Genomic DNA, 57041 nt, shown 5'->3' with positions numbered 1-57041 from the left:
CGGATAGCTCGCTCCATCGCGTGGTCATCGTCGGTGGCGGTGCGGGCGGACTCGAACTGGCAACACGCCTCGGCCGCAAGTTCGGCAAGCGGCGGCTTTCCGTCACGCTCGTCGACCGCAATCGCACCCATGTCTGGAAGCCGCTTCTGCACGAGGTCGCCTCAGGCGCACTGAGCGCATCCAACGATGCGGTGGAATACATCGCCCACGCCAGTCGCCACCACTATCGATACCGAATCGGCGAGGTCGTCGGCATCGACCGCGCCAGGCGCCAGGTCTTTGTCGCGCCAAGCTTCGATGACGATGGCTGGCAAATCATCCCGCCACGTGTGCTGGGCTACGACACGCTGGTGCTGGCCGTCGGTAGCGTCAGCAACGATTTCGGCACGCCAGGGGCGGCCCGCCACGCAATCGCGCTCGATTCGGCCGATCAGGCCGCCCGATTCAACAACCGCATGATAGACGCATGTCTGCGCGCCAATGCGCAATACGAACAGCTGTCGCCAGGCCAGCTCCATTGCGTCATCGTCGGTGCCGGAGCGACCGGCGTCGAGCTGGCCGCGGAGCTGCACAAGTCGATGCGGGAAATTGCGTCGCACAACCTCGACAATATCGATTTCGAAAGGCTGATCCGCATCACCATCGTCGAGGCGGGGCCGCGTATCCTGCCGGCTTTGCCTGAACATCTGGCACTCGCCTCGGCGCACCTGCTTCGTCATCTCGGCATCCAGATACGGTGCGGGATCAAGGTCACCGAAGTGACGGAAGACGGCGTCAGGCTCGGCGAGAAGCTGTTTGTGCCGGCCGAGCTCGTCGTCTGGTCCGCTGGGATCAAGGCGCCGGATTTCCTGAAAAATCTCGATGGCCTCGAGACTGATCACATCAACCGCCTGCTCGTGAATGCGACATTGCAAGCCAGAGGGGACGAGAACGTGTTTGCGATCGGCGACTGCGCGAGCTGTGTCTTGCCCGGCGAGGACAATCCCTTGCCACCGCGCGCCCAGACAGCCCATCAACAGGCTGATCACCTGGTCAAGGTGGTCGCCGCGCGTCTCAAGGGACGGGCCGTGCCGGCATTCCGTTACCGCGATTACGGCTCCCTTGTTTCGCTGGCCGACTACGGCTCGTTTGGCACTCTGATTGGTGGACTGAAGATCGAAGGCCTGCTTGCCCGGCTGATGTATCGCTCGCTCTACAAAATGCATGTCAAGGCGGTGCACGGAACTTTGAAGACCGCGCTGGACACGATCGCCGGGATCCTGGCGCAACGCACCAAACCGCGAGTCAAACTGCATTGATCTCGGGAGGGCAACACGGGTGGAAAAATATGATGTCGTGATCCTCGGCGGGGGCAATGCGGGGATGGGTGTGACGGTGACCACGCGCGCTGCCGGGATGTCGGTGGCCATGATAGAGGCACGCGACCTCGGCGGCACTTGCCCCAATCGTGGCTGCACGCCGAAGAAGGTCCTCGTCGCGGCGGCCCACGCGCTCCATGGGATCGAAGAGGCCGATCGGCACGGGATCACGGTCGATACGCCGAGGCTCGACTGGCGAGCCCTGATCGACCGTGAAAAGGATATGATCAGGGACATTCCCTCCCGCCTGTCCGGATTGATGGCCGAGCGCGGCGTCGATGTCATCGTCGGCGAGGCCGCGTTCATCGGCAGCAATACCATCAGCGTCGACGGTCGCGAGCTTGAAGCCAGGAACATCGTCATCGCAACCGGTTCGAAGCCGCGTTCACTGCCAATTCCAGGCGCCGAGCACCTGACCATTTCGGACGATGTCCTGAACGACCCGGTGCTGCCCCGCGCGGTGGTGTTCGTCGGCGGCGGCGTCATTGCCTTCGAACTGGGCCACGTTTATGCGCGCGCCGGCGTCGACGTGACGATCCTCGAGTCACTGCCGCATCTGCTCGGAGGTTTCGACGCCGACGCCGTTGCCCGGATCCGTGGCGCGAGCGAACGCATAGGCATTCGTATCCGCACACTGGCCTGGGTCAAGAGGATCGACAAGGTCGACGGACGGTTGCGCGCCACCTTTGTGGCGGATGGCGTCGAGTGCTCCGTAGATGCGGACAGGGTTGTGAATTGCGCCGGACGTGTCGCCAACGTCGAGGGGCTCGATCTCGGCGCCGGCGTCATCGCGCATCGCGAAGGCCGCATCGACATCGATGATCATCTGCGCTCGCGTTCCAATCCTGACGTCTACGTCTGCGGCGATGCGGTGTGGAATTCTCCGCAGCTTTCGCCAGTAGCGACCTATGAGGGCGGCATCGTCGGCCGAAACATCGTCGATGGGCCGAGACACCGGCCGGACTACGGCCAGATACCGGCGTGTCTCTACACGGTCCCCGCCCTGGCCAGCGTCGGGCTGACCGAGGCCAAAGCGAAAGAGCAAGGCCTTGGCGTCAGGGTCCATGTGAACGACATGCAGGGCTGGCTATCCGCGAGGACCTATGCCGAGACCGTCGCGTGGTCGAAGGTCATTGTCGAGGAGACCGCGGACAGGATCGTCGGCGCCCACATGGTGGGCCATGCCGGCGAAGAGCTGATCCATCTTTTCGCGCTAGCTATGAAACACGGCATCACGGCATCGCAGCTATCGGACATGGTCTACGGCTTCCCCACTTTCGCCTCGGATGTCAGGAACATGATGTAACGAAATGAGCTGAGGCCGCGAACAGAATATGAACCTCGCTTGTGCTCGATGCACGCAGGACATCGAATCCATGCAAGAAAAGCATGATCGTGGCCGAGGGGTTTCGATGATAGGCTGCATGCAAGCTATGAAAGAGCAGAAATGGCCGCCGACGACCAGACAATGACACTTGAACAGTCCGTGCAGGCTGCCGTCGAACTCGATGCGCCGTTGAATGAGCGGCTGGAGGTGGTCGCAAGGGCTGTTCGCCGACTCAACGGCGATTTTGCCGATGCGGTCGACCGCCTGGTGTCACGCCTGCAGGAGCAGGGGGCAGGGACGATGGCGCCGGCGCCTGGCGATCTCATGCCAACCTTCCTCCTGCCTGACGACAGCGGCAAACTGATCGGATTGGCGGACCTACTGAAGCAGGGGCCGGCAGTAATAATCTTCCAGCGGGGTCACTGGTGCCCTTATTGCCGCTTGAATGCGATCGGGATCGTAGAGGTCCAGGAGGAGATTGCCGCACTGGGTGGCCAAGTGGCGGTGATCATGCCCGAACGACGCAAATTTGCGAAGGCGATGAAGACTACGGTAGGTGCCCAGTTTCCATTCCTGACCGACATGGACAATGGCTATGCGCTCTCACTCAACCTCGCTATCTGGGTCGGGGCTGAAATGGAACGGTTGATGGGAGTTGGATATGATCTCCCTAGCTATCAGGGCAACAGCAGCTGGTTCCTGCCGATCCCGGCGACTTTCATCGTCGGCACGGACGGGCGGATTACAGAGCGCTTCGTCGATCCCGACTACCGCCGGCGAATGGACATCGACGACCTGATTGCTGCGCTCAAGCGGGCTCGCTAACGCCAAATGGCGACCAGTCGGTCGATCGCAACAGGTTGAGCAGCGTCGTGGCGACTGGCGAACGATGCCGGCCAGCGACCGCGTAGACGGCGACCACGCGCGAAATGTCGACATCCCGCAGCTTGAGTCTGCGGACACTCGAAGACCGCGGCGCTGTCGTGGAGACGAAGCCCACACCGGCGTTGGCCTCCAGCAGCGCCAGTAGGTCGTGGTCAGTCTCGACCTCATGGGCGGCCTGAGGCGTGAACCCTTTCGCAGCGAGGCGACGCGACAGCTCCTCGCTTGTTTCCCAATCGATCCGGCTGAGCACCGGTTCTCCGGCAAGCTGATTGAGCGCAACGTCGGATTCGTTGCGACGGGCAAGCGGGTGATCGGAATTCACCACCAGCTCGATCTCCTCCTGGAAGAGCGGCCAAGTGTCGAGCCGATCCCAAGCCGCCCCCAGCGGGCCGGCCACCGCCAATTCGACGGCACCATTCTTGAGCGCATCGACGACAGCGGTCGGCGAACCGCGACTGATCTTGAGATGCACACCGGGATAAGCCCGAAAAAGCTCCGTAAACGGCGAAACCAGCAGCGCTATGTTCACGCTGCTGGAAATGGTGACATTAAGCGGTGCCACGTCGCTGCTTTGCACTGCTTTGGCGAGTGATTTGGCGGACGTGGCGGCATCATAACATTGCTGCAGCAAAGGCAGCATGCGCCGGCCAAGTTCGGTCAGGTGAGAATGCTGGCGCTCGCGCCGAAGGAGCTCTCCACCCAGCTCGTCCTCAAGTGTCTTGATGGCGCGGGTCAACGCCGGTTGCGTAACGTTGCACTCTTCGGCTGCCCTAGTGAAGTTCAAAGTGCTGGACAGGGCCAGAAAATAGCGGACCTGCTGCATTTCCATGAAACTTCGCCCCCTCAGCGAAATCCGATTCGTCAGCAATAGCTAATTTGCGCCTATGCTAACGCAACAAGAGGCCGAGGCAAAGGCAGGAGCACGTTTCCTCAGATGTTGGCCGATTTCGACTTACTGATTGAGGTCATTTAGATGCTCGTCACAATGTTACAAAGTTCCTTGCAAGTTATTGATTTTATTGACATGAATCAGAGTTCAATCCTCTCTCGCAGCACCAGATTCCCGAATGCTTTCTCTGCACCGCCGCATGAGTCCCGCGACCAGGAGATCGCCGGTCTCGGCCGTCGTATCGATGAAATCCGCCAAGATGCCGGCGCGGTCTATGACACGCGCGACGTGATCATCGGGCGTTGCCAACGAGGTGATACGGCTTGGCGCGCCAAGGCGCGTGGCGGAGCGAGGACCGAGATCGCCTTCGGCAGAACCTTGAAATGGGCAGGCGTCGAGGTGACGATCTCACCATCCGTGTTAACCGGCATTGACTTTTTTGTCTCGATGTCGAATTCGATGCACCTGGCCGTGCGCACCTCACGCCAGGCACCATGCGTTCCAGAGCGGAACGAGCGGACCATCAGCGCCAGCTTCCACAGGTTCGTCATCTCCAGGCTATAGAGGTCGAGATGTCCGTCATCGATCTCGGCCGTCTCTTCCACCACGTTGCCGCCGCCGTAATGCACTCCGTTTCCAACCGCGATCTGGTAGGTTTCGGCCTCGATCGCCGCACCTTTTTCGGTGATTTTCGCGTGGAACCGCACGGCCTTGGTCAACACTTTCATCGCCGCCAACGCATACCCAAGCCTGCCGAAACGCTTCTTCAGAGCGGGGTCGAGGCCCTGCGCCAGTTCGGTGCTCAGTCCGATGCTCGCGACGTTGAAAAAGGCATGCCCATTGACGGTGCCGACATCGATCCGTCGGGTTCTGCCTCGCACGATCACGTCGGTCGCATGCAGCAGATTTGTCGGGATGTGGAGCGTGCGCGCGAGGTCGTTCGCCGTTCCCATCGGGATAATGCCCATCGGCAGGCCGCTTTCCGCCACCGCCATCGCCGCCGACGACACCGAACCGTCGCCACCACACACGATCACAAGATCGGCCAGGTGGCGCAAGCGTACAATGTCGCGTGCAAGCTCGGGCAACGCCTCGAACGTCTCCACGGTAACGGAAAGCCCGCCAGCCTCCAGCCGCTCGATAATTGGCGTCATCGGCTCATGGCCGCGCCGCGCCTTGGGATTGACGAGCAGCAACGCGCGTCTGTTAGTTGTTTTGTTCATTCAGAGTTGGGCCGGATGGTTCATGGCCCACGCACATAGGGTGGCTGCCTGCAGATTTCGACCCCAACCGTCGCTTCTTGACCTCCCGCGAGGTTCCCGCCGCAGGGAGCTAGGCCGCCCCCCACTATGCTTGAGACCTTCTGAACCGACACAAGTTTCACGAGGCAGCCTGCCGCACTACCCCAGCATAAGTGGAATGGCGCCTTCGCCAACTCCAGGGATGCATGCCCGATCATCTTGTCTAACCGAAGGGTGCTGCGGAGCTTTTGCGTTCAGCCGGCCCGCGCCGGCACCCGCCGACTGCTGGGCGCCCAAAAGCCGGCACGACGACCTCACGCAACAAAGCGCGCCGGCCCGCGTTCATTAGTCATGACAAACGTATCTCCACTGGCCGCCGACTACCGCCAGGCGACACGGCGAACAGGTCGGGCATGAGAGCGACCATTTCCATTCCTGTCCGACATGCGGCCAACCGGTAGATGCGCGCCGCAGGTCATCTGGCATGACCAACCGGGACACGCTCCGCTCGAAATCGATTCTTGATCGGACATAGGAGACCGCTGCAAATGATAAGCAATCAAGTCAGGAGCGCCATTACACATATTGGCACGCTGACATCGCGCCCGCAGGCGTTTCTGATCTTCTTCGCCTACGCCGGCCTCTGGCTCATCTTCGATCGGCGCAGCGTGGACTGGCACGCCATTGCGACACTGGCGACCTGGGCGATGACGCTATTCATCCAGCGTGCCGAGCAACGCGACACACAGGCGCTACACGCCAAACTGGACGAATTGCTTCGCGCGATTGGTGAAGCGGACAGCGAGACCGCAAGAATCGACGACAAGGAACCGGAAGAGATCGAGGCCCAGCGGGAGCAAAAACAGCAAGACGCTTGAGCAGGGTGGTCCAGCACCGTTATTGGTTGCAATCAGACAGCAGGGAATCGACTGCCGGCTGGCTGATTACCGTCGATGCCGGCACGATCACTGATCGGACGTCTGTTCCGCAAATCCCGGTTCGGAGATTTCCGTGACTGCCCGATCTTATGGGGTGCCCAGCCGCTATCGCAGACCCAAAAAGCTCAAAATGGCTATGACGATCACGACGGCGCCGACCAGCCAGATAATGTTGTTCATCGTTACGCTCCTTCGCCTCTGGGCCACGCCCGAAACGTCGGGTCGAGGTTGGCTACGCACCTAGAACATTAGATACGACTAAAAGTTCCTTGCCGGTCGTGGCTATGGTGGATTACCAGTTGCGCCACAAATTGGCGGGCTACGCGCCGAGCTTCCGGCCGGACTGAGTTGGATCCAGCGTTAGGGGAGCCTTCTCGACCAGTCGTCTATCTGGCGCTCTGCCTCTTCCTTGGCGATTCCATACCGCTCCTGAATACGTCCTGCGAGCTGGTCACGATTGCCCTCGATGCGATCAAGGTCGTCGTCCGTGAGGTCGCCCCATTGCTCCTTGGCCTTGCCTTTGAACTGCATCCATTTTCCCTTGATCTGATCCCAGTTCATGGATTCCTCCTTTGTTGTGCAAAGGAAATGCAAATGGACACCATATGTTCCGGAGTATCGGATCGCCTATGATGTTTGTTGTTGGCGTCGCGGCAGAAAGCCGCCGGCCGGGCCAGCGATCCGCGCTTGAAATCGCATTCGAACGAAAGTTCCCTCGGCGGGATCAGCTGGCGCGCGCCAAGGCGATCGATATGACGTTATCTGCATCCGCCTCCGGTAGATCGAACAGCATCGGGAGTTGGCGGGTCATGGCCATTTCAACGATCAATTCTTCAATGGAAGTTGTCGGCAGGTCGGTCTTGACACTATGCGAGATCATCGAGGCAAGCTTGTGGACTGGCACTGGCGCCGACTTGGCCCGGTCGTCGAGCAACCTGCTGATTTCGATTACAACGTCTGCGTCAATGCTCTTTGGCAATTCGCGCACGGCTCTTCCTCCCTGCCCACATCATGCGCGTGCCAGAGGGCTGAGTCTCGAAAAATCGACAATGAACTCAACCGAAGGCGCGTTGGTCCGTTTGGCCCGGCGTTCGGGTCTGCGGCGAAAGCACAGGTGCGCTGGTGTCGCATGCGGCAACGAAATCGCTCCTTTTGCGTTGGCCACCATACATCGTGAGCAATGGTGACCAAAGGAGAGTAAGCATGACAGCCGACGCGGCGAATCTCTATCCCCGCCACCGGGATCGGATTTCCGGCAGCGAGGATTACGTAGTAAGGCAATTTGCCCGGCAAAACGGCATCACCCCAGCGCAAGTCCATCAGTTGATCAAGAAATATGGAAGCAACCGCGCCAAGCTGGTGGCCGCGGCGAAGGAACTTCGCGCGTCGCTTCGATCGGATATCCCTAAGGCCTTGCCAGCCTCCGGGCGCCGCGCCGGACGCCTCATCGCCGGCGCCATAAATGGCTTGGAAACGCGGTGAAGAGACTGCTGAAGACAATCCTCCCGACGACTGCGCTTCAGACCGTTCAATCCTGGCCTCTGCAGCCAGCTTCCGTTCGCGATCAGAGGACCAGAGCAGCAACTTCCATAGCGGGTTTCCTGGGTCTTTTGAAGATTTGGCCCTGAGTGGGCACCCGCCCGCACAGTAAGTGTGAAGAGTGCGATTGGTGCGATGAAACAGACGTTTTCGGATGCAACTAGTCCGCGCCGGTCGCGTTATGTCGAACTCGCAAACGGAGTTGGTGCACGATGGGCAAGTTTCTACCGCTTTCGATCTGCTTTGTAGATGGACGCTCGATGCAGGTGTCGTCAATCAGCGAGGCTGAGAAAGCATTGGCCGGGCACTGGCCGAAAAAAGAGGCAGACGCCTACAGGGAGGCGGCTCGCCTTCTCGCTGCGGCAAGGGACGGTATCTGTACGCCGGATACCGCCTTCCTTGCGTTTGAGAAGGCGGCTCGGCAGCAATGTCTGCTTAAACCCCGGAAGTCGAGCGCGGGTCTTCGGATATTGGATTCTCTGAGCGCACCGAACTAGGCGCGAGCTTGGTTGCGCCTGCTTCCAACGCCGTTGGTTCCTAACAACTCCAATCTGATGTCAGGGTGAGTGACGCCTCGAAAATTTGCCGATCCCCGTCGGTTCGGATTTTGACGGTGATCTTCACCAGATCGACATCCGGCATCTCGTCGTGTGCGATGTCGTGCAATATCCGAAGCGCCTCTGCTCTCGCTCGGTCGGGCGTCTCGAACAATTGCCCCTCGGCATCCCTTTCTGGACCGTCGGCGTTGTAGACGTCAAAATAGAAGCGCTGCATCTTCGGAAACCCCGACTGATATCGTGGGCTAATTCGCGTTGATCGCCATTGTTCCGCAGCGATGGCATTTCAGTAGGATGGGGTGCATTGTTGTTAGGGTACGCCATTTTCCGAAAGCCTTGAGGTCCCGAAGCCGCGCAGTATGCTTCCAATTACCCTCGGCGATCGGCGTTCAGGCGCGATTGCTGGAGGTCAGGATGCTTGAGTCCCTATTTCTCAACCTCGGTCAGCACGATGCCCTTTCCGACCGGGAAAAGGCCTTGTTGGCCGGCGTCATGTCGTTCGAGAAGGATTTTTCGGCCGGACAGGACTTGGTTTCGGAGGGATCTAGGCCAACCTACAGCACGTTGATTCTTGAGGGTCTGGCCGCCCGCTACAAAGTGCTCGAGGATGGCGGTCGGCAATTTACCTCATTGCAGGTGCCGGGCGATTTTGTGGACCTTCACGCCTTCCTGCTGAAAACGATGGATCATGGCATCGTGGCGCTGTCGCCCTGTCGAGTGATTGTCGCAGAGCACAGCCGCCTGCGGGTCATCACAGAGGAAGCTCCACATCTGACCAGGCTGTTATGGCTTGATACGCTTGTAGACGGCGCGATCCACCGCGAGTGGATCGTGGCCATGGGGCGGAGGTCGAAGACAGCGCATCTTGCCCACCTTGTCTGCGAGCTTTTCGTGCGCCTGCAGGTCGTGAAGCGCGCCAACGGCATGAGTTTCCACCTACCACTGTCACAGGCCGAGCTGGCCGATGTGCTTGGCCTGTCGGTTGTTCATATGAACCGGGTTATCGGCGCGTTGCGTAAAGTTGGGGTGATAAGCTGGGCGAATTACACTGTGACCATCTTGAACTGGCACCGGCTGCAGGAAATCGCCGAATTCGATCCAACCTATCTCAGCATGGTGCGGGAGCCGCGGTGAAATGCTTAGCTGAGGTGCTTGTCGGATCTTCGGAGGAATGCTGCTGTCATGGAACCCCTGCGCGCCCTCTGTCGGGTCGACATAAGGCATGGATAATCACTTCGCGAACGCGTCCGATCTCTTCACCGATCTCGCCGATGGCGATGCCCTCTGCGTCCGCCGCCCCGGTCTCATCAGCCAAGTCCATTGCCGCCAGCATTGGATCTTTGACTGGCCCTTCAGGCGTTGATATCCAGCGGTATGAGAAATCGGCGCCGCGTGTGCACATGGCACGGTAATGTAGCTGCGCCAATTCGGTTTCGTCACCAACATTTGATATAGGCAGGATTTGTATATCTGCGTACACGGTCCGTATGGGCAAGATAAAGAGCATCCCCGACTCCGCCTCCGAGAACCACTCCTATGAGGTTGAGTTTTTTGCGAAAAAGCATGGTCTCTCGCTAAAAGCCGCGAGGGTCATTCTTTATTCTAACGGGCCGTCGCGGACTATGTGTGACGCGGCGGCGAAGGCGTTCGTTGCGGCTGTTGCTGCCAGGGGGGGAAAGACAATGCGCGTCGCGTCGACTGCCCCAATTTGCGGAGGATCTGAACCCTGATGCATGTTCGGTAAGCCCCGGCACCGGTTCAACTAAAGCACCGGACAGGCCACCGAACGTGTCGCGACCGCTTCGATTTCGGAGGTGGGATTCCACGTCGACGGCTCCTACACACAGGCCTAAGCCATGTCGATCCGCACCCCCATCCCAGTTCTTGATCCACGTCAACCAGCATTGTCGCACGATGATCTAAGATTCAAATATCGGCCTGTTGGCTTCAGCGAAGGATCAAGCTCGTAACTTGCTTTAGATGGGAGATCGAAACGGGCTGGAACCTGACGCGCAAGTCAATGAAGTGCCATGCCGAAGTGTCTCAAACCGTCTGCCGGAAGAGAATTTTTCACGCGTTATGATCAGCGTGCTGTGGCGAGGGACGTCGTGCAAAGAGTAAGCTTCAAGTTCCTGGAGTCGGCTGGGGAAATGGCTTCCGCTGTGCGCGCCTATGACTGGGCTTCAACGTCGCTTGGCCCCATCGAGTGTTGGGGCGCGTCGCTAAGGACGGCCGTGGGCATTATGCTGAGCTCTGCCTTCCCAAAATGCATCGTCTGGGGACCCGAATTGGTCACGATCTATAACGACGCATTCCGACCGCTCCTGGGCGACAAGCCCGAAGCGTTGGGCAGGCCGTTCTCGGAAGTTTGGGCCGAGGCGTGGGACACCATTGGGCCGATCGTAGACAGGGCATACGCGGGCGAAGCCACGTTCATCGAAGACTTCCCTCTCGTCGTCGATCGGCATGGCTATCCGGAGCAGGCCTGGTTCACGTTTTGCTACAGTCCCATCCGCGACGCGGAAGGCAGGGTCGCCGGTATGATGGACACGGTTATCGAAACGACGGGTAAGGTCAGGGCCGATCAGAACTCCCGCCTTATCAATGCCGAGCTCGCCCATCGCATCAAGAACCTACTGGCAATGGTATCCGCCATCGCCAACCAGACATTCCATTCGGCTTCATCCATGGAGGAAGCTAAGGCCACGCTTGGCAAGCGTCTCTCGGCACTAGGAGAAGCTCACTCAGTCTTGGCGGAAGGGAGCTGGGGCGGTGCGTCTGTAAGAGCCGTCATCGAAAGGGTTCTATCCCCGTTCCGAAGCGTTGGGGGCCGCATCAGCATGGAAGGTCCGCCTCTCGACCTTGCAGCTAGGCAGGCGCTGTCGCTGGGTTTGGCGATCCACGAGTTGGCCGCGAACGCCTCCAAATATGGAGCGCTGTCGGACGATTGCGGGCGAGTGACCATTTCGTGGAAGATCGGCAGGCCTGGTTCGGACGAAGAGTTTCGTCTTGTTTGGGAGGAGCAAGGAGGCCCCGTCGTTGCCGAGCCCAAACGTCGCGGCTTTGGTTCACGTCTGATCGAGAAAGCACTGGCAGGGGAGTTTCACGGTAAGGTGCGCGTTCACTATGCTCCGGAAGGACTTAGATGTGAGCTGTCCACCACGATGGTCAACATCCGCATCGAGGCCGCAGAGTTGGAAATTCCTTCTGCAAGAGCAGACTAACGCGCCGAGTTCAGGGATAGGAGCGGTGTGCTGCGTGCGACGCCGGCGCGCAACATCATCTAGCATCTTTTGCAGGTGGAGCCTCCCTTGGAGTTCTGCAGCCGAGTTCAAATGACGTCCTCTGTTTCGCCTGCGAGCAACGTTTGGCTGGCTTCCGTTCCAATGCCCGCGCCTGATCGCGGGGCTCTCATGCTCTTTCCGCGTCGTGGAGGCGTCGAGCGCTGTGATCGGATGTCCCCATGGCCATGCCAGCCTCGGGGCGCCGCGCCGGACGCCTCAGCGCCGGCGCCAGAAATGGCTTAGAAACGCGGTGAGGAGACTGCTGAAGACAATCCAGCCGACGACTTCGCTTTCAGACCTTTCAATCCTGGCCGCCGCAGCCAGCTTCTGTTCGCGATCACTTGCTTTGATAGTCGCCGCCAGATCGGATCGGCTGCCGTGTCGAACCGAGTAGGCTCGTGTAAATTCGGCGCCCAACAGAAAGATCTCGGACGAATAATAGACCCACAGCAGCACGACGAGCAGTGCACCGGCTGCCCCGTATGCGGATGCGATAGCGCTGGCTCCGATATACCAGCCGATCAGCGACTTGCCGACCGTGAAGAGAAACGCCGTTACCACTGCGCCGACGCCAACGTCGCGCCATCGCAGCGCGCGGTCTGGCAGGACCTTGTAGATCGCCGCGAACAAAAGCGCGATCAGGGCAAACGAGACGATCCCGTTGATTGCGCTCAGGATCATGGTGCCGAAGGGTAGATAGGCGTTGATGATTTCGCCAAGCGCCGAAATTGCAGCGCTCGCGACCAGCGACACCAGGAGCAGGAAGCCAAGCGCCGCGACGAGCCCAAGGCTTGCGGCGCGGGCTCGCACGATCCGTGAAATCGACGTTCCACTCGGTTTGACTTTCCAGATCTCGTTCAGGGCAAGCTGCATTTCGCCGAACACGCCGGATGCGGTAACGAACAGCGTGACGAGACCCAAAATGGCAGCAAGGGTACCCGCGGTCCGGCTTGACGCGTTTTCGATTGTCGCCTGCAAAAGCTCGGCGCTTTGCGGACCCATCAGGCCCGCGAGCTGAGCCGAAAGGGCCAGTTGCGCCGCATCGTTTCCGAAGACCATGCCGGCGATAGCGACAACGATGAGCAGGATCGGCGCAAGCGAGGTTGTGGCGTAAAACGCCATTGCCGCCCCGTGGCTCAGGGCATTGTCATTGATGAAGCCGACAATGCTCTCCGCAAGGAGTGCCCAGCTCTCTTTCGCCACATTCCACATATTTGCCTCACCTGCTTCTCAGCAGGCAATTAGAGGCAGCGCGGCAACGGACCAGAGCTGCAGGTAGGAGTTCAGGTGATGGACCTGGTTTTTGGTGCAACCTCTCGCACCGAGTCTCTACCGATCGGGGTTTCAATAAGTTTGAGAGCCACGACCCTGTCATGTTGCCATTCCGGTGCGCGGCCGCTTGCCATGGCGCCGTTGGCGGCAGGTCGACGTGCCGCTGGTTTTCCCGCACTGTTGCAATTCCGCAACAGACTTTAAGGACTTGGCAGGATACGGTGAGGCTCATTTTGAGCCGAGCTCATTTTAAGCCTGAGGAGGGGTGCTATGTTTTCCATCAGACGGACTGCTCTCACCGCCACGGTCCTGCTTGCCTGGAGTGGATGCGCTCTCGCGGCGGACCCGGTGTATGAAGAGCCTGTGGTCGCTTCGGTCTATGACTGGAGCGGTGTCTATCTTGGCGTTCAGGGCGGCTACGGCTGGGCTGATGCGGATGTGACGATTTTCACCGCTCCACCAACTGTTGGATCGGCCGATCTGGACGGACCATTTGTTGGAGCGCTTGCCGGCTACAATTTCCAGTCCGGGAATTTCGTGTTCGGTATCGAGGGCGATGTAAACAAGAGCTGGATCGAGTTCGACGATGACGCAGACGCCGAGATCGACTGGTTCGGATCCGTGCGCGGACGCTTAGGCTACGCTTGGGATCGCACCTTGCTTTTCGGCACGGCGGGTATTGCTTTTGCGCATGGCGAAGTGCCTTCGATCGTGGTGGGGGAAGATGACGATCTGAGCTTCACCGGCTGGACCGCGGGCCTTGGCGTTGAACATGCTTTCACCGACAACTGGCTTGGACGGGCCGAGTATCGCTATTACGATTTCGGTACAGAGGACATCACGCGCGGCGAAGTCGACCTGACGATGCACACGGTCTCCGTAGGCGTCGCATACAAGTTCTGACGAAGCAGCCGGCAGACGAGCCGACCGCAGTGCGGCTGTCCTGTCCGGAAACATGTCTTTGCAGCCATTAAAAGCGCGTCGCGTTGAAGAGATCCAGGCGGCGCGCTTTAAGTTTGTTTATGCAGTCATTATCCCAAGACCACTACGCGCTTTTGGGCGACAGGCATTGGAACGACGATCCGTTTGCTCACGCCGCCGATCAGCCCGCGGCGACGCTGATCAATCGGCGCCCCTTTGCCTAAGGGCGCGATTGGACGCGCTCACGATGCGACCAACGGAACTGTGACAGTTGTCGCATAATGTATCGGATATTGGTCGAAGTACGGGAACTCGATCACGAAAGCGTATCTGGCCGTGAGATGCGCCATTTGAAAGCCGCCGCTTTTGGGGTCGATCACTATCGTCACGTTGACATTTTTCAATCCCATGGCGAGCAATTTTTGCGTAGCGATGGCCTGTATTTCGCTTTGGGTCAGCGAGTTCTTCATCTGCAGCGCACGCGAAGACGTTTCCAGCGTGTATCGAACACTCGACATGGCATTCAGAGCCCAGCCGAATGCGAAGATGCCGAACAGAAGCACCATCAGAAAAGGCGCGATCAGTGCGAACTCCAACGCAGCTCCGCCTGATCCATCACGCGTGAAGATTCTCCGTTTAGCGGACACGAATCACCTGCTGATGACTGATCTCGCGCGACAAGGAAAACACGCCGAAACTGTAGGGCGGGGACCAGGTCGCTGTCGCTTGTATTTCAACGAAGACCGAGGGAATTTTCAAACCGTTGCACAGGGTTGTTGGATCGGCCACGACGCTCCCACACATGTATGTGCGCCCCAAAGTCACCTGCGCGTCGCCGGGACGGTTTTCCCAGCTCGAAAGGGCAACGGCCTGGATGGCCGCGTCGTTGGCTGATCCTTGCATCACAAGGTTTGCCGCCGTCTTGACGCCTGCACGCATCGACAACGAGCTTGATACGAAAGACCAGCCGTTAATGATACCAAGAAGTGCCAGGCAAAGGATCGGCACGACCAGCGCAAACTCCACTGCGGCCGCGCCCGAATCGTTCCGAAAAGCCCGGACTGGTCGCCGTTCCACGAAGATTACTCGACAAGCCGAACGGACTGCGTTGCCGGAATCTCGCGCATCCCGAGGCTGGTGCAATCCTGGTTGATGCTTGTGTTGCCGGACCACTGCACGGTGCTGGCGACGACCTGCGTGCATCCACCTTTGCCCGAGAAATTGCCGAGGTAATCGACCGCCTGCGTTGGAAAATACAGAGCGCCGGTCAAAAGCGAATCCGCCGTGCCATTGAACGTGTTCGATCCCGCCAGGTTTGCTCTGTCGCCGTAAAACAGCACACCTGAATAGGTGCCTGACGTCGGTGCGCTAAGCTTGACGGTGGCCGTGCCGTTCATGGTGACGCCGGAGGTGCCGGCCAGATAGATGACAACGCCGTCGCCGGAAATATTTGCATTCGAGCTCGCTTTGAAATCGCCTCCCTGAATGACGTATACCCCGGGCGAGAGTGTTACATTGCCGCTCAGGCTGAGCCCTTTGCAGTATGTTCCAGGTTGCAACGTCGACTGATTGCCGTTTTGACAGGGGTTCGTGGCCGGTGGCGTCGGTAGGTCGGCGAAAGGATCGGCAGCGGGCAACGCCTGGGTTATCGGGCTGGTGCAGACGGTCTTCACAGGATTGGCCAATGACATCCCACCGGCCGATATCAGGCAGTCGGTATCAAGGCTTGCCGATCCCTGAAGCTTGATGGCGTCCGGAGCTATCGAATTCGACATGACGGAGCAGCCCGTCATTTTTGTGGTCGAGCTGCCGGAAAAGAGCGCCGCTTTCGAAGCGGAAGGATTGAGCGCCAGAACGCAGGCTTTTGAAGCGTCAGTGATAAGAGCCACCGCTCTTGCCTGTGCGCCAACCGCATTTTGCGTGAATATCGACGTGAAAAATCGATCGAGGTTCTGATGAACGATGACCTCGACCGCCTTTTTTGCAACGTTCGGTCCCGACGATGGAGGCGTGAAGACCTCGATCGTGCCTGTCGATGGTGCCCAGCCGTTCGTGGTCGCTGACAGCGTCGCGGCCGAGACGATCGCTGGCTTGTCGGATCCCGAAACTTTTTCCAAAGCGCCGGCATAGGCTGCCGCATCCGCTGCCGCCTGTAGCTTCAGGCTGCTGTAGTACCAATAGGAAGTCTCGACGCCGAGGCCCGCTCCGCCGACAACGATTGGCAAAGACAGGGCAAAAATAGTAGCAACGTTGCCGCTCTCGCCGGTTCGGCACAGGCGGCGGAAAAAACGTCTGAAGGTGCGGGCACGCCAATCCATTCCCCATTTAAGCAAGGATGCATAAAGGAATGACTAAGAATTTCCCTCCATTTGTTTAGCCGCGCTCCTCGCCGTCCGCCGGCGCTGAACCAGCTTCTTCCAGGCCAGACTCGCGCAGCGGCGTCACAGGTCTCGCTGGCGCTGGATAGAACGCGAACGTTGGCTCCAAAAAGATCCTCTGGCACTTTGGGCCGGAGCATGATCTTTGCGGGCGCCAACTAGGTTCTCGGGGTCACGCGCCAAGAAATTGGCGCCTGCGGCCGGTTTCGTTGGCAAAAGGTTACCTTTCCCTGCTATTCCCGCCCACACATCAAAATTCAGTGGACTTGCGCATGACCAATGTCGCCCTGACCGGGCTTGCCCGTGATCTCGCCAAGCGCGCCGCAGAAGGCCGCCCGGTGCGCATCGGCGTCATCGGCTCCGGCGAGATGGGCACGGACCTGGTGACGCAAGGCATGCTGATGCCGGGCATTTCGGTATGCGCCATCTCGACCCGACGCCCGCACACCGCGCGCGATGCCATCCGCATCGCCTACGGCGACGAGGCGATGGCGCGGGAAGCCGAGACCGACACGAAGGTCACCGAGGCGATCGAGAGCGGGAAAATCGCCATCACCTCGAACGAGATGCTGGTGACCAATCCGCTGATCGACGTGGTCATCGACGCCACCGGCAAGCCGGGCGTCGCCGCCGATTTCGACCTGATGGCGATGGAGCATGGCAAGCACCTGGTGATGATGAACGTCGAGGCCGACGTCACCATCGGCTGCTACCTGAAGCAGCAGGCCGACCGGCTCGGCGTCGTCTACTCGGTCGGCGCCGGCGACGAGCCGTCAAGCTGCATGGAGCTGATCGAGTTCGCCTCTGCGCTCGGCTACACCATCGTCTCGGCCGGCAAGGGCAAGAACAACCCGCTCAACCACGACGCCGTGCCCGACGACTATCGCGAGGAAGCGCATCGCCGCAACATGAACCCGCGCATGCTGGTCGAGTTCGTCGACGGCTCGAAAACCATGGTCGAGATGTGCGCCATCGCCAACGCCACCGGGCTGGTGCCGGACATTGCCGGCATGCACGGCCCCAGGGCCGACCGCGATGAACTGGCCAAGGTGCTCATCCCGCGCGCGGATGGCGGCATCCTGTCGAGGAAGGGCGTCGTCGACTACACGATCGGCAAGGGCGTGGCGCCCGGCGTCTTCGTCATCGTCGAGGCGACGCATCCGCGCATCATCGAGCGCATGGACGACCTCCATATCGGCCACGGTCCCTATTACAGCTTCTTCCGGCCGTATCATCTGACCTCGCTGGAAGTGCCGCTGACCGCCGCCCGCATCGCGCTCCATGGCAAGGCCGATATGGTGCCGCTGCCGAGGCCGGTCGCCGAGGTCTGCGCCGTGGCCAAGCGCGATCTCGCCGCCGGAGAGATTTTCGATGCGATCGGCGAGACCTGCTATCGCTCCTGGACCATGACCGTCGAAGAGGCTCGCGCCAGCCACGCCGTGCCGGTCGGCCTGCTCGAGGGCGGCAAGGTGCTGAGACCGGTCAGGAAGGGCGAGCTGCTGACGTCAGGCAGTGCCGCGCCCGACCCGACGACCAGGCTGTTCGCCTTGCGGCGGCTGCAGGACGAGATGCTGTACGGAGATTAGGGTAGTGATCGAGATGCGTGAATCCGAATTGAAGCAGGAAAGTGGACGCATTCCTCTGGCCGAACGGCTCGCAGCCATTGCCCACGCTCTCAAAGCCAAAGCGGGCAAGTACGGCCGGCCTGTGAACAAGGATGAGATCGACGACTTGTGGGGACATCCTTGATGCCGGCGAATGGAGCGACCACATCGAGGCAGCGCCCGCAAGGATAACGTCGGCGCTCATGGTGCTTGAAGCGGCGATGCGGCTCGGTCTGTTGAGACCACTGGATCGCTGCACTTCTAGGCCACTGTAACGGCATGGATCCTAGGGTCTCCGACATCGGCTGCTCAGAAGACGAAGTTTGAGACGACCCGGAAACTCCGGCCATCCAAGCCGTCGGTATTGTGATACACGAATTCTCCGTAGCTGAACTTGATCGAGAACGACGGCGTCACATTCACCCCAAGCGTCCCGCCCAGGGCGAAGGACTCCTGCGTGTCGCCATTCGATATGCCGTTCGTGGATGTCTCTCCACCGTACACGTAGAGTCCGTCCAGGGAGGCCCAGAACCGGCTGCCGAGATTGCGGGTGGCATGCCCCTCAAGTGTGAGAATGGGGTCCTGGCTGGTATCACCGCTGTCGCTGAAGAACGTGACCGACGGCACCAGCTCTAGCGTTGCCAGCTCCGGATCAAGCATCGACGTTCCGAAATAATAGCTCATCGGCAGGCCGATCTGTCCAACCCAGCGATCCGCGCCGAGATTGATTATCTTGTCGCCGCTGAATGCGCCCGTCGGCGCATACACCTTGCCCAGCAGCCCTATCGATAGTCCCGGGTCGTAGGCGGCCCACTCGGCCTTGGGCAGGGCCGGAGAGCCATACAGGCCCACAACTCCACCCACGATGAGATCGCCGATGCCGGAACTCTCACCTTCGAGATCGCCAACGGCAGTATGCAGCGTCCCAGAGACCTTACCGGCCGGAAGCACAACGAACAGGGCTCCCAGATTACCTGCTATGTTGAATGAACGCGTGTACTGAACGAGGCCGATATCGATATCAATGTCGGCTCCGCTCAGCGCGGTGCCGGGACCGAAGGACTGGTTGCCTTCCTGAAAGAGACCGATGACCGTGATCGCGTTGGTGCCCTCCGGCACAAGCTGGTAGCCGCGCGGCCCGTCGTCTATGGCCGCCGCATCATTGCACACCCAGAGCAGGGTCGCCGCTGACAGGATGCTGAGTTTTCCCCTCATCGCACTCTACCTCTCCACAGAGAGCTGGTTTCATCAATGCGGATTTGCGCGCATCACTCGGTAACCGGCTGAGCTTCCGGAAACTTCCAACTGCCGTCGAGGATTTCTTTGCGCGGACGGTAGAGGCGCGCCGTGTAATTCCAGCCCCCCATGATCGGAAGGCAATTCGCTGTGTCATCATGACAACCGCCGAACTGGACGGCAAAAGAGCCGTCGGGATTTGGCTTCGCCGTGAGATTGTTGATGGAATAGGCGTTGAGGTCGTTCTTCTCGAAGAAACCCTTGGCATTATAGAGGCTGATCGACCAGAAGCCGTCCACCGGCACGTCCTTGACGGTCAGTTTGTGCACTGTCTTGCCGTCGTTGCCCTTCGGATAGAAGCTGCTGTAGACAGCAGCGTAGTCGGGATTGCCGCCCCACCCGATGGCCGTGCCGATGAGATGTGCGACTGGATCGACCTCCTCTCGAGTGCCAAACATGGCGCCCTTGTCACCTTCGCGCAGAGGGGCGAGCGCATTCAGGGCATCGCGCACCTTGGCTTGCGATGCGGAATCCCAGTCCGGCGCCTCGAATTTTCCCACACTCGCTTGATCGACCTTGATTTGATCCTGAAGGGCGTTGGCAATCTTCAGGTCTGCCGGGTCTTCGGGATTGGCAAGCGTGCGGACAAGCAGAAAGACATAGCGAGTGCCCACCTTGTCCTTGGTGTAGGTGTGACTCCCCGGCGCATAGACGACTTCGAGGGTGTAGTGATCCTCGGAAATGACTTGCATCGACATGAAGCGCTTGCCAGGGTCCGGCAGCGCAATGGTCACCGGAGCCGCATCGAGATCGAACACGCCGGAGGAGTAAAGCGTGTCGCGGTTCATCCGGACCACGTCCTGCTCGTCGATCGCGGCCATGGTCCGGCTATGGTTCAGTTTGCCGAACTCTCGCGTCTTGAAGTAGAAGTCGGTCTCGGCGCGGATGAAGTTGCCGACGGTGACCGTCACTGGTTTGCCACCTGAAGTTTCCTGCGCAGTGGCCGGCGCGGGGCTCAATGCCTCCAGGGCGGCGAGCGCGATCGCTAAAATAACTGGCGCCGCCTGCCAGGGTGCTGAGGCAATACGGGCATTTTGCATCGAAATTCCTCCGCAATTCAAGGACTTGAACAAGAAAGGCTCTATTTTTTACCGGCTTTGGGAGCGCCCAATTCCACGTCGACCTCGTCTTCGAAGGCGCGTTTCTTGCCGGCGATGAATCGCCTGTACCCTTCCGGATCCATCCATGCGCTCACGCCTTCCGTCTGGGCCCGCTTTCGCTTGCCTTCGAAGTCGTAATATTCGTTGTGCTGCGCCAGCCAGATGTCGGGTTTGAGCAGCTCAAGGAAATGGTTTGTGCGGCGATAGTCGGTGTTGATGCCGGGATAGATAGGGTTCTTCGCCAACCGGTAGCCCGGGTTGAAACCGGCCCCGTCGGGGAACGCCACAACAAAGGGCTTTCCATCAATCACCATGTTCAGCACCCAGGTGGTCGCGCCCTTCGTGTGGCCGGGCGTGTGATAGGCGGTGAACAGGAGATCACCGAGCCTGACTGTGTCCCCGTCGGTCAGCACGCGGTCGACCTTGACGCCCTCATAGGAAAAATCGTCGGCATATTTGAAGTCGCCTCGGCCGCCGTTCTCGATCAGCGGGATATCGTCCTTCATGATCGTGACCTCGGCACCAGCCAGCTTCTTGAAATAGGCGAAGGCGCCGGCGTGGTCGACGTGGGCGTGGCCATTGATCATGATCTTGATGTCTTCGGGTTTGAAACCGAGTTTGCGAATAGAGTCGACGATCATCGGCCCTGACGGGGGCATGCCGGTATTCATCAGGATGTGCCCCTCCGAGGTGGTGAACAGGAAGGCGCCAAGTCCCTTGGTGCCGACGAAATAAATGGGTCCGGCAATCCTGACCGGCTCCTCGGGCTCGTCCCACTTGAGAAATTTGCGCGCCAGCTTCAGGAAGAGATTGTTGTCGTTGGCGAGTTCTTCCTTGGTCGGCACGTTCTTCGGCAATGTCTGGGCATTGGTCTGCGCTGTGGGCACAAGCAGACACGCCGCCGTAGTCAAAGCGCCAATCAGTCGGACGATGTTGTGCATGTTTGCCTCCCCTGATGTTTCCTGTATCCTAACGCCCCGCCAGGGTAACCTTTAACGTGGCGCAACTCGCTACGGCGGCCGTAGAATGATAGACGTCGTGCGGCGATGCTGACTATGCATTTTGCGCCAAGCCGAACTGAAATAAAGATGGGGCGGACTTCCGCCTGCTCTTCACCCCCAAAGTCGGTGCCGTAGCCCACTCGGAGCCGGAGCAATGAGCCAGGGAATCACCTACTTCGACGCCAATTGAGCGGCGTGGACCTTGAACTTGTGCCGCTGCGCACCGGTCCATTCTCAGGCAGAACCAGCGCCCTTGTCGGAAGCGATTTCGCCTTCACGAACGGAAAGTTTGTTTCGGACCACCGCTACCGCGGAACGTCACACAAGAGCCAGGTCCTGCTCGGAATTCACTTCGGAGACCGGGGCGCTGCCCACTTTGGATCGAATGTGGCCAAGCAGGGCGATTTGTCGGTGCTACAGCCGCGGCAGGAACATTGGGGCAGCATGGGCGGCATGTTCGAATATGCGGCGCTGTCGATTGATATCGACGAACTTGCGCGAACAGCAGAGCGACACCCCGCCCGGTCGATCGACCGCCGTTCGCAAGCCACCGCTATCTCCCCAGTTCGATCGACCTTAACCGCGCCGCTTCCACCGCTTCGGTCAGCAGATGCGTCAGCCGGTCCTCGCCCATCAGCACGGCAAGGGCGGCGGCCGTGGTGCCGTTGGGGCTGGTCACCTGCTGGCGCAGCACGCCCGGCTCCTCGCCGCTTTCGGCGGCAAGCGATGCAGCGCCATAGACCGTCTGCATGGCCAGCAGCCTGGCGGTTTTGGCTGGCAATCCTGCCTTCTCGGCAGCCACGGTCAGCGCCTCGATGAAGTGGAAGACGTAAGCCGGTCCCGAGCCGGACACCGCCGTCACCACATCCATCAGGCCTTCGTCGTCGATATCGGTCACTTCACCGCTCGCCGAAAGCAGGTCGGCGACGAAACGCCTGGTGTCGTCGGATACCAGCCGGTTGGAAAACACCACCATCATGCCCTTGCCGATGGCGGCCGGCGTGTTTGGCATGCAGCGCACGATCGGCGCGCGGTCGCCCAGAATGGCCTCGAAGGTGGCGACCGGTGTCCCGGCGGCAATGCTGAGGAAGGTGGTGCGGCCGTCACCGAGGCGCTTGTAGGCGGCCGTCACGTCGCGTATCACCTGCGGCTTGACGGCGATGACGACGAGGTCCGGCACGGCATCCGCCGGAATGTCGCCGGCGTCCGCGGCAGCACTGCAGCCCAGCGCTTCGGCGCGCTTGCGCAAATCGGCATTGGGCTCGACCACGAAAACCGCCGCCGGCGGAAGCTTGCCGGATTTCAGCCAGCCCGAGAGCATGGCGTAGCCCATATTGCCGCAGCCGGCGAGAACAAGCCTGATCGTCATCGAGAGCCTCCGCTAGCATCGGACCCAAAGCCTGCCCTCGGGCATGACCCAAAGGGGGGAGAGCCGGTTTGGGAAAATCCGATGCTCGAACAAAATGTCGGCTTCCCTTAGACGTTCGTGGCAGCGCGGGAAAGCCCCTGTTGGGACAGAGGATCAGGACAGAGGACGAACCGCTATCGGCCGCAGCGACACCTGCCTGAGACCGAACAGGCCGAAGACGAAGAACAGCCAGACCGGATCGGCGCGATGGAAGAAGAAGCTTTCGAGGAAGGCGTTCAGTGCCGCGAACAGCACCACCATCATGAAGAAGTCGGCGAGATAGATGTTCTCCTTGCGCAAGGGAATGCGCATGTAATCGCGCAGCGGTGCGATCAGGAAGGTGTAGACCGCCACGCACAGCGCCGGAATGCCCATCAGCACCGCGATGTCGAGATAGCCGTTATGGCCATGCACGATGGTCCTGATGTCCCAGGCCCGGTCGAAGGGCTGGTCCTGGTCGAGCAGCAGCGGCGTGCCCCAGAAGCTTTCATAGCCGTAGCCGGTCCACGGCCGCTTCGCCAGCATCTCGCCGGCGAACTCCCACAGCGTCGTGCGTCCGGTGTAGGTCAGGTCGGGGAAATAGATAGCCGTCAGATGCTGCACCGGCGGCAGGAAGACGATGCCCAGCGTGGCAATCGCCGTGGCGATGATCGCCAGCGCGAACAGGATCGGCGTGCCGAGCCGCATGCCGATCAGGCTCGGCAGCACGACGATCAGGATCGAAAACGGCACCAGCCCGGCCGTCGTCCTGGAACCGGTGTGCAGCATGAAGATCATCGCCGCGCAAAAGATCGATGCGCCCCATAACCGCTGTCCGCGCCGGTAGAGGTACAGGCCGGCGAAGCTGAAGCAGGCCATGATCGGGCCGGCGATGTTCTTGTGAGTGAACACGCCGCGCCACAGGCCGGCATGTTCCGGCTCCAGCGAATCGGTGGTGTGCAGCGCCTCGTGCGGAAAGACGATGAGCCCGATGAAGGAGAGGCTCATGACGACGACTGACGTAAAGATGATGACTTTCGAGAAAGCCTCTGCGTTGCGCGGCAGCGCCAGGATCGTCGCCATCGTCAAGATGCCGATCAACGTGAAGAAAGCGGCGCGCATTGCCGACGGCGGGTCGGTTGCCATCACCACCGACAGCATGAGGAAACCCAGCATCAGCAGCCAGGATGGGCCGAGCAGCGTGCGCACCACGCGCGGGTCGGCGAACGCCAGCAGCGAGAAGATCGAGATCGCGCCGAGCGAGCCGAAACCAAGCTGGTTGACGATGTCGCCGCCGTTGCCGGTCGTTTCGGCGCCGGCCGGCTGAAAAGGCCGGAACGACACCAGGATGACGGTGAACAGCAGCGCCGCGACCGCGGTCGCGACCCCTTCGCGTGTGAACGCAGCGCTGAGCGGTGCGCGCTCAGTTCTTCTCAGGCTGCCGGTATTGCTCATTGGCATATCCGAATTCGGCAAGCACGCGGCCGAGGGCGACATGGACGGGATACAAGGCCGCCGCCGCCGATCCCGTCCGCGTCAGCCTGACCGCGCCGCGAAACGGCGAGGCGGCAAGCAGCGCCAGGCTCTTCAGAAACACCTTGGTGCCGGCGAACGGCGTGCCGGCCCGTTTCTTCTTCTCGACCAGTGTCGAGATGACGCCATTGCGCAGGCTGCGGGCGCGGATCCAGTCGGCTTCGACGCGCCGGGCTGGGACGGTCTCATGCACTTGCGCCTCGGCGCACCAGCCGAGCACAAAACCTCTCTGCGCGGCACGGCTCAGGAAATCGGAATCGCCGCCGCCCATGAAGTTGAATTTCAGGTCGAGGAACGGCGGACCCATGGCGACCAGTACGTTGCGTCCGACCAGCAGATTGCCGGAGGAATAGAGCGCGGGCACTCGCCCGGTTTCCCGGTAGGGTGGGGCAAAGACCGGGTGCGCGGCCCATCTTGCATGGGCCGCGTCGGCAAACACAGGCATCTGCGGGCCGCCGACGATGTCGGCGCTGAGCGCGTCGGCCGCCTTGCACATGCGCTCGAGCCAGTGCGGATCGGCGATCTCGTCATCGTCGATGACCAGCAGGTGCCTGAAATCGGGAAAGTGCAGGATCGCCGTCTGCCAGCCGGCATTGTAAGCGCTACAATTGCCGCGCTCATGCGCGATGATGACCATGCCCGCAATGTCGCTGCGCTCGAACAGCGGCAGCGCCGCCTTGGCGCCGGCGCGCGCCTCGGCTTCGTTCTCGATGACGATGATCGCGAAGCGCCTGCCGGTTTGCTGGGCCTTGAGCGATGCCAGCGTCGCCAGCAGTTGCTCGGGCCGTTTGAAGGTCGGCAGCGTGACGACGGCCTCGACGGCCGCCGCGACAAGTCCCGGAGACCGCCCCGCGATCGATACCGAACCGTCCGATGGCAAAGGGATCATCCGTGTCCAGCCCGGGATGGTGAGTTTGGCTCTCGATAGCATCGCGATGATAACGTTTCGTTAATCACCTTTCGTGGACAAGCCCGCAAATCCGCAACTCCCGGCCGCCGGAAACCTTCACTTAATCAAGGCTTCACCGCGCGTCGCTAGCTGTATCCGCTTCAGGATAGGTGAGATGCATCTGCTGTTCGCCACATCGATCGTGCCCGACGGCGCTCTTGCCTCGGGCTATGAGATCGCCAATGCCGCGATCATCGCCGCCTTGCGGCGCGCCGGCGCGCGCGTCACCGTGATCGGCTTCACCTGGCCGGGCAAGCCTGCCAGCGATCCGCAAAACACTATCGTGCTTGGTGCCGTCGAGGTGCGCACCGAAAGCGCGTCATCGCTGCAAAAGCTCGGCTGGGTTGCAAAGGCGATGCTCTCCGGCCTCACTTTCGCGTCGGTCAAGCTGCGCGTGGTCTCCGATAGCGAGGTCCGCGCCGCCGTCGAACGCGCCGGGCCTTTCGACGGTTATGTCTTGAATTCGGTGCAGTTCGCCGGCGCTTTCGAAAGGCTCTTCGGCGACCGGCCGTCGATCTTCGTCGCCCACAATGTCGAGCACCGTTCGGCCAAGGAGAATGCCGCTGCCGCGGGCAGTCTTTTCCAGCGCCTGCTGTTTCGCCGTGAGGCCAGGCTGCTCAAGGCCATGGAAGAACGGCTCTGCCGCCGGGCACGCTTCGTCTTCACGCTGGCCGAGGAAGATCGCTCGGCGCTCGGCGTCGCCTCCGACGACCGTTCGGCGGTGCTGCCGCTGGTGACGTGCGCCGAGGCGCCCGTGCAAAACGAAACGCGCCGTATCGATTGCGACGCGGCTCTGATCGGCACCTGGACCTGGCAGCCGAACCGCATCGGCCTCGATTGGTTCCTGGAGAATGTAGTGCCGCATCTAAAGGCTGATTTCCGGGTCAGGATCGCCGGCGGCGTGCCGTCGGGCGTCAGTGCCGCGCATCCGGGCGTCGAATTCGTCGGCCGCGTGCCGGACGCGCAGGCTTTCGTGCGCAGTGCCGCCGTCATCCCGCTGATCAGCACCGCCGGCAGCGGCGTGCAGCTCAAGACCATCGAGACCTTCGAACTCGGCCTGCCTTCCGTCGCCACCAGCCATTCGCTGCGCGGCATCGACCATCGCCCAGTCAATTGCGTCGTGACCGATGATCCGGTCGCCTTCGCCGGCGCCCTGGAAGCAGCAGCAGCCGACATCAGGGACGTCGACGGCAGCGCTTTTCATCACCGGCAGGTGAAGGCGCTCGATGCCGCAATCAGGCATGGCCTGAAAAAGCTCGGGTCCCTCAGGCAGGAGGTGTTTGCGTGAACATGCACACCGCCCGCGCCGCGTTCGGGGTCGACAGTTTGAAATCGATCCTGGGCATCTCGGTCCTCGCCGTCCATTGGGACGATGCGGTTTCCCTGCTGACCCGGTTGATTGCGGAGCGGCGCTTCACCAAGGTCACCTTTCTCAACGCCCACAATGCCAATGTCGCCTATACGGACCCGGTCTTTGCCGAGGCGCTCGACGATTTTCTCATCCTCCCGGACGGCGTCGGCGTCGATCTGGCGGCGAAACTGCTTTATGGGGCATCGTTTCCGGACAATCTCAACGGCACCGATTTCATCCCCGCCTTCCTGCAGGCGTCCGCCAGGCCGCTGACGATCGGGCTGCTCGGCGCGACGCACGTCAACGCCGAGGCGGCGTTGACGCAATTTGCGGCGCTTGCGGCGCAGCACAGATTCGTGGTCATCCATGATGGCTATTTCTCCGCCGCCCAGGAACCGGCAATCGTCGAGCGCATCGCGAAATTGCGGCCGGACGTGCTGCTTGTCGCCATGGGCGTGCCGCGCCAGGAATTGTGGATCGCGCGCCACATCGATGCACGCCACTGCACGCTGCCGATCGCCGTCGGCGCGCTGCTTGATTTCCTGAGCGGCGCGGTACCGCGGGCGCCGCTGTGCATGCGCCGGCTCAGGCTCGAATGGCTGTTTCGGTTGTGGATCGAACCGGGCCGCCTCTGGCGCCGCTACGTCGTGGGCAATCCTTTGTTCCTGTGGCGCGTCATCGGTCAGAAACTGTCGCGCCGGCCGACGTCAGCCAGAGCGCGCCCCGGAGCAGGCCCCGGAGCAGGCCATTGAACAGCCGGTTCGTACCGCGCCCTGATGCCGAAGCCGATGTCCCTCGCCAGACGCCAACGGCGGCGGTGGTGACGGCAAGCTATGCGCCGGATTTCGAACGCTGCCGCCTGCTGTGCGAAACCCTCGACCGCTGCGTTTCCGGCGTGGCGCACCACTATCTGCTTGTCGAGCATCGCGACGTGGCGCTGTTTCGTAGATTGGAGAACGGCCGCCGCACCGTCGTCGACGAGCGGGATCTGTTGCCGCACTGGCTGCATGCCTTCGACGATCCGCTCAGCCTGTTCCGCCGGCGCATCTGGCTCAGCCTGAAGACCATGCCGCTGCGCGGCTGGCATGTGCAGCAGCTTCGCCGCATCGCGATATCGGCGCATGCCGGGGAAGACGTGCTGGTCTTCTGCGATTCCGACGTGGCCTTCCTCAAGCCATTCGACTGCAGCGCCTTCTGGCGCGACGGCAAGGTGCGGCTGTTCCGCCGCAACGGCGTGCTGTCCGGCGCCGGTCATGAGGAGCATCGTGTCTGGTCGCGCAATGCGGGCTCGGCGCTCGGCATCGAGCCATCCGTGGTTTCAACGCACGATTATATTTCGACGCTGATTGCCTGGCGCCGCGAAACCGTGACGGCCATGTGCGCCCGGATCGAGAAGATCCACGGCCGCAACTGGGTCGAGGTCGTCGGCGCGGCACGCAAATTCTCCGAATGCATGCTCTACGGCCGCTTTGTCGACGACGTGCTGGAGGGCGCCGGCCATTTCCACGGCTCGGAGGAGTTCTGCCGCGTCCACTGGACGGGCGAAGCGTTGTCGGATGACGAGTTCCGCCGCTTCGTCGCCGCCATGGCGCCGGAACAGGTGGCCATCGGCATGCAGTCCTTCATCGGCACGGACATCGGCCGCATCCGCCGCCTGATCGGGCTTGTTTAGTCCTGGGGCCAAACCCGATCGCTTTGAACGGCCGGATTCGATCCCCTTGCGGATGTTCAGTTGGGGCGTCGCATGACGACCCAACCGTCGGTAGGTCTCGTCAGGGTGGAAACCGGAAGTTCGACGCGAACCCAACAGAGAGCTCGCCAGCTGTTCACGGCTGCTCTACGCGCTCAGTCCTCGGACAAGCCGGCCAGAGAACTATCCTTCCAGAAGCGACGCGGGATCTAGGGGCGTCGCCTGGCCGGACATGGCGCGCAGGAGAGGGCATCTTTGCAACCGCGACGATCACTCCGGCACGCCGGCAATACCCAGCGCCTCGACGTAGCGCTCGGCGAACACCTTGTCCCGCCACGGGTTGATCTGCCTCTGCAGGCCGAGCGTGTAGGTCGGGAACGCCTCCATCAGCCGCAGCGCCGCCGCCTGCGCTTCGTCCGGCCGATTGAGTTTGACCAGCGCCATGATCACCACCCGGTGCGAGGAGCCGTAATTCGGCATCTCGCGCAGCGCTCGTTCTCCCCAAGCCAGCGCTTCCTCGTAGCGTTCGAGCATCAGGTAGCTCATCCCGATGCCGGAGAGCGCGATGCCCTTCTCGGGGTCGACCGGGCTCAGCCGCATTGCCCTGTGGAAGTGCTCGATCGCGACGAGGGAGCGGCCGGAATGGGCGTTCACCCAGCCGCTGCCCGTATGGCCCTGCGCCGAATTGGGGTTGAGGAGCAGGGACCGATCGATCGTGTCCAGCGCCGTCTCGTAATCCTTGGCGCTGTAGGCGATCACCTGCGCGGCGAAACGCAAGCTTGTCGGGTCGTCTCGCGCGTCCGCCAGTACCTCGCGGGCCATGCGCGCGGCGACGCGGATATCGTCGGGCTCGTGCCAGCACTGGCTCACGGATAGGCTGCGGATATAGGCGCCGAGTGCCTTCGCCAAGTTGAAGCCGGGATCGATGCTGAGCGCCTCGTTGGTGAGCCGGCGCACGTCGGCAAAGCCTTCGCGCGTCATGCTGTAGAAGCGCGGCAGCGCACGAAGGTAGAGGTCGTAGGCGCTGATGTAGTCGGTCGGCTTCATGCGCGCCTGCTTGATCTCCTCCAGCCGGATGCTCGGTTCGACAGCGCCGACGACGCTCTCGGTCACCTTGTCCTGCAGGTCGAAGATGTCGCTCACGTCGCCCTCGAAGCGGTCGGTCCAGACATGGTGCCCACTGATCGCGTCCACCAGCTGCCCGCTGATACGCACTCGCGATCCTGCTCTGCGGATGCTGCCTTCGAGCACGTAGCGGACGCCCAGCTCGCGCCCGACCTGGCGCAGGTCCACCGCTCGGCCCTTGTAGGTGAAGGACGAGTTGCGAGCGATCACGAAGAAGGAGTTCACCCGGCTCAATCCCGTGATAATGTCCTCCACCAGCCCGTCGGCGAAGTATTCCTGGTCGGGGTCGCCGCTCATGTTGGTGAAAGGCAGAACCGCGATCGAGGGTTTCGCGGGCAGGGGAGGCGGTGCAGCCACCGAGGCGCTGGCGTCGGTCTCGACGCGGTAGGCGCGCACAGGCCGCTCGATGTTCTTGAGGCGCAGGTCGCCGAGCGGCGTGAAGCCGCAGTCGAGCTTGCCCTGAAGGTGGTCGTAGGCGGTGCCCGAGACGACCACGGTGCCGGGATCGGCGATGCTTTCGAGGCGGGTGGCGATGTTGACCCCGTCGCCGTAGAGGTCGCCGTCCTCCTCGCAGACCACGTCGCCGAGATTGACGCCGATGCGGAAGCGAATCCGCTCTTCCTCGGGCGTCTCCGCCTCGTGTTCTGCCAGGGCCTGCTGGATCGCAATCGCCGAGGTCACCGCGTTAACGACGCTCGCGAACTCGCACAGCATGCCGTCGCCGGTGAGCTTGACGATCCGACCCTGGTGCTCGAGGACCAGAGGTTCGAGGAGGTTTTTGCGGTAGCTCTTCAGCCGCTCGAGCGTGCCGTGCTCGTCGCGCTCCGTCAGGCGCGAATAGCCGACCACGTCGCAAGCCAGGATCGCTGCGAGGTGGCGCTGCGTGGTCATTGCACCGCTCAGCCAACCGCCTGCACGCGGGCCGCCCCGCGTCCATGTCCTGCCAACTTCCAGACGCCCCACGTTCATGGTATTCATCTCTCCCAGTCGCCGCCCGTCGCCGATACAGAACGGAGAAGGCAGCTTGACCTTGCCTTCACGAGATTTCGCTATCCCGCTTGCGAGGCGTGGAGCGTTCCAGTCGCCGCGCTGACAGCCAACCGACGACACGCCCACGCAGCCTCTGGGGACGCTGACACGCCACTCCCAGAAGGCCGGAGATATTTCCTGCCCTGTGTAACCGGTTGACGCCACCGTGGCGGTGCTTTTGTCACCGCGATGTAACAGCGAGATGCCCTACGAACGCGCGCATCGGGCATCACACCAGACGTTCGCGCTTGGAGGTGCTGAGGTCGGCAAGTGGCGCAAACCAAGTCGTACCAACGGCCACGCCATACGGCAACATTCCACAGGCACGGCGTTCCAATTAGGGTTCAGGTGGCGGAAGGATATTGCATGTCGAAAGGGCAACTTTCCACCCGCATCTCGGCCATTGGCGGCACCCACCCGATCGAGTTTGCCCCTAGATCGCCTTCGCCGGTTTGCGCATTGCCGAATAGGTGAGCAGCGCCGAGGCGAGATAGAGCAGCAGGAAGACGATGTTGAGCGACAGCACCAGATCGGGTATGTCCAGGATCGTGGTCAGGGCATAGGTCAGCAGAACCGCCTTCAGACCGGCGAGCAAGGCGAGGTTGATCGCCCGCACCAGCGTCTGGCCGCGCGCGAACAGGAGCTCGGCCTGGTATTCGACCAGATTGCGCAGGCCCGGCACGCAGATCGCCAGCGCCACCAGAGGAGCGGCCTCCGCAACATTCCTGCCCAGCGCGTTGGGGAAGAAATGCAGCACGATGGCGAGTGCCGCCAGCGCCAGCGTCGAGACCAGGAACACGCCGCCTTCGATGCCGCTCTTGACCGAAAGGCGTGACAGAAGTTCCGGCGCGCGCATTATGCGCTGCACCAGCATCATCGAGAAGGTGCGGATCGGGATCGCGGTCAGGTCGACCAGCCGCATGATGATGGCATAGATGCCGGCGAGATGCGGCCCGCCGATCGCCAGCACCAAGAGCTTGTCGAATTCCATCTGCAGGTAGAACAGCACCTCCGCGCCGGCCACGTAGATGGAATCGGCGAGCCGCCTGAGATAAAGCTCCAGCCGCAGCCGCAGCCTCTGGCGTGGATAGAAAAATCCGAAGGCGATGACCAGCGAAGCGACATTGGCGCCGATATAGTACCAGGACCAGACACCTATGGTCGGCTGCGCGGCGAACATGAACAGCACGGCGCCGAGCGCCCGCAAGGCCGTCGCCATGATCGTCAGCAGGGCGGCGCGGCCGAATTTGCCGAGACCGTTGTTGACGATCAGCGCCACCTCGACCGGCCGCCACAACAGCGCCTCGGCAAACACGATCGCCACGAAGACCGGCAGCGGCACGGTGCCGGCAAAAAAGACCAGGTAGACGCCGTAGGAGGCTGCAGCCAGCAGCGGCAGCGATATCACGGCGAGCAGCAGGAAGCCGGCCGTGAAGGTGCCGATCAGATTGGGGCGGATGGTGGCGGTTCGGTAAAGCGCTGAGATGAAGCCGAAGGCGAGGATGCGTGACAGCATCACGCCGGCCGCCGATGCTGTGGCGAACATGCCGAACTCGGCGATGGACAGCGTGTTGGCCAACGCGATGAAATAGGCGAGCGAAAACACCAGCCGCCCGCCCGTGCCGCTGATCGCCGATAGATAGTCGCGAACCAGCCCCCGTCGCTCGGCCACGAAAGCGCCGATCCGGGAGAGGGGCCGCCTTTGCGGGATGTTGCCAGCCTGAGTCATGTGTCGGGGACAGGATAGGCAGGAAAGTTTAACGCGTGGTTCTGAAGGCTTCAGTTGCGTTCGGGAGCATGCAACCGAAGAGAGAAACCGCGCCCTCAGGGCTCGGACATTAACCTTTTGTTTCCTATGCTTGTTTAGCGTGGCTTAACGAATGGCTGACCGCGCGTCCAAGCCGCCAAGGGCAAGCTCCACGACAATGATCGGCAGGGAAAACCGTGAAGATTGGAAGCGCGAGCGGTCCTTGCTGGCGCTCGGCCAGGCGATACGTGGCGAAGAAGAAGCTGAACCATCGCTCGTTTCGATCGGGGATCAGGCGGATCCGTCATTGCGCGAGGATGCCGCCACGCGCCATCGTCTCGCGCGCTTGCGCCGCGAGGCGCGAGCGCATCCGGAACGCTCGGCAACCCCGGAACCCACGGTAGCCCCGGAATTCCCGGCAAGCGACGAGACAAGCCAGTCTCAGGCGGATCATGCATCCGCTTCGGCCGCCCGTGTGCCGCTCGCGGCGGACGAGGCCGTTGAAGCGGGCTATGCTGACGCCAGCCCGCGGGAGGAGCCGGTTACCGCCGGTTTTTCCGAGGACCGCCGTTCCGATGCCGATCCTCGACATGCCGCGTTCGATTCTCGATACGCCGCGTTCGACCCTCGATATGCCGCATTCGAACCTCGATATGCCGCATTCGAACCTCGATACGCCGGTGACGTGCAACGGTCTCCCCGCGAGGATGACGACGGACAAGAATGGAAGCCGTTGATCGATCCTATGCAGGTCGTCCGCGGCGTTGCCCGCTCGAAACTGCTCATTGTCGCCATGACGATACTGGGCACCGCGCTTGGCGTTGCGATCGCGCTGTCGACGCCGAAGAAATACGAAGCCACCGCGGAACTGATCGTCGACCCGCGCGACCTGAAGCTCACCGACCGCGATCTCACCCAATCGGTGGTCGCGTCCGACGCCACGCTGGCCATCGTCGAAAACCAGGTTCGGGTGCTGACCTCTGGCACCGTTCTCAACAAGGTCGTGGACAAGCTCAATCTCGTCAACGATCCGGAGTTCAACGGGCAAGGTACCAGTGGCCTTGGCGTCATGACGCTCATCCGGTCGGTCCTGTCGCGCAATGACGGGCCGGGTGCCGATGAGGGCCGCCGCCGTGCGCTGGCCGTCGGCAATCTGGCCGAGAGCCTTTCGGTCGAGCGCGGCGGCAAGACCTTCGTCATCTCCGTCAGCGCCACCACGCAAAATGGCGAGAAGTCGGCTCTCATCGCCAATACGATGACGGACGTTTTCCTGCAGACCTTCGGTCAGATCCAGTCCGACACCGCCGGCCGCGCGACCAACGAACTGACGGCCAGGCTCGACGAGCTGCGCAAGGGCGTGGAAGCTGCCGAGCGCAAGGTCGAGGATTTCAGGGCCGCGCATGACCTGGTCGACGCGCAAGGCCATCTGATCAGCGACGACGAGATGCTCAAGCTCAACCAACAGCTTGCCATCGCCCGCGCCCGCACGCTGGAGTTTAACGCCCGCGCGGCGTCGGCGCGCTCGATCGACGTGAATTCGGTTCTGAGCGGCACCTTGCCGGAAGAGATCAACTCCAACACCATGAGCGACTTGCAATCGCAATATGCGACGCTCAAGCAGGAGGCCGACCGCGCCGCGATCCGGTTCGGGCCGCGCCATCCCGAGCTCCAGGCGCTCAATGCCCAGCTTGCCGGCTCGCGCGAGCGCATCGCCGCGGAACTGCGCCGCATCGCCTCGTCGCTGCAGGTCGACCTGAAGCGCGCCGTCCAGCTCGAACAGGATCTGGCCTCCCGCCTGGCGCAATTGAAGGTCCGCAGCGGCGACGTCAACAGCGATTTGGTCACCTTGCGCGAACTGGAGCGCGACGCCACCGCCAAGCGCTCCGTCTATGAGCAATATCTTCTGCGCGCCAAGGAGACCGGCGAGCAGAAGGACATCAACACCGCCAACATCAATGTCATCTCCAAGGCCTTTGCCCCGCTCGAGCCTAACGGACCGTCGCGCGCCGTGATAACGCTCGCCGGCCTGCTGGCTGGCCTGGCTTCCGGTGTCGGCCTCGGCGCCATGCGCGGCGCCTATGAGAGCCTCCGTGAGACCGCCAATTCGCGCTCGCGCCGCGGGACACACGAGCGCCGGACACCCATTGAAGACAAGGCATACCAGGCGTCGTCGCCGCCCGTTTCGCCGATCGAGGCCACCAGGCGTTCAGGTCCGCTCAGTGCGCTGCTGTCGGCGGTGGGCAGGATCATGCCGCGCAAGGCGCCCCGGGAAGACTCTGCCAACATGCGTTCCACAAGATCACTGGCCAGTGGCTCACCGGCAACCGCCGAAAGCGCGAAGCGGGATCCGGCCACCTATCCCGAGCCGTCGCCTCCTTTCGTTCGGCGTCGGCCAGCGCCTGCCGGCTACAGGCAGTCGCAAGTCCAGCAGGGCGCTCATGGTCCGCAGCAGGCGATGTATCCGGCCCCGCACATGCGGGCATACCCCTATGCGCAACCGCCGGTGGGCTATCCCCGGCAGATGCCGCCGCCGCCTGCCGGTTATCCCTATCCGCCGGCCATGGCCCCCGATGCCGGACAAGTGCCTTATCCGCAGCAGCAACCGGTCTATCCTCAGGCCCCGTCGGCCGAGGCAGACCAGGCTTCGAAAGCCGCTGAACAAAGAACCTCCTTAGAGGAAATCCGGGCCAGCCTGCGCGAATTCCGCGAAGCGGTTCGCGAACTCACCGAAAGCCGATCGCGCCGTTATTTCTGAGCGTCGGATAGAGTAGCCGAATAGAATAAAAGCCATCGGTTTCGAGTTAACGGCATGAGACGGCGCTCTGACGGGATTGCCCGGTCGAATTTTCGTGAAAATGCCGCGCTTGATGTCACCCAAAAGCCTCCCCTCGGGTCTGACCTAGGGTACGCAGCGGTTGGGACGACGACATGTCTAGGATAAAGGTTCAATGCGCGCCGCATCAGTCCCTTCAGACGCGACGCTCTTTGGACTAACGGTGTTGAGGGTGGTTCATGGCCGAAGTGATTGACGGAAAAAACGTCGCCGAAGACGTGGTGCGGCGGGTCAAGGCCTTGACGGCCGAACTGTTGGAAAAGGGCGCGCTGAAGCCTGGTCTTGCGGTGGTCATCGTCGGCGAGGATCCGGCGAGCCAGGTCTATGTCGCTTCCAAATCCCGCACCGCCAAGGAATGCGGCTTTCATTCGGTCCAGCACACGCTGCCGGCCGAAACCTCCGAACAGGAACTGCTTGATATCATCGGCGAACTCAACGCCGATCCGGCCATCAACGGCATCTTGGTGCAGCTTCCGTTGCCTGGCCATGTCGATGCGGGCAAGATCATCCAGGCAATAGCGCCGCAAAAGGACGTCGACGGCTTCCACTTCATCAATGTCGGCAAGCTCGGCACCGGCGAACTGGAGACGGCCTTCGTGCCCTGTACGCCGGCCGGCTCGATGCTGCTGATCGAGCGCGTGCGCGGCAAGGACCTTTCCGGCCTCAATGCGGTGGTCGTCGGCCGCTCTAACATTGTCGGCAAGCCGATGGCCAATCTTCTGCTTGCCGCCAACTGCACCGTCACCATCGCGCATAGCCGCACGAAGGACTTGGCCGCGCTGGCGCGCACCGCCGACATTCTCGTTGCCGCTGTCGGGAGACCTGAAATGGTCAGGGGTGACTGGATCAAATCAGGCGCCACCGTCATCGACGTCGGCATCAACCGCATCGCTGCGCCCGAAAGAGGCGAAGGCAAGACCCGCCTCGTCGGCGACGTCGCCTATGCCGAGGCGGCGAAGACGGCCGGCGCCATCACGCCGGTGCCTGGCGGCGTCGGGCCGATGACCATTGCCATGCTGATGGCCAACACGCTAGCTTCCGCCTATCTCGCGGCCGGATTGAAACGGCCATCCTTCTGAACCTGGAAAGCCGCAGCTTTGCCGAACCTCACTGTTCCCCCAGAGCGGCCGGTCATGAACGATCCCGTTCAGGGCGGCCGGCAGTTCGGGTTCCTGCTGGTCGACAAGTTTTCCATGTTCTCGCTGGCCGCCGCGATCGACACGTTCCGGTCGGCGAACCGGCTGCTCGGCCACGATTTCTATGGCTGGACGACGGTGTCGGCCGACGGCGATGCCGTCATGGCCTCCAACGGCCTGCCGCTCAAGGTCGACTACGCCGTCGCCGATCTGCCGCCGGTCGACATCCTTTTCGTCTCGGTCGGGCTGACGACCGAATTCCCGGGCAAGAGCAAGGTGCTGGCGGCGCTGCGCAGCTGGGGCCGGCGCGGCAACGCGCTCGGCGCGCTGTCGGTCGGCTCCTATTTGCTCGCCGAGGCAGGCCAGCTCGAAGGCTATCGCTGCACCATCCACTGGGAAAATCGCGCCGGCTTCGTCGAGCGGTTTCCCGACATCAACTGCACTGGCAACGTCTTCGAGATCGACCGCAAGCGCTACACCTGCGCAGGCGGCACCACCTCGATCGACCTGATGCTGGAGATCGTGCGCAGCGATTTCGGCTCGAGCCTCGCCAACGGCGTCGCCAACCAGTTCCAGCACGAACGCATTCGTTCCGCCGGAGATCGCCAGCGTGTCGGGCCGGAACGCGACCTGACCGGCAAATCGGAGAAGCTGCGGCGCACCGTCGAGCTGATGGCCGATCATCTCGACGAGCCGCTGTCAGCGGTGCAACTCGCCAAGTCGGCCGGTCTGTCGGTGCGCCAGGTCGAGCGCCTGTTCCTGCGTCACCTCAGCGTCACGCCCGGCCGCTATTACATGCGGCTCAGGCTCGAGCGGGCGCGCGAATTGCTGCGCCAGACCAACATGCCGATCCTGGATGTGGCGATCGCCACCGGCTTCACCTCGCACTCCTATTTTGCCCAGAGCTACCGGCTGCAATTCGGCCGGCCGCCTTCCGAAGAGCGGCGCACGACATATTGAGTCGGCCTGGCTCAATCTGTGGCCCACGCCCATCGTCCGGGCTTGTGTCCTGACGCCGCGTCAAATAGCTTCCCCGGACTGGCGCTGACTGACGAGGGGGAGATTTTCATGGCGGGACTTGCACGGAGCGTCGCTGCCGCGATGCTCCTGTTGTGGATGACGACGCTTGGGCTTGCCGCCGACCGTGTCATCGTCATTCTCGATGCCTCCGGCTCCATGTGGGCGCAGATCGACGGCAAGCCCAAGCTCGAAATCGCCCGCGAATCGCTCAGAACCGTGCTGCAGTCGGTCCCCGCCGACAGGGAAATCGGCTTCATGGCCTATGGCCATCGCGAGAAGGGCAGTTGCGAGGATATCGAGCTCATCGTTCCGCCGCAGGCCGGTGCGGCGAGCGCTGTTTCCGTTGCCGCCGACAGCCTGAAATTCCTCGGCAAGACGCCGCTGACATCAGCCGTCAGGCAGGCGGCCGAGGCGCTGAAATACACCGAGGACAAGGCCACCGTCATCCTCATCACCGACGGGCTCGAGACCTGCAATGGCGATCCTTGCGCGCTCGGCAAGGAACTGGAGGCTGCCGGGGTCGACTTCACTGCGGACGTCGTCGGCTTCGGCCTGACCGCGGACGAGGGCAAGCAGGTCGCTTGCCTCGCCGATAACACCGGCGGCAAATACATCCAGGCGTCCGACGAGCAAGCACTGCAGAATGCGCTGGTCGAAACCATTGCCGCTGCACCGGCACCCGAACCAGCGCCTGCGCCGCCGCTGGCTCCCGAGCCGGAAAAGCCGGAGTTCAACTTCGTGCCGGCCGTGGCGCTAGCCGAGGGCGGCGATCCCATCACCGACGGCAATGCCTGGGAGATCTACAAGGCAAGATCCGACGGCACGCGCGGCGATTACGTCACCACCGAGTACGGCGCCTACAAGGGCAATCTGGAGCCGGGCGACTATGTCGTCGTCGCGAGCTATGGCGAGGCCAGGACCGAACAGAAGGCCAAGGTCGAGGCGGGCCAGGTCTACAACCCCCTCTTCATCCTGAATGCCGGCACGCTCATCCTTCATCCCAGGCCAAGTGAGGGAGCGGATGTGGCCGATGGCGCGGCTGTCGTGATCGCCTATCCGGGCGTCGATATGCCCGCGACCTATTATGGCGACACGAAAGTCGTGTTGCCGGCCGGCGACCAGAAAGTGACGGTCACGATCGGGAAGGGCGAGGTCACCGAAACCATCCAGCTCGCTGCCGGCAGGATCATCGACAAGGATATCATCGTCGGCGTCGGACATGTCGTTGCCAACGCCTACTATACGGCCGGTGGCGACAAGGCCGACGGTTCGGGCATCGGCTTCAAGGTGTTCAAGGCAAAGAAGAAGATCGACGGAACGAGGCAAGAGGTGACCTATGCCTATGGCCCCGACAGCAAGTTCGATCTGCCGCCCGACGACTATGTGTTGATTGCCGAGGTCGACCTTGCCGTCGCCGAGCAGCCGTTCAGCGTCAAGGCCGGCGAGTTTCAGGATCTGAAAGTCGCCTTGAACGCCGGCGTGCTGGCGGTCACCGCGCCAGGCGCCTCGAAGATCGAGATTTTCAATCCGAAGAAGGACCTCAACGGCAACCGCAAATCGCTCGGCTACGCTTATGACGAGAAGTACCAGGCGGCGCTGCCGGCCGGCGATTACGTGGTCGTCTCGGAGAAGTCGGACAACAGTTCGAAGGAAAGTACGGTGACGATCAAAGCCGGCGAACGAGCCGAGCTGACGGTTCAATAGGAGCGTAGTTCGACGCCAGTGTCGATTGCTCGCGACAGGAACCCGCCCGGCCAGTCGCTTGTTTCCGATGACGTGCATGGAATAGTGCTACCGGCACCACGGCGCCCTGGGATAATAGGATGAGCAGCGAAGCGATGGCAGCCCCCGACAACACAACCCTGCGCCAATTCTACCACGACACCCGGACCGACCTGAAACCGGGAGACCTGATCGCGGCCGGCTACAGCTCCAATTACGGCACGCGGAAGCAGGCGTCGTGGGTCTATCTCACCGGCACGCTGGATGCGGCCATCTGGGGCGCCGAGTTGGCCGCCGGCACCGGACGGGAAAGGATCTACATCGTGGAGCCGACCGGCCCGATCGTGGACGACCCCAACCTGACGGACAAGAAATTCCCCGGCAATCCGACGCAGTCCTATCGCTCCCGCGAGCCGCTCCGGGTCACGGGCGAGGTCACCGAGTGGCAAGGCCACTCCCCCGAACGGCTGAAGGAAATGAAGGACCATCTCGAACGCTTGAAGGCGCAAGGTATCGAGGCGATCGACTGATCGTTAGATAAGCATACGCCCCACAATCAACACTATCGGTGGAAAGTTGCCATTCGTCTCGTCGATCGGAACGAGCAGGTAGCGCCAGGAACGGCCATCCCCGTTATGTCTGTGGAATGACCGGAGTGGGGCCGGAAGCCGTCAGTCCGCTACCGAGCGCGCGCTTAGCGGATAGCTGCGTTCGGCTTTCAACCCCATTGCTGTCCACGCAGATTTTTTAGAGCACGCCCCAGGGTTCAGCTCTTCTGTGGCCGTTGGCGGAATGGCGGCTACTCGTCACCAACGGGCCAGCCGGATGCGCGCGATGCACCGCGGTGCCAAGACCCTGCCAGCCGCACCTGGCCGCGATCATGGAGAAGCCCGGCCATCTCGGTCTCTCTGCCGCGATGCAGATGCCGATCCTGACCGGCCGCCTGCACCTCGGCGGGCGGATTGTCGACGTGGCCGACTTCTACCTGCCCTTCGACAAGGCCGCGAACTTCCCCTGGAAGGATCATGCGCTCTGGTTTTACAGCCAGATGATGCGCTGGGGTGATGTCGATCACAGCCGGGTCAACGCTGAAATCGCGCTCGGCTCCTACCGCCCCGACCTCTATCGAGAGGCCCTCAAGCCGCTGGGCGTGGCGTTGCCCGCCGCCAACGCCAAGGTCGAGGGCGCGCTGACCAAGACCACGCCGGTGGGCTCCGCCAGGGCCAGCCTCGTCCTGGGACCGGACGGATTCTTTGACGGCAAGGTCTTCGACCCGGAGGCGCTGGATCTGGCAAGCCTCGGCGCAGGTGGTGAAAAATCTCGCACTTGAGTGCATTGCACAAATAGTGTGCAATGCACTGCACAATCCGCAGCGTCCCTGTCGTTCGGTCCGCCGGCTGCTTTTCTCCCCCTTCCTTGATTCCTCTCTATAAATTCGAGCCGCACGCAGTTGGCACGGTTCCTGCCTGATCTCTTGCAGGCCCATTGTAGGGCAATCAGATACGCGTCCAATGTCGGGCGCATCAGGCAAAGCCGCCGATCAGGTTCTTCTCGCGACTCCGGATCTACGGGCGCGGCAGACTTGGCCGGCGGCTTTTTCGTTTCAGCCAAACGGCAGCGTCATCGCGCCGCGAACGGAGGAAAAGATGATCAACCCCACCGCAGCCGTGCGCTCGGCCGAAGCGGACGCAACGCTGGCCGAAAAGGCCATGCTCCGGCCGGTCGAATAGGCGGCGGGAGACCGATCGATGTCCGAGAAGCTCGTCATCATCGGCAACGGCATGGCGCCGGGCAGGATGCTGGAGCACCTGCTGGAGGCCGCGCCGGACCGCTACGGATCACCATCTTCAACGCCGAAACGCGCGTGAATTACGACCGCATCATGCTGTCGCCGGTGCTGTCGGGCGAGCAGGAGTTCGAGGAGATCGCGTTCAGGCCGATGGCGCGCATCGACTTCAAGGAGGCAGCGGAATGAACGCGATGTCCGCGAACAGGGTAGCGATCGGTACGATCGACGACATCCCGCGGCGCGGCGCGCGCTGCGTCAAAAACGGCGACATGACGATCGCCGTGTTCCGCACCGTGGACGACCGGATCTTCGCGCTGGAAGACAAATGCCCCCACCGCAACGGGCCGCTCAGCCAGGGCATCGTCCATGACGGCTGCGTCACGTGCCCGCTCCACAACTGGGTGATCTCGCTGGAGACCGGCACCGCCCAGGGCGCCGACGAGGGAAGCACGAACACGTTTCCCGTCCGGCTCGAAGACGGCCGGATTTACCTCGACCTGACCTGCAACTTCGCTGCCGCCTGAGCGGCTCCGACCGAGAAGGAACCAATCATGTCTTACGTCGTACCCCAGGAACTTACGGCAAAAATGATCGATGCCGGGGAATCCAAGGTGTTCATGTCCACCAAGGACACGCTGATCCGGGCCTACATGGCCGGCGCCATCCTCGCTCTTGCCGCAGCCTTCGCCGTGACGATCACCGTCAACACCGGACAGCCGCTGGTCGGCGCGCTGCTCTTCCCCGTCGGCTTCTGCATGCTTTACCTGATGGGCTTCGACCTGCTGACCGGCGTTTTCACACTGGTTCCGCTGGCACTCATCGCCAAGCGGCCGGGTGTCACCGTCGCCGGGGTGCTGCGCAACTGGGGACTGGTGTTCATCGGCAACTTCGCGGGCGCCATGACGACCGCAGTGTTCATGGCGATCATTTTCACGATGGGTTTCAGCCAGGAGCCGGATGCGGTCGGACAGAAGATCGGCCACATCGGCGAGGCACGAACGCTCGGCTACGCCGCGGCCGGGTTTTCAGGAATGCTCACGCTCTTCGTGCGGGCGGTGATGTGCAACTGGATGGTCTCGACCGGCGTGGTCGCCGCGATGATGTCGAACACCGTGTCGGGCAAGGTCATCGCCATGTGGATGCCGATCCTCGTCTTCTTTTACCTCGGCTTCGAGCATTCCATCGTGAACATGTACCTCTTCCCCTCGGGCATCATGCTGGGCGGCCAGTTCACCTGGACCGACTACTTCCTGTGGAACGAGATCCCGACCGTCGTCGGCAACCTCGTTGGCGGCGTCACCTTCGTCGGCGCGATGATGTACGCCACGCATTACAAGACATCGCCCCAGCGGCCCCGCCCCTCCGACCGGCACGGCGACGGCCGGCGCGCAGCCGCAGTGGCGGCCGAGTAGACCTGGAGCACGGTCCCGCCACGGCGCGCGGGACCGTGCTCCTCCGGGAGAGATCGATGCTTCAGGACCTTAGCCGACAGAAACTCGCGGTAACGATCGGCCAGCATTCCGTGGCGGGACGGAAGCCTCTGAACCAGGACTTCCACGGCACGCTGGTTCCGGTTGGCAGGGTCCTCACCCTGAAGGGCGCGGCGTTCGCGCTGGCCGACGGCATATCGTCGAGCCCCGTCGCCCACGTGGCCGCCGAAACGGCGGTCAAGAGCTTCCTGGACGACTACTATTGCACGTCCGACACCTGGACAGTAAAGATCGCGGCAAGCCGCGTGATCGCCGCCGCGAATTCGTGGTTGAACGCCCAGAACAGCGGGACATCCGATCGCAACCGCGGCTATCTCACGACCTTCTGCGCGCTTGTCTTGAAGGGCCGCCAGGCGCACGTGTTTCACGTCGGCGACAGCCGCGTGTGGCGGCTGGTCGACGGCAGTCTCGAGCAGCTTACGAACGATCACCGCGTCGAGCTCTCAGCGGAGGAAAGCTATCTCGCCCGCGCGCTCGGCCTGTCGGCCTCTGTCGAGATCGACTACCGCCGGGTCGAGATCGAGGCCGGCGACGTCTTCGTCTTGACGACGGACGGCGTTCACGACCATGTACCACCACGCGCGCTCGCGGCCTGTGTCGCTGAAGCAGCCGACCTTGACAAGGCCGCACGCGACATCGTCGCCCTGGCCCTGTCCAACGGCAGTGCCGACAATCTCACCATCCAGATCGTGCGCATCGATGCCCTGCCGCCGACCGATGCCGACACGGCGCTCGGCGAAGCCGATGCGCTGCAGCCCGCCGCCCTGCCGCAGCCTCCTTGCGATTTCGAAGGCTATCGCATCCTTCGATCGCTCCATGCCAGCAGCCGCAGCCATCTCTTTCTCGCGACCGATCTGGAAAGCGGAGATCGCGTCGCTCTGAAGGTTCCTTCGATCGGCCTGCGCGACAACGCCGACCATCTGCGCCGCTTTGCGATGGAGGAATGGATCGCCCGCCGCATCTACTCGCCGCATGTGGTCAGTCCGGCGGCTGTGCCCCGCCAGCGGAAAAGTCTCTACATCGCCACCGAGTATATCGAGGGACAGACCCTCCGTCAGTGGATGGCCGACAATCCAGCGCCGAGTCTCGAGACGGTGCGCGGCATTGTCGAGCAGGTCGCCCGTGGGCTACGCGCGTTTCACCGCAAGGAAATGCTGCATCAGGACCTGCGCCCCGAGAACGTCATGATAGATCGCGAGGGCACGGTGAAGATCATCGACCTCGGATCGGTCCGCGTCGCAGGCGTCCTGGAGGCACTCCCTGACCTCGACGCCGGAGAAATGCTCGGCACCGTCCAGTACTCGGCGCCGGAATACATTCTCGGCAAGGACGGCAGCGAACGCTCCGACCTGTTCTCCCTCGGCGTCATCGCCTACGAAATGCTGACGGGGCGACTGCCCTATGGCGGCCAAATGGCGCGTGCGCGCACCCCTCGCGCACAGGCGAAGGTCTCATACGTCCCGGCACCCTCGCTCGATCCGCGCGTGCCGGTTTGGGTCGACGGGGCACTTCGAAAAGCGGTGCATCCTTCGCCGCTGCGCCGTCAGGAAGCCCTGAGCGAATTTCTGGCAGACATGCGCACGCCCAATCCGGCGTTCGGCACACGCGGTTCGATTCCTCTCGTCGAGCGGGATCCCGTCGCCTTCTGGAAAGTGGTCTCGGTGCTGCTCGCGCTTGTCGTCCTGTTCCTTGCCTTCCTGCTGCTTGAACCAAGCTGAACCAATGGAGAAACCTATGGATAAGATGACGCGCGAAGATGTGACCGCCATGATCCTCTCGGCCAAGCGCCAGGCGGGCCTGACCTGGGAAGGTATCGCCGCATCGATCGGGATGTCGCCGGTGTGGACGCATTCGGCCGCGATGGGCATGAACGCCATGCCGGCGGAAAAGGCACAGGCGACGATAACGGCCCTCGGCCTGCCTCAGGAAGCCGCGCTGGTGCTTCAGGAAAGCCCCACCAAGATATGGCAGCAGGCCGTTCCGACCGATCCCTGCATCTACCGCCTCTACGAGATCGTCGGCGTCTATGGCCCAACGATCAAAGCGCTGATCCATGAGAAATTCGGTGATGGGATCATGTCAGCCATCGACTTCGACATGTCGGTGACGCGGGTCGAGCACCCGAAGGGCGACCGTGTGAAGGTCGAGATGTCCGGCAAGTACCTCGCCTACAACGCCTGGTGAGGGGACAGTCCCGATACACACATGCCGCCCCAAGATCAGGAGCATCATCGATGCAGGTCGTGTCCAGGCAGCCGAATGAAGCTGCGCCGGCGCGCATTCAGCCGCTGGCCGTACTCCCCGTCTTCCTCGACCTGACGGGCAAGCGCGCGGTCGTCGCCGGCGGTTCGGATGGCGCGGCATGGAAGGCCGAACTGCTCTGGAAGACGCGGAAGCGCTCGATCCCGCTCCCCGCTGCATCGGCTACGAATGACCGGTCATGAGAGATAGGTCAACAATGCTGACTCAAGGTAGCGTAGTGGCCCAAAACGGCAAAATTGCGCGGCAATCGACAGCCAGCATCAGACAGCCGCGAGCCGCCTTTTTTCACTGCAGTGCCAATTCCGCCATGTCGTTTCCGAAGGCGCTGGCGCCATGGTCGGCGCGGCCCACCATTTGCCGGAACCCGGCGAAAAGTTCCCGGCCGAAGCCGAATTCATTGCCGATGAGATCGGCGTCCGCTGCCCGGCGCAGCGCGAAATCACCTGCCGGGACCAGCACTTGCAGCGTTCCGGCCTCGGCATCGAGCCGGATGATGTCGCCGTCATGGATCCTGGCGATCGGCCCGTCCTCGACCGCCTCCGGCGTCACATGGATCGCCGCCGGCACCTTGCCGGAAGCGCCCGACATGCGCCCGTCGGTGACCAGCGCGACATGCTGGCCGCGATCCTGCAGCACGCCGAGCACGGTGGTCAGCTTGTGCAGCTCCGGCATGCCGTTGGCCTTCGGCCCTTGGAAGCGGATGACGGCGATGAAATCGCCGGTCAGCGAACCGGCCTTGAAAGCCTCGTTCAGCCCTTGCTGGCTGTCGAACACCTTTGCCGGCGCCTCGATGATGCGCCGTTCCGGTTTCACGGCGGAAGTCTTGATGACGGCGTGGCCGAGATTGCCTGAGAGCATTTTCAGCCCGCCTGTCGGCTGGAACGCCTTCTTGAACGGCGCCAGCACCTTCTCGTCGCCGCTTTCGCGCGGCGAGGCTTCGCGCACGACGCCGCCATCGGCGCCGAGCTTGGCTTCGACCGCATAAGGCCTCAAGCCTTCGCCCCATACCGTCTGGACGTCCTCGTGCAGGATGCCTTCGTCGAGCAGTTCGCGGATCAGGAAGCCGAGCCCGCCGGCCGCATGGAAATGGTTCACGTCGGCAAGCCCGTTCGGATAGACCCGCGCCAGCAGCGGCACGGCTTCCGAAAGGTCCGAAATATCCTGCCAGGTAATGGCGATGCCGGCCGCCGCCGCCATGGCGATCAGGTGGATGGTGTGATTGGTCGAGCCGCCGGTGGCGTGCAGGCCGACGATGCCGTTGACGATCGAGCGCTCGTCAATCATCCGGCCGACCGGCGTGTAGGCGTTGCCGAGCGCGGTGATCGCCAGCGCCCGCTTCGTCGCTTCCCTGGTCAGCGCGTCGCGCAGAGGCGTGCCGGGGTTGACGAAGGAGGCACCCGGCATGTGCAGCCCCATGATCTCCATCAGCATCTGGTTGGAGTTCGCCGTGCCGTAGAAGGTGCAGGTTCCCGGGCCGTGGTAGGATTTGGACTCGGCCTCGAGCAGTTCGGCCCTTCCCGCCTTGCCTTCGGCATAGAGCTGGCGGACCTTGGCCTTCTCGTCGTTGGGCAGGCCCGTCGTCATCGGCCCGGCCGGGATGAACACCGCCGGCAGATGGCCGAAGGTGAGTGCGGCGATCACCAGTCCCGGCACGATCTTGTCGCAGACGCCGAGATAGACGGCCGCGTCGAACATGTTGTGCGACAGGCCGATTGCCGCGGCCATGGCGATCACGTCGCGCGAGAACAGCGACAGCTCCATGCCGGGCTGGCCCTGCGTGACGCCGTCGCACATCGCCGGCACACCGCCGGCGACCTGGGCAATGCCGCCGGCCTCGCGCGCCGCGTCCTTGATCAGCGCCGGAAACGTCTCGAAAGGCTGATGCGCCGACAGCATGTCGTTATAGGAGGTGATTATGCCGAGGTTCGGCACCCTGTCGCCGCCGAGCGCCACCTTCTCCGAAGGGCTGCAGACGGCAAAGCCATGGGCGAGGTTGCCGCAGGAAAGCACGGCCCGGTTGGCGGTGCGGTTCGAGGCCTCGGCGATGCGGCCGAGATAGGCCTCGCGCCTTGGTCTGGAGCGTTGGCGGATGCGCTCGGTGATGGCTTCGATGTCGCGTCTCGCGGTCATGGCGTCGGTCCTTTCGAGCGAGGTCCCGGGAACACCTTCCGGCTGTCTGCCGGGACCCTCGGTAAGTTGAAATCAGGGTGCCCAGAAAACCTCTACAGGCCTCTCCGCTGCGTCGAGCACGGCGCGAATGGGCTTGCGCGTTCCCGCTCCCATCGCACTCTCGAAGGCCTTGCGCTTGTCTTCGCCCTCGATGTGCAGTGCGACGAAGCCGGCTTCGACGATCCGCGCCAGCGACAGCGTGAGGCGCGGCTCGCCGGCGCTTGTCGCGTTAACCGGAAGCACGACCATTTCCGAGGACGCATCGAGCAGTTTTTCCAGATTGTCGGCATCCGGAAAGAACGAGGCGGTATGGCCATCGGTTCCCATGCCCAGCACGACCACATCGAGCGGCCAGGGCAGCGACCGCAACATCCTGCTATCGGTCTCCGACGTATCCTCGATGCTTGCTGCTTCTTGGTAGAGCGGCACGAAACGAGCGGCCGCGGCCGCGTTCTGCAAAAGATTGGCGGCGACCAGCCCGGCGTTGGAGCGCGCAGAGGCGGCCGGCACGCAACGCTCGTCGACCAGCGTCACCGTGACCTTGTTCCAGGCGATCGGGATACTCGAAAGCGATGCGAAAAATTTCGCCGGCGTCGTGCCGCCGGAAACAGCGAGCAGCCCCGTGCCGCGCTCGGCGATCGCATTGGTCAGGCGGCCCGCGACGTGGCCGGCAAGCGCTGCCGCCAGATCCTGGCGTTCGGCGAATGCGTGCCAGTTGTAGGCGGCGCCGTTCAATTGCTCTCGTGCCATGTCCGCCCGTCGCGTTCGATCAGCGCAATCGAGGCCGAGGGACCCCATGTGCCGGCGGTATAGCCCTGCGCCTCTTGCCTTGCGCTTTCCCAGGCGTCCTGGATCGGGTCGATCCATTGCCATGCCGCCTCGACCTCGTCGCGGCGCATGAATAGGGTCTGGTTGCCACGGATGACATCCATGATCAGCCGCTCATAGGCATCGGGCGCGCGGCCGTCGAAGGATTGCGCGAAGCTCATGTCGAGCGGGATCTGGCGCAGCCGCATGCCGCCCGGCCCCGGATCCTTGATCATGATGAACTGCTTGACGCCTTCGTCAGGCTGCAGCCTGATGACCAGCTGGTTGGCGAAGATCGGCCCGGCGCTGTCGCCGAAGATCGAATGCGGGATCGGCTTGAATTCGATGACGATCTCCGAAACGCGGGTCGCCAGCCGCTTGCCCGTCCTGAGGTAGAACGGCACGCCCGACCAGCGCCAGTTGCCGATCTCGGCCTTGATCGCGACGAACGTCTCGGTGTTGCTGTCCTTGCCGAGTTCCTCGACATAGCCTTTCACCGGCCCGCCCGCCGAGGCTCCGGCACGGTACTGGCCGCGCACTGTGTGCTTCGGCGCTCCATTGCCGTTGATGCGCGTGAGCGCCCGCAGCACCTTCAGCTTTTCATCGCGCACGGCGTCGGCATCCATCGACGACGGCGCCTCCATGGCGACGAGGCAGAGAAGCTGCAGCATGTGGTTCTGCACCATGTCGCGCAGCGCGCCGGCCTTGTCGTAATAGGTGACGCGGTCTTCGAGGCCGACGGTCTCGGCCACGGTGATCTGCACATGGTCGACATTGGCGGAATTCCATAGCGGCTCGTAGAGCGCATTGGCAAAGCGCAGTGCCATCAGGTTTTGCACCGTCTCCTTGCCGAGATAGTGGTCAATGCGGAAGATCTGGCTTTCATGGAAATCGTCGCCGACCAGATCGTTGAGCGCGCGCGCCGAGGCGAGATCGCGCCCGATCGGCTTCTCCAGCACGATGCGCGAGTTCGGCGTGATCAGCCCGTGCTCTTTCAGCTTATGCGAGATATCGCCGAACAGCGCCGGCGCCACCGCCAGGTAGAAAGCGCGGATGTGTTCGCTGTCGCCGATCGCCTCCTTCAATTTGTCGAAGCCCGTGCCGGTGGTCGCGTCGGCCGAGACGTAGGAAAGGCGGGCAAGGAACGTCGTCAGCTCCTTGGCGTCGATGTCGGCCGGCTTCACATGGTCGGAAATCGCCTGCCTGGCGAAAGCCTGGAATTCCTCGTCGGTCATTTTTGAGCGCGACGTGCCGATGATGCGCGTCGGTTCGGAAAACTGATGGTCGCGCTGGCGATGATAGAGCGACGGCAAAAGCTTGCGTTCCGACAGATCGCCGGTACCGCCGAAAATGATGAAGTCAAAAGGGTCGACGGGAATGATCTGGCTGGTCATGGTCTATCCGCTTTGACGCCGGTCACAGGTACGCGGCCGATATATTCTAATCGATTTAAATTTTCCAGTACCCCGATGTCACAAACATGTGTGCCCTTGACACCGACGCAACCCGGAGGCTTGTCGGCGAGCGATGGCTCCGGAAGACCTTCGCAGGTGCAGCATAAAGCGGGATCGAAACGAAAGCCAAAGGAGAAATCGAGGGTGGAGACATATCTTTCGACGGTCGGCGATTGCCGGAACTTTCAATCATGAGTGAGAAAAGCATGCGCCTGGAAAACAAGGTAGCCATCATCACCGGCGCTGCCTCCGGCTTCGGCGAGGGCATGGCCAAGCGCTTTGCCGAGGAGGGCGCCAGGATCGTCGTCGCCGACCTCAACGCCAAGGGCGCAGAACGTGTGGCCAGCGAGATCGGCAAGGCGGCGATCTGGACCCAGACTGATGTCTCGTTGCGCTCCGAATTCGAGGAAATGGTCCATGCCGCAAGGAGTGCCTTCGGCCGCATCGACATCATGGTCAACAATGCCGGCTACACCCATCGCAACGGCGATATGCTCGAGGTTGACGAAACGACCTTCGACCTGATCACCGCCGTCAACATGAAGGCGATCTACCACGCCGCGCTGGCAGTCGTGCCGGTCATGGATCAGCAAGGCGGCGGCGTCATCCTGACCACGGCTTCGACGGCCGGCATCAGGCCCCGGCCAGGCCTCACCTGGTACAACGCATCGAAGGGCTGGGCGATCACCGCGACCAAGTCGATGGCGGTGGAGCTCGCGCCGAAGAACATCCGCGTCAACTGCCTGTGTCCGGTCGCCGGCGAGACCGGCATGCTGGAAAAATTCATGGGCGCCGACACACCCGAGATCCGCGAGAAGTTCCGCGCGTCGATTCCGCTTGGCCGGCTTTCGACGCCGCTCGACATAGCCAACGCGGCGCTCTGGCTCGCTTCGGACGAGGCGGCTTTCATCACTGGCGTGGCGCTGGAGGTCGACGGCGGACGTTGCATCTGAACCGCCCGGCCATGTCGGGTTTCAAGTTTGACTTGATCGTTCATCGCAAGCCATAAGTCGCTTATGGGCTTGGGGGCGGTGGTGCGGTGAACGCAAGATTGCGGAAAATTCGCAAAGACCTGGTGCGACGTCTCAAGGTTTACAAGGCAAGACGTGCCCGATCGAAAAGCAAGGCGACCTTCATCGGCATAACCGGAAGTTCTGGCAAGTCGACGGTGACCGAACTGCTTGGGCACATTCTGGCCGGCCACGGCTCGGTGCATACCCAGGTCCTCGCCAATTCGATCAGGGCGCTGGTCAACATGTTGTCAAAGCGCGTTCTCACCGGGATCGACTACGTCGTCTTTGAAGCTGGAGCCAGTGGAACCGATACGGTCAAGCCGATGGCGGATATGCTGCGGCCGCACGTGGCTGTCGTCACCATGGTTCGCCTCGAACATTTTACAGCTTTCAGGACATTGGAGAATGTCGCTCGGGAAAAGCGCACGTTGGTCGATGCGCTGCGGCCGGGCGGACTCGCTGTCCTCAACGCGGATGACCCCTATGTCATCGGCATGGCCTCCCCCACCCAGCATCGCGTCGTCACCTTTGGTATGTCGGAACAGGCAGATTACCGTGTGAGCGACATCCACGCCGCCTATCCCGACAGGCTGACGTTTTCGATCCACTGGCGTGGCGGCGTCATTGAGTTCAGAACGCCATTCCCGGCTGAACATTTCTGGCTGCCGACCGCCGCCGCCGTTGCTGCAGCACTTGAACTTGGCGTTCCCCAGGAAAAGGTGGCGGCCAGGGTGGCGACACTCCAGCCACTGGCAAATCGATGCGAGGTGTTTGTCGTCGACGGCGGGCCGCAATTCATCCTCGACGCCGCCAAGGCGCCCTGGCACTCGATCAATCTTGCCTTCGAGATGATGGCCAGGGCCAATGTCGAACGAAAGCGCATCGTTCTGGGGCAGATTTCAGACTATGCAGGCTCGACCAGAAAGTACCATTACGCCTACAAGACCGCCCGTGAAATTGCCGGTCAGGTCATTTATGTCGGTGACAATGCGCACCGCTCGGGAGCCGGACAAGACGATCGCGACACCGGCCGCTTTCATGAGTTGCGTACGCCCAGGGAGGTCTCCGACCATATCAAGCGGACGGCCGTGGCCGGCGAGCTGATCCTGCTCAAGAGCTCATCCAATCTTCATCTCGAACGGATCGCGCTGGCCTGGAAGCATGACGTCAAATGCTGGATTCCCGTCTGCGGCAAGCGGGAAGGGTGCGTTATGTGCGGTCTGTTCGAAGTCCCGTTCGAAGAGCATCGCAACCATGTCAGGGGACGCAGGCGTGCCAGACGATGGCAGCGCTTTCGGCGCCTGCTTGGGGCGGATCACGGTACGGAAACCATCTGAGCCGTGGTGCGACGTCGAACGATCGCCTGTCCTAGAGCGTTTCGCATTTGACGCGCTTTAGGTTTTTGTTTTTATGCATGTCGTTGTCCCCAAACCGCTGCGCAGTTTTGGGCGACATGCATTTAGGCGCCGGTCTTGATAAAGCTCTTGTAGATCCAGCCGCGTTTGCCGTTGTAGACGATCTGGCACCATTTCTTGCAGCTCATCACCTGAACCGAGGTTTTGGCGGGAACGGTGACTATGGCGGCCGCATTCTTCTTCGGTCCGGTGCGCATGGTGACGGCCCTGAGGATGCGTCCGGTGCCTGCTGCGCTCACGTCCTTGGCCTCGGCTTTCGCCTGGCTGCCATCGTCCTGCGTCGCCGCCGGCAATTGCGGTTTCGGGGTGGGAATGGCGGCGGTTTGCGCATCGTCCGTCGCCGTTTTGTTGGGAGCAGCGACTTTGGCAAACAATGCCGCGGCTTTGTTTTTCGCTGCCGGATCGGCGAACGCCGGCGCAATGGACGGCTCGTCTGCCGCTTGTTCGGCCCGGCCTGCCATCCGGCCGGACTTGGTCTTCGGTCCTGATCCTGTCCAGCGGGGATCATTGGGCGCCAGCGCCGGTATCTCGGCCTCCGCCGCAATCGCCGCCGTCGAAACCACGTCGGTCTTATCAGTGGCCTGCTGTACCGCGGCGACCGTCGAGGCAGCCGCTGGCACGATCTCCGTTGTCTTTACCGGAACGCTTGGAACCGCCTGCTCGGGACTTGCGACCGCCTGTCTCTCGTTGGCCGGCAATGCCAGCCATAGCGCCACCGCGGCCACGCCAAGCAGCGCTGCCGTGCCAAGCGCGGCGATGACCAGATGCAAGTTCGAGCGGACTTTCTGCCAGAACCTTGGCCGCATGTCGTAGCCAAACTGCATCGCAAGGCGCCGTCGTTCCGGCGTGCCGAAACTGAAGGGCTCTCTCACTCTTGCAACCTCCATTTGCGGGTCTACATTCGACCAATGCCGGAAGAACGGCGTTCGATCGGTCCCAAAACCAAAAGCGGGCAGGCCCGCAAAATTCCCCCATTCAACTGCCCACCGCCCTCATCCTTTGCCGGCGAATGTGGCATCACTGCGCCCTTGCAAGGGATTCTGCATTCTTGCGAAAGATTCTGCAATCTGTGATTATATCCGATCCCTCAAGGCATACCAGTTGAGCGCGAGAAAGAGCAGAGGCGCGCGGAAGCGTCGGCCACCGGGAAAGGCCGGGATCTTCAGATCCTCAATCAGCCTCAGCCGATCCCGGTTACCGGCAACGGTTTCGGCATAGAGCTTGCCGAAAAAGTTCGACAGCATGACGCCGTGGCCGGAATAGCCGCCGACCGAGATCACATTGGGCATCACCTCGCGCACGAAGGGTTTTCTCGGCATCGTGATACCGACATAGCCGCCCCAGCCATGGGAGATCTCGACATCCCTGAGGTCAGGGTAAAGCTCGGCGATCTGCCGGCGGATGTGGATATGGATGTCCTTCGGATCATTGACGGCATAGATCTCGCGCCCGCCGAACAGCAGCCGCCCATCCGCCGATTTGCGGAAGTAGCGCACGACAAAGCGGGAATCATCGACCGACTCACCGCCCGGCAGCACTTTTGTGTCAGCCCCCAGCGGCACCGTCGCGCCGATGAAGGAGCCGATCGGCATGATGTGCGCGGCACTCACCGGCTCGAGAGTGCCGCCATGGGCGTTGACGCCGATCAGACATTTCTCGGCGGATATCGTGCCTTTCGGCGTCGTAACCTTCACCTTGCCGCCAAGGGACGCGATGCCGGTAGCCGGCGTCTGCTCGAACAGCTGCGCGCCCGCCTGCGCCGCCACGTTTGCCGTGCCGATCACCAGCTTCAGCGGATGGATGTGCCCGGTGCCGGTGTCGCGGGTGCCGCCGAAGTAGCGCGTCGAGCCCAGCCGCTCCGCCGTCTCCTTCGCGTCCATGAAGGTGACGTGCGGATAGCCGAAGCGGTTCGCCATGATCTCGGCATGCGCCTTGTAGTCGTCGACATAACGCTGCTTGTGCGCCAACGACAGCTGGCCGGGCATGTAGTCGATCTCTATCTTGTTGGCGGCGGCGAATTCGAGGAGATGCGCCTTGGCCTCTTCGGCGAGGTCGAACAGTGCCTTGGCACGGGAAAAGCCGTATTCCGCTTCCAGTTCCTCGGCCCAGGCGCGCTGGCCGGTGCCGAGCTGGCCGCCATTGCGGCCTGATGCGCCGTCGCCGAAACGATGCGTTTCGATTAGCACGACATTGCTGCCCGCCTTGGCAAGGTGCGCCGCCGCCGACAGGCCGGTGAAGCCGCCGCCGACAATGACGACGTCGCATGCCAGGTCTCCGACGAGCGCCGGGTATTCGGGCCGTGGGCCGGCGGTGTCCTCGTACCAGGAGCGGCCGGGTGAAATCGGGGATTGGTAGGTCATGATGCGGCCAAGGCTTGGAGATTCTGGAAAGCGGGTTTGGATAGCGAACGGTGAGTGGGGAATAGCGAATAGGGAAAGACTGAAGAGTGAAGGGGTGATCGATCTGCGTCGCCTGCCTTCGTTATTTCTATTCGCTATTTGCTATTCGCTTCTTCACACATTTAGCAGCAGATACTCCCGCTCCCACGGACTGATCACTTCCATGAAGGTCTCGAATTCCGCCCGCTTGATCGCCGCATAGGTCGCGGCAAACGACTTGCCGAGCAGCGCACAGAGTTCCTCGTCGGCTTCGAACAGGTCGACGGCTTCGAGCAGGCTGCGCGGCAGGTCGATCTCGGCCTCATTGGCGGTGGTGAGAACCGGCGGTTCGGCCTTGATCTTGTTGGTCATGCCGATCAGCCCGCAGGCAAGCGATGCGGCCAGCGCCAGATAGGGATTGGCGTCGGAGGAGGGGATGCGGTTTTCGACGCGCCTGGCTGCCGGGTCGGAGCGCGGAACGCGGAACGCGACGGTGCGGTTGTCGTAGCCCCATTTGTTGTTGACCGGCGCCGAAGCCGACTGCGTCAGCCGGCGGTAGGAATTGACATAGGGCGCAAACATCACCAGCGCGTTCGGCACATGTTTCTGCATCCCGCCGAGGAAATGGAAGAAGGCGTCGGTTTCCGAGCCGTCCTCGGCAGAAAAGACATTCCTGCCGGTCTTCTTGTCGATGATCGACTGGTGGATATGCATGGCCGAACCAGGCTGCCCCTGGATGGGCTTGGCCATGAAGGTGGCATAGATATCATGTTTCAGCGCCGCCTCGCGGATGGTGCGCTTGAACATGAACACCTGGTCGGCGAGCTCGATCGGATCGCCGTGGCGCAGATTGATCTCGAGCTGGCCGGCGCCTTCCTCGTGGATCAGCGTGTCGATCTCCAGGCCCTGGCTTTCGGAGAAATGGTAGATGTCATCGATCAGTTCGTCGAACTCGTTGACGCCGGCGATCGAATAGCCGGCGCCGCCGCCGATCGGTCGGCCGGAGCGCCCGACCGGCGGGGTCAGCGGATAATCCGGGTCGGGATTCTTGCGCACCAGGTAGAACTCGATCTCGGGCGCCACCACCGGCCTCAGTCCGCGCTTGTCGTAGGCGGCAAGCACGCGCTTCAGCACGTTGCGCGGCGTGAACTCGACCGAGCGGCCGTCCTGGTGGACCAGGTCGCAGATGACCGCCGCCGTTGGATCCTCCTCCCATGGCACCACGGTCAGTGTCGAAAGGTCCGGCATCAGCTTGAGGTCGCCGTCATCCTCCGGATAGTGGAAGCCGTTGCCATCCTCCGGGTAGCCGCCGGAGATCGTCGTCATGAACACCGCCGAAGGCAGCGCCAGCGAGGTGTTGGAGGTGAATTTCTTCGACGGCATCATCTTGCCGCGGGCAACACCCGCCTGGTCGGGAGTAATGCATTCGATATCTTCGATGCCGCGCCATTCCAGCCAGGCGCTGGCTTCCTTCCAGTTCTTCACGCCGCGTTGATTTTTCACGAAGGCAGGCGTGCGGGCGCGTCCTCCGCGGCTCGACGGACGGACTTCCTTTTTTGCAGGCGGCATCAATCACCAGATTGGGTTTCGGATTTGGGAGTATAGCCGGGGCCGGTGATGGAAGGGAAGGGGAGCCGGCCTGCGTTCGCCCGCGCAGTTGAAAATCGCTCCAGGCGGCTTAGGTTCGATGCGAATCCAGTTGCCTCGGTTCGAAGACGTCGAATGCAGAACAATCATGAATTGACCACGATCGGCTTCGACGCCGACGACACGCTCTGGCAGAACGAGCAGTTCTTCCGCATGACCGAGAGGCGCTTTGCCGCGCTGCTCGCCGATCATGCCGAGGAACAGCACATTTCGGCAAGATTGCTGGAGGCCGAGAAGCGCAACCTCGCCGTCTACGGCTTCGGCATCAAGGGGTTTACCCTGTCGATGATCGAAACGGCGATCGAGATTACCGGGGGCCGCGCGCCGGCCTCGGTCATCGCCGAGATTCTTGCCGCGGGCCGCGAGATGCTCGGCCATCCGATCGAGGCGCTGCCCCATGCGCGCGAAGCCGTGGAAGAGCTGGCAGGTGCGTATCGCCTGGTGCTGATCACCAAGGGCGACCTCTTCGATCAGGAACGCAAGCTGGCGCAATCCGGTCTGGGTGACCTGTTCGATGCCGTCGAGATCGTCAGCGACAAGAGCCCCGCCACGTATGCCCGCATCTTCAGCCGTCACGGTGATGGCGCCGAAAAAAGCATGATGGTCGGCAATTCGCTCAAGTCGGACGTGGTGCCGGCCATCGAGGCCGGCAGTTGGGGCATCCACGTGCCGCATGAACTGACCTGGGTGCTGGAGCATGTCGAGCCGCCGGTCACCGCGCCTCGCTTCCGCCAGATAGCCGATCTCTCCGAATTGCCCCGGCTGATCGAAAGCATCGGGAAAGCCGGCTGATCGCGTGTCTCGGCGTCGAACCGGACGTCGATGCCGGACATCAACGCGTCGCAATCTTGTTGTCCACTCCGCCATAGGACCGCGCTGTCGCTAACGCCAAATCGCGCGACCGCGTACAATCCACGACGTCGAATCGCTTTCTACTTGCAAATCAGTCGCAATTGCAGAATATGCGAAAAGCGTGCGTCGCAGTCGCATATGGGCGGCCACCGGCGGGACATGAGAGTAAATCGCGACAGGAGATATTGATGATCGAGAGATACGGGCGATGGGTTGTCGTCGGGTTGATGGCTGCGGTGTTCGCTGCGACAGTGGTTTCAAGCCCAGCGAAAGCGCAGGAAAAGTTCAAGGCTGTGACGACGTTCACCGTCATCGCCGACATGGCGAAGAATGTGGCGGGCGACGCAGCAATCGTGGAATCGATTACCAAGCCGGGTGCGGAAATCCACAATTACGCGCCAACGCCGGGTGACATTCAGCGCGCCCAGGGCGCACGGCTCATTCTGTGGAACGGGCTCAACCTCGAACTCTGGTTCGAGAAATTCTTCCAGAACCTCAGTGACGTGCCCGGCGTTATCGTCTCCGAGGGCGTCCAACCGATGAGCATCGCCGAGGGACCCTATACGGGCAAACCGAACCCGCATGCGTGGATGTCGCCGACAAGCGCGCTGATCTACGTCGACAACATCCGCGACGCCTTCGTCGAGCACGAT

The 57041-nt window shown here is 62.1% G+C and carries 54 protein-coding genes and 3 pseudogenes (2 of these 57 cut by a window edge); 32 read left to right on the top strand and 25 right to left on the bottom strand.

The annotated features are described in order from the left end of the window. The 3 genes from IQ26_RS14110 to IQ26_RS14100 form a co-directional block, all read left to right on the top strand. Positions 1-1298, top strand: the 3' portion of a protein-coding gene (locus IQ26_RS14110; RefSeq protein WP_145718143.1) for an NAD(P)/FAD-dependent oxidoreductase. The gene continues 97 nt to the left of window position 1, outside the view; 1298 of the gene's 1395 nt are visible here — the last part of the coding sequence; its start codon lies beyond the left edge, outside the window; its stop codon occupies positions 1296-1298. A 19-nt stretch (positions 1299-1317) separates the two neighbouring features. Further along, positions 1318-2664, top strand: a complete 1347-nt coding sequence (locus IQ26_RS14105) for a dihydrolipoyl dehydrogenase family protein (RefSeq protein WP_240547115.1) — start codon at positions 1318-1320, stop codon at positions 2662-2664. Between the two features lie 141 nt (positions 2665-2805). Beyond that, on the top strand, positions 2806-3510 hold the full coding sequence (locus tag IQ26_RS14100) for a peroxiredoxin-like family protein (protein ID WP_145718141.1): 705 nt from the start codon (positions 2806-2808) through the stop codon (positions 3508-3510). Here the strand turns inward: IQ26_RS14100 and IQ26_RS14095 are convergent. Continuing rightward, a complete protein-coding gene (locus tag IQ26_RS14095) occupies positions 3494-4399 on the bottom strand; it encodes a LysR family transcriptional regulator (RefSeq protein WP_145718139.1) in 906 nt (301 codons plus the stop codon). The genes IQ26_RS14100 and IQ26_RS14095 overlap by 17 nt on opposite strands. A 332-nt stretch (positions 4400-4731) precedes the next feature. After that, on the bottom strand, positions 4732-5682 hold the full coding sequence (locus IQ26_RS14090; RefSeq protein WP_145718137.1) for a lipid kinase: 951 nt from the start codon (positions 5680-5682) through the stop codon (positions 4732-4734). 539 nt (positions 5683-6221) lie between these two features. On the opposite strand from IQ26_RS14090, the gene IQ26_RS14085 reads away from it, so the two are divergent. Then, entirely contained in the window at positions 6222-6578 is a 357-nt protein-coding gene (locus tag IQ26_RS14085) for a low affinity iron permease family protein (protein WP_322791150.1), read from the top strand. A 420-nt stretch (positions 6579-6998) separates the two neighbouring features. Here the strand turns inward: IQ26_RS14085 and IQ26_RS14080 are convergent, their stop codons facing one another. Together IQ26_RS14080 and IQ26_RS14075 are read right to left on the bottom strand one after the other, a co-directional pair. Further along, positions 6999-7199: a CsbD family protein gene (locus IQ26_RS14080; RefSeq protein WP_145718135.1), complete on the bottom strand. Its 201-nt coding sequence runs from the start codon at positions 7197-7199 to the stop codon at positions 6999-7001. Positions 7200-7362: 163 nt separating this feature from the next. Further along, on the bottom strand, positions 7363-7626 hold the full coding sequence (locus IQ26_RS14075; protein ID WP_145718133.1) for a hypothetical protein: 264 nt from the start codon (positions 7624-7626) through the stop codon (positions 7363-7365). 215 nt (positions 7627-7841) lie between these two features. On the opposite strand from IQ26_RS14075, the gene IQ26_RS14070 reads away from it, so the two are divergent. Both IQ26_RS14070 and IQ26_RS14065 read left to right on the top strand, forming a co-directional pair. After that, a complete protein-coding gene (locus IQ26_RS14070) occupies positions 7842-8120 on the top strand; it encodes a DUF3606 domain-containing protein (protein ID WP_145718131.1) in 279 nt (92 codons plus the stop codon). A gap of 269 nt (positions 8121-8389) precedes the next feature. Then, positions 8390-8674, top strand: a complete 285-nt coding sequence (locus IQ26_RS14065; protein WP_145718129.1) for a DUF982 domain-containing protein — start codon at positions 8390-8392, stop codon at positions 8672-8674. Positions 8675-8714: 40 nt separating this feature from the next. On the opposite strand, the gene IQ26_RS14060 is transcribed toward IQ26_RS14065, so the two are convergent. Further along, on the bottom strand, positions 8715-8951 hold the full coding sequence (locus IQ26_RS14060) for a DUF6894 family protein (protein ID WP_145718128.1): 237 nt from the start codon (positions 8949-8951) through the stop codon (positions 8715-8717). A gap of 197 nt (positions 8952-9148) precedes the next feature. Here IQ26_RS14060 and IQ26_RS14055 point away from each other — a divergent pair, with 197 nt between their 5' ends. Beyond that, positions 9149-9868 carry a Crp/Fnr family transcriptional regulator gene (locus tag IQ26_RS14055; RefSeq protein ID WP_145718126.1) on the top strand — a complete coding sequence of 240 codons (720 nt, stop codon included), beginning with the start codon at positions 9149-9151 and terminating at the stop codon, positions 9866-9868. Positions 9869-9914: 46 nt separating this feature from the next. Here IQ26_RS14055 and IQ26_RS14050 read toward each other — a convergent pair whose 3' ends face one another. Further along, positions 9915-10241 (bottom strand): DUF768 domain-containing protein, encoded by a 327-nt coding sequence (locus tag IQ26_RS14050; protein WP_145718124.1) that lies wholly within the window; start codon positions 10239-10241, stop codon positions 9915-9917. Positions 10242-11022: 781 nt separating this feature from the next. On the opposite strand from IQ26_RS14050, the gene IQ26_RS14040 reads away from it, so the two are divergent. Beyond that, complete coding sequence (locus tag IQ26_RS14040) at positions 11023-11958, top strand: HWE histidine kinase domain-containing protein (RefSeq protein ID WP_240547114.1); 936 nt, start codon at positions 11023-11025, stop codon at positions 11956-11958. 276 nt (positions 11959-12234) lie between these two features. On the opposite strand, the gene IQ26_RS14035 is transcribed toward IQ26_RS14040, so the two are convergent. After that, the gene (locus IQ26_RS14035) at positions 12235-13230 is read right to left on the bottom strand and encodes a YihY/virulence factor BrkB family protein (RefSeq protein ID WP_145718118.1); all 996 of its coding nucleotides are present in this window, start codon (positions 13228-13230) and stop codon (positions 12235-12237) included. A gap of 330 nt (positions 13231-13560) precedes the next feature. Between IQ26_RS14035 and IQ26_RS14030 the strand changes: the two genes are divergently transcribed. Beyond that, positions 13561-14193 carry an outer membrane protein gene (locus IQ26_RS14030; protein WP_145718116.1) on the top strand — a complete coding sequence of 211 codons (633 nt, stop codon included), beginning with the start codon at positions 13561-13563 and terminating at the stop codon, positions 14191-14193. 260 nt (positions 14194-14453) lie between these two features. Here IQ26_RS14030 and IQ26_RS14025 read toward each other — a convergent pair whose 3' ends face one another. From IQ26_RS14025 to IQ26_RS40360, 3 genes are read right to left on the bottom strand one after another with little or no spacing between them, the layout of a single operon-like run. Further along, a complete protein-coding gene (locus IQ26_RS14025) occupies positions 14454-14807 on the bottom strand; it encodes a TadE/TadG family type IV pilus assembly protein (RefSeq protein WP_240547112.1) in 354 nt (117 codons plus the stop codon). A gap of 40 nt (positions 14808-14847) precedes the next feature. Continuing rightward, positions 14848-15237 carry a TadE/TadG family type IV pilus assembly protein gene (locus IQ26_RS14020; RefSeq protein ID WP_240547111.1) on the bottom strand — a complete coding sequence of 130 codons (390 nt, stop codon included), beginning with the start codon at positions 15235-15237 and terminating at the stop codon, positions 14848-14850. 56 nt (positions 15238-15293) lie between these two features. After that, positions 15294-15902, bottom strand: a complete 609-nt coding sequence (locus IQ26_RS40360) for a hypothetical protein (RefSeq protein WP_240547120.1) — start codon at positions 15900-15902, stop codon at positions 15294-15296. Positions 15903-15984: 82 nt separating this feature from the next. On the opposite strand from IQ26_RS40360, the gene IQ26_RS39715 reads away from it, so the two are divergent. Then, positions 15985-16167, top strand: a complete 183-nt coding sequence (locus tag IQ26_RS39715) for a hypothetical protein (RefSeq protein ID WP_167522685.1) — start codon at positions 15985-15987, stop codon at positions 16165-16167. A 6-nt stretch (positions 16168-16173) separates the two neighbouring features. Next, positions 16174-16341 carry a hypothetical protein gene (locus tag IQ26_RS39710; RefSeq protein WP_167522684.1) on the top strand — a complete coding sequence of 56 codons (168 nt, stop codon included), beginning with the start codon at positions 16174-16176 and terminating at the stop codon, positions 16339-16341. A gap of 47 nt (positions 16342-16388) precedes the next feature. Here the strand turns inward: IQ26_RS39710 and IQ26_RS40355 are convergent. Further along, positions 16389-16529: pseudogene (locus tag IQ26_RS40355) on the bottom strand (hypothetical protein); the annotation flags it as partial. A 332-nt stretch (positions 16530-16861) separates the two neighbouring features. On the opposite strand from IQ26_RS40355, the gene IQ26_RS14010 reads away from it, so the two are divergent. Further along, positions 16862-18175, top strand: coding sequence for an NAD(P)H-dependent oxidoreductase (locus IQ26_RS14010; RefSeq protein WP_145718107.1), 1314 nt, complete (start codon positions 16862-16864; stop codon positions 18173-18175). Between the two features lie 4 nt (positions 18176-18179). Next, entirely contained in the window at positions 18180-18338 is a 159-nt protein-coding gene (locus tag IQ26_RS14005; RefSeq protein ID WP_240547110.1) for a hypothetical protein, read from the top strand. Positions 18339-18502: 164 nt separating this feature from the next. Here IQ26_RS14005 and IQ26_RS14000 read toward each other — a convergent pair whose 3' ends face one another. The 6 genes from IQ26_RS14000 to IQ26_RS13975 all read right to left on the bottom strand — a co-directional run bounded on the left by IQ26_RS14000 (position 18503) and on the right by IQ26_RS13975 (position 25399). Continuing rightward, complete coding sequence (locus tag IQ26_RS14000; RefSeq protein WP_145718105.1) at positions 18503-19408, bottom strand: transporter; 906 nt, start codon at positions 19406-19408, stop codon at positions 18503-18505. Between the two features lie 53 nt (positions 19409-19461). Beyond that, on the bottom strand, positions 19462-20529 hold the full coding sequence (locus IQ26_RS13995) for a DUF1254 domain-containing protein (protein WP_145718103.1): 1068 nt from the start codon (positions 20527-20529) through the stop codon (positions 19462-19464). A gap of 41 nt (positions 20530-20570) precedes the next feature. Beyond that, on the bottom strand, positions 20571-21530 hold the full coding sequence (gene bla / locus IQ26_RS13990) for a subclass B3 metallo-beta-lactamase (protein WP_145718101.1): 960 nt from the start codon (positions 21528-21530) through the stop codon (positions 20571-20573). 613 nt (positions 21531-22143) lie between these two features. Then, positions 22144-22959 (bottom strand): pyrroline-5-carboxylate reductase, encoded by an 816-nt coding sequence (gene proC, locus IQ26_RS13985; RefSeq protein ID WP_145718099.1) that lies wholly within the window; start codon positions 22957-22959, stop codon positions 22144-22146. A gap of 153 nt (positions 22960-23112) precedes the next feature. Continuing rightward, positions 23113-24432, bottom strand: coding sequence for an O-antigen ligase family protein (locus IQ26_RS13980; protein WP_145718097.1), 1320 nt, complete (start codon positions 24430-24432; stop codon positions 23113-23115). Next, entirely contained in the window at positions 24401-25399 is a 999-nt protein-coding gene (locus IQ26_RS13975; protein WP_145718094.1) for a glycosyltransferase family 2 protein, read from the bottom strand. The genes IQ26_RS13980 and IQ26_RS13975 overlap by 32 nt, the downstream gene beginning before the upstream one ends. 175 nt (positions 25400-25574) lie before the next feature. Between IQ26_RS13975 and IQ26_RS13970 the strand changes: the two genes are divergently transcribed. From IQ26_RS13970 to IQ26_RS13960, 3 genes are read left to right on the top strand one after another with little or no spacing between them, the layout of a single operon-like run. Then, a complete protein-coding gene (locus IQ26_RS13970) occupies positions 25575-26747 on the top strand; it encodes a glycosyltransferase (RefSeq protein WP_145718092.1) in 1173 nt (390 codons plus the stop codon). Next, complete coding sequence (locus tag IQ26_RS13965) at positions 26744-27562, top strand: WecB/TagA/CpsF family glycosyltransferase (protein WP_145718091.1); 819 nt, start codon at positions 26744-26746, stop codon at positions 27560-27562. The genes IQ26_RS13970 and IQ26_RS13965 overlap by 4 nt, the downstream gene beginning before the upstream one ends. After that, positions 27559-28482: a DUF6492 family protein gene (locus IQ26_RS13960; RefSeq protein ID WP_145718089.1), complete on the top strand. Its 924-nt coding sequence runs from the start codon at positions 27559-27561 to the stop codon at positions 28480-28482. The genes IQ26_RS13965 and IQ26_RS13960 overlap by 4 nt, the downstream gene beginning before the upstream one ends. Before the next feature lie 288 nt (positions 28483-28770). On the opposite strand, the gene IQ26_RS13955 is transcribed toward IQ26_RS13960, so the two are convergent. Beyond that, positions 28771-30516, bottom strand: coding sequence for an adenylate/guanylate cyclase domain-containing protein (locus IQ26_RS13955; RefSeq protein ID WP_145718087.1), 1746 nt, complete (start codon positions 30514-30516; stop codon positions 28771-28773). Positions 30517-31087: 571 nt separating this feature from the next. Continuing rightward, on the bottom strand, positions 31088-32383 hold the full coding sequence (locus IQ26_RS13950; protein WP_145718085.1) for a lipopolysaccharide biosynthesis protein: 1296 nt from the start codon (positions 32381-32383) through the stop codon (positions 31088-31090). A gap of 196 nt (positions 32384-32579) precedes the next feature. Between IQ26_RS13950 and IQ26_RS13945 the strand changes: the two genes are divergently transcribed. The 12 genes and pseudogenes from IQ26_RS13945 to IQ26_RS13890 form a co-directional block, all read left to right on the top strand. After that, positions 32580-35156: a GumC family protein gene (locus tag IQ26_RS13945; RefSeq protein ID WP_145718205.1), complete on the top strand. Its 2577-nt coding sequence runs from the start codon at positions 32580-32582 to the stop codon at positions 35154-35156. A gap of 257 nt (positions 35157-35413) precedes the next feature. After that, positions 35414-36313, top strand: a complete 900-nt coding sequence (gene folD, locus IQ26_RS13940; RefSeq protein ID WP_145718083.1) for a bifunctional methylenetetrahydrofolate dehydrogenase/methenyltetrahydrofolate cyclohydrolase FolD — start codon at positions 35414-35416, stop codon at positions 36311-36313. 54 nt (positions 36314-36367) lie between these two features. Then, the gene (locus IQ26_RS13935) at positions 36368-37330 is read left to right on the top strand and encodes a GlxA family transcriptional regulator (protein ID WP_126043668.1); all 963 of its coding nucleotides are present in this window, start codon (positions 36368-36370) and stop codon (positions 37328-37330) included. Positions 37331-37438: 108 nt separating this feature from the next. Next, entirely contained in the window at positions 37439-39094 is a 1656-nt protein-coding gene (locus IQ26_RS13930; RefSeq protein ID WP_145718081.1) for a vWA domain-containing protein, read from the top strand. A gap of 134 nt (positions 39095-39228) precedes the next feature. Next, positions 39229-39642 carry an NAD(+)--rifampin ADP-ribosyltransferase gene (gene arr / locus IQ26_RS13925; protein WP_145718203.1) on the top strand — a complete coding sequence of 138 codons (414 nt, stop codon included), beginning with the start codon at positions 39229-39231 and terminating at the stop codon, positions 39640-39642. Positions 39643-39957: 315 nt separating this feature from the next. Then, positions 39958-40442, top strand: a pseudogene (locus IQ26_RS13920) (CmpA/NrtA family ABC transporter substrate-binding protein); the annotation flags it as partial. 181 nt (positions 40443-40623) lie between these two features. Beyond that, on the top strand, positions 40624-40842 hold the full coding sequence (locus IQ26_RS13915) for a hypothetical protein (RefSeq protein ID WP_145718079.1): 219 nt from the start codon (positions 40624-40626) through the stop codon (positions 40840-40842). A 241-nt stretch (positions 40843-41083) separates the two neighbouring features. Then, complete coding sequence (gene nirD / locus IQ26_RS13910) at positions 41084-41425, top strand: nitrite reductase small subunit NirD (RefSeq protein ID WP_145718077.1); 342 nt, start codon at positions 41084-41086, stop codon at positions 41423-41425. 27 nt (positions 41426-41452) lie between these two features. Continuing rightward, the gene (locus tag IQ26_RS13905) at positions 41453-42313 is read left to right on the top strand and encodes a formate/nitrite transporter family protein (protein ID WP_145718075.1); all 861 of its coding nucleotides are present in this window, start codon (positions 41453-41455) and stop codon (positions 42311-42313) included. A 56-nt stretch (positions 42314-42369) separates the two neighbouring features. Continuing rightward, the gene (locus IQ26_RS13900) at positions 42370-44109 is read left to right on the top strand and encodes a bifunctional protein-serine/threonine kinase/phosphatase (protein WP_145718073.1); all 1740 of its coding nucleotides are present in this window, start codon (positions 42370-42372) and stop codon (positions 44107-44109) included. A 16-nt stretch (positions 44110-44125) separates the two neighbouring features. Next, a complete protein-coding gene (cynS, locus tag IQ26_RS13895) occupies positions 44126-44575 on the top strand; it encodes a cyanase (protein ID WP_208760157.1) in 450 nt (149 codons plus the stop codon). A 50-nt stretch (positions 44576-44625) separates the two neighbouring features. Next, positions 44626-44772 (top strand): annotated as a pseudogene (locus IQ26_RS13890) (siroheme synthase CysG); the annotation flags it as partial. Positions 44773-44938: 166 nt separating this feature from the next. On the opposite strand, the gene edd reads toward IQ26_RS13890, so the two are convergent. The 3 genes from edd to zwf all read right to left on the bottom strand — a co-directional run bounded on the left by edd (position 44939) and on the right by zwf (position 49023). Further along, entirely contained in the window at positions 44939-46783 is a 1845-nt protein-coding gene (gene edd, locus IQ26_RS13885; RefSeq protein ID WP_145718070.1) for a phosphogluconate dehydratase, read from the bottom strand. Between the two features lie 72 nt (positions 46784-46855). Then, entirely contained in the window at positions 46856-47572 is a 717-nt protein-coding gene (pgl, locus tag IQ26_RS13880; RefSeq protein WP_145718068.1) for a 6-phosphogluconolactonase, read from the bottom strand. Continuing rightward, positions 47554-49023, bottom strand: a complete 1470-nt coding sequence (gene zwf / locus IQ26_RS13875; protein WP_145718066.1) for a glucose-6-phosphate dehydrogenase — start codon at positions 49021-49023, stop codon at positions 47554-47556. Before zwf ends, pgl begins: the two co-directional genes overlap by 19 nt. 266 nt (positions 49024-49289) lie before the next feature. On the opposite strand from zwf, the gene IQ26_RS13870 reads away from it, so the two are divergent. Beyond that, positions 49290-50036, top strand: a complete 747-nt coding sequence (locus IQ26_RS13870) for an SDR family oxidoreductase (RefSeq protein ID WP_145718199.1) — start codon at positions 49290-49292, stop codon at positions 50034-50036. Positions 50037-50158: 122 nt separating this feature from the next. Continuing rightward, the gene (locus IQ26_RS13865; RefSeq protein ID WP_240547108.1) at positions 50159-51433 is read left to right on the top strand and encodes a Mur ligase family protein; all 1275 of its coding nucleotides are present in this window, start codon (positions 50159-50161) and stop codon (positions 51431-51433) included. 122 nt (positions 51434-51555) lie between these two features. Here IQ26_RS13865 and IQ26_RS13860 read toward each other — a convergent pair whose 3' ends face one another. From IQ26_RS13860 to IQ26_RS13850, 3 genes are all read right to left on the bottom strand, one after another. Further along, complete coding sequence (locus IQ26_RS13860; protein ID WP_240547107.1) at positions 51556-52383, bottom strand: SH3 domain-containing protein; 828 nt, start codon at positions 52381-52383, stop codon at positions 51556-51558. A gap of 201 nt (positions 52384-52584) precedes the next feature. Then, entirely contained in the window at positions 52585-53871 is a 1287-nt protein-coding gene (locus IQ26_RS13855; protein ID WP_145718062.1) for an NAD(P)/FAD-dependent oxidoreductase, read from the bottom strand. A gap of 153 nt (positions 53872-54024) precedes the next feature. Further along, the gene (locus tag IQ26_RS13850; RefSeq protein ID WP_145718060.1) at positions 54025-55458 is read right to left on the bottom strand and encodes a glutamine synthetase family protein; all 1434 of its coding nucleotides are present in this window, start codon (positions 55456-55458) and stop codon (positions 54025-54027) included. Between the two features lie 153 nt (positions 55459-55611). Here IQ26_RS13850 and IQ26_RS13845 point away from each other — a divergent pair, with 153 nt between their 5' ends. Beyond that, positions 55612-56328 carry an HAD family hydrolase gene (locus IQ26_RS13845; RefSeq protein WP_145718058.1) on the top strand — a complete coding sequence of 239 codons (717 nt, stop codon included), beginning with the start codon at positions 55612-55614 and terminating at the stop codon, positions 56326-56328. Between the two features lie 287 nt (positions 56329-56615). Continuing rightward, positions 56616-57041 carry the start of a metal ABC transporter substrate-binding protein gene (locus tag IQ26_RS13840; RefSeq protein ID WP_240547119.1) on the top strand. Its footprint extends 456 nt past the window's final position, so 426 of the gene's 882 nt are visible here — the first part of the coding sequence; the start codon lies at positions 56616-56618; its stop codon lies beyond the right edge, outside the window.

It is taken from the genome of Mesorhizobium tianshanense (genome assembly GCF_007830515.1).
GTDB classification, from domain to species: Bacteria; Pseudomonadota; Alphaproteobacteria; order Rhizobiales; family Rhizobiaceae; genus Mesorhizobium; species Mesorhizobium tianshanense.
The sequence above is the reverse complement of the archived record's forward strand: the minus strand, read 5'-3'. Positions and strand labels throughout refer to the sequence as shown.

Coding starts and splice junctions, on each gene's coding strand:
- IQ26_RS14060 (WP_145718128.1), bottom strand. CDS start 8,951: ATGCAGCGCTTCTATTTTGACGTCTACAACGCCGACGGTCCAGAAAGG.
- IQ26_RS14095 (WP_145718139.1), bottom strand. CDS start 4,399: ATGGAAATGCAGCAGGTCCGCTATTTTCTGGCCCTGTCCAGCACTTTG.
- pgl (WP_145718068.1), bottom strand. CDS start 47,572: ATGGCACGAGAGCAATTGAACGGCGCCGCCTACAACTGGCACGCATTC.
- edd (WP_145718070.1), bottom strand. CDS start 46,783: ATGACCGCGAGACGCGACATCGAAGCCATCACCGAGCGCATCCGCCAA.
- IQ26_RS13850 (WP_145718060.1), bottom strand. CDS start 55,458: ATGCCGCCTGCAAAAAAGGAAGTCCGTCCGTCGAGCCGCGGAGGACGC.
- IQ26_RS14100 (WP_145718141.1), top strand. CDS start 2,806: ATGGCCGCCGACGACCAGACAATGACACTTGAACAGTCCGTGCAGGCT.
- IQ26_RS13935 (WP_126043668.1), top strand. CDS start 36,368: ATGAACGATCCCGTTCAGGGCGGCCGGCAGTTCGGGTTCCTGCTGGTC.
- IQ26_RS13980 (WP_145718097.1), bottom strand. CDS start 24,432: ATGAGCAATACCGGCAGCCTGAGAAGAACTGAGCGCGCACCGCTCAGC.
- IQ26_RS13905 (WP_145718075.1), top strand. CDS start 41,453: ATGTCTTACGTCGTACCCCAGGAACTTACGGCAAAAATGATCGATGCC.
- proC (WP_145718099.1), bottom strand. CDS start 22,959: ATGACGATCAGGCTTGTTCTCGCCGGCTGCGGCAATATGGGCTACGCC.
- arr (WP_145718203.1), top strand. CDS start 39,229: ATGGCAGCCCCCGACAACACAACCCTGCGCCAATTCTACCACGACACC.
- IQ26_RS14030 (WP_145718116.1), top strand. CDS start 13,561: ATGTTTTCCATCAGACGGACTGCTCTCACCGCCACGGTCCTGCTTGCC.
- zwf (WP_145718066.1), bottom strand. CDS start 49,023: ATGACCAGCCAGATCATTCCCGTCGACCCTTTTGACTTCATCATTTTC.
- IQ26_RS13945 (WP_145718205.1), top strand. CDS start 32,580: ATGATCGGCAGGGAAAACCGTGAAGATTGGAAGCGCGAGCGGTCCTTG.
- IQ26_RS13855 (WP_145718062.1), bottom strand. CDS start 53,871: ATGACCTACCAATCCCCGATTTCACCCGGCCGCTCCTGGTACGAGGAC.
- IQ26_RS14050 (WP_145718124.1), bottom strand. CDS start 10,241: ATGCTCTTTATCTTGCCCATACGGACCGTGTACGCAGATATACAAATC.
- IQ26_RS39710 (WP_167522684.1), top strand. CDS start 16,174: ATGACCTCGACCGCCTTTTTTGCAACGTTCGGTCCCGACGATGGAGGC.
- IQ26_RS13915 (WP_145718079.1), top strand. CDS start 40,624: ATGTCGGGCGCATCAGGCAAAGCCGCCGATCAGGTTCTTCTCGCGACT.
- IQ26_RS39715 (WP_167522685.1), top strand. CDS start 15,985: ATGACGGAGCAGCCCGTCATTTTTGTGGTCGAGCTGCCGGAAAAGAGC.
- cynS (WP_208760157.1), top strand. CDS start 44,126: ATGGATAAGATGACGCGCGAAGATGTGACCGCCATGATCCTCTCGGCC.
- IQ26_RS13975 (WP_145718094.1), bottom strand. CDS start 25,399: ATGATCCCTTTGCCATCGGACGGTTCGGTATCGATCGCGGGGCGGTCT.
- IQ26_RS14055 (WP_145718126.1), top strand. CDS start 9,149: ATGCTTGAGTCCCTATTTCTCAACCTCGGTCAGCACGATGCCCTTTCC.
- IQ26_RS14000 (WP_145718105.1), bottom strand. CDS start 19,408: ATGAGGGGAAAACTCAGCATCCTGTCAGCGGCGACCCTGCTCTGGGTG.
- folD (WP_145718083.1), top strand. CDS start 35,414: ATGGCCGAAGTGATTGACGGAAAAAACGTCGCCGAAGACGTGGTGCGG.
- IQ26_RS13995 (WP_145718103.1), bottom strand. CDS start 20,529: ATGCAAAATGCCCGTATTGCCTCAGCACCCTGGCAGGCGGCGCCAGTT.
- IQ26_RS40360 (WP_240547120.1), bottom strand. CDS start 15,902: ATGTCATTGGCCAATCCTGTGAAGACCGTCTGCACCAGCCCGATAACC.
- IQ26_RS14010 (WP_145718107.1), top strand. CDS start 16,862: ATGACCAATGTCGCCCTGACCGGGCTTGCCCGTGATCTCGCCAAGCGC.
- IQ26_RS14035 (WP_145718118.1), bottom strand. CDS start 13,230: ATGTGGAATGTGGCGAAAGAGAGCTGGGCACTCCTTGCGGAGAGCATT.
- bla (WP_145718101.1), bottom strand. CDS start 21,530: ATGCACAACATCGTCCGACTGATTGGCGCTTTGACTACGGCGGCGTGT.
- IQ26_RS13845 (WP_145718058.1), top strand. CDS start 55,612: ATGCAGAACAATCATGAATTGACCACGATCGGCTTCGACGCCGACGAC.
- IQ26_RS14065 (WP_145718129.1), top strand. CDS start 8,390: ATGGGCAAGTTTCTACCGCTTTCGATCTGCTTTGTAGATGGACGCTCG.
- IQ26_RS13955 (WP_145718087.1), bottom strand. CDS start 30,516: ATGACCACGCAGCGCCACCTCGCAGCGATCCTGGCTTGCGACGTGGTC.
- IQ26_RS13870 (WP_145718199.1), top strand. CDS start 49,290: ATGCGCCTGGAAAACAAGGTAGCCATCATCACCGGCGCTGCCTCCGGC.
- IQ26_RS14080 (WP_145718135.1), bottom strand. CDS start 7,199: ATGAACTGGGATCAGATCAAGGGAAAATGGATGCAGTTCAAAGGCAAG.
- IQ26_RS14070 (WP_145718131.1), top strand. CDS start 7,842: ATGACAGCCGACGCGGCGAATCTCTATCCCCGCCACCGGGATCGGATT.
- nirD (WP_145718077.1), top strand. CDS start 41,084: ATGAACGCGATGTCCGCGAACAGGGTAGCGATCGGTACGATCGACGAC.
- IQ26_RS13930 (WP_145718081.1), top strand. CDS start 37,439: ATGGCGGGACTTGCACGGAGCGTCGCTGCCGCGATGCTCCTGTTGTGG.
- IQ26_RS13900 (WP_145718073.1), top strand. CDS start 42,370: ATGCTTCAGGACCTTAGCCGACAGAAACTCGCGGTAACGATCGGCCAG.
- IQ26_RS13950 (WP_145718085.1), bottom strand. CDS start 32,383: ATGACTCAGGCTGGCAACATCCCGCAAAGGCGGCCCCTCTCCCGGATC.
- IQ26_RS14090 (WP_145718137.1), bottom strand. CDS start 5,682: ATGAACAAAACAACTAACAGACGCGCGTTGCTGCTCGTCAATCCCAAG.
- IQ26_RS13970 (WP_145718092.1), top strand. CDS start 25,575: ATGCATCTGCTGTTCGCCACATCGATCGTGCCCGACGGCGCTCTTGCC.